Annotated in this window: 52 protein-coding genes and 1 tRNA gene (2 of these 53 running past the window's edge); 32 read left to right on the forward strand and 21 right to left on the reverse strand. The window is 57.3% G+C overall.

The window, feature by feature from the left end:
* Positions 1-31, forward strand: the 3' end of a protein-coding gene (locus tag AC3DKS_RS09835; RefSeq protein ID WP_272607001.1) for an NADH-quinone oxidoreductase subunit E. 476 nt of this gene lie to the left of the window's left edge; only the last 31 of its 507 coding nucleotides appear in the window; the start codon falls outside the window, past its left edge; it ends in the stop codon at positions 29-31.
* A gap of 36 nt (positions 32-67) precedes the next feature.
* Here the strand turns inward: AC3DKS_RS09835 and AC3DKS_RS09840 are convergent, their stop codons facing one another.
* Genes AC3DKS_RS09840 through AC3DKS_RS09850 form a run of 3 tightly spaced genes read right to left on the reverse strand, consistent with a single transcriptional unit; the run spans position 68 to position 3,059 of the window.
* Positions 68-796, reverse strand: coding sequence for a metallophosphoesterase (locus AC3DKS_RS09840; RefSeq protein ID WP_272607000.1), 729 nt, complete (start codon positions 794-796; stop codon positions 68-70).
* The gene (locus AC3DKS_RS09845; RefSeq protein ID WP_015753518.1) at positions 793-1,878 is read right to left on the reverse strand and encodes a TFIIB-type zinc ribbon-containing protein; all 1,086 of its coding nucleotides are present in this window, start codon (positions 1,876-1,878) and stop codon (positions 793-795) included. Before AC3DKS_RS09845 ends, AC3DKS_RS09840 begins: the two co-directional genes overlap by 4 nt.
* A 44-nt stretch (positions 1,879-1,922) precedes the next feature.
* Positions 1,923-3,059, reverse strand: coding sequence for an SPFH domain-containing protein (locus AC3DKS_RS09850; protein WP_015753517.1), 1,137 nt, complete (start codon positions 3,057-3,059; stop codon positions 1,923-1,925).
* A 216-nt stretch (positions 3,060-3,275) separates the two neighbouring features.
* On the opposite strand from AC3DKS_RS09850, the gene AC3DKS_RS09855 reads away from it, so the two are divergent.
* Both AC3DKS_RS09855 and AC3DKS_RS09860 read left to right on the forward strand, forming a co-directional pair.
* Complete coding sequence (locus tag AC3DKS_RS09855) at positions 3,276-4,229, forward strand: carbohydrate kinase family protein (protein WP_272606999.1); 954 nt, start codon at positions 3,276-3,278, stop codon at positions 4,227-4,229.
* A complete protein-coding gene (locus AC3DKS_RS09860; protein WP_272606998.1) occupies positions 4,226-6,172 on the forward strand; it encodes an amylosucrase in 1,947 nt (648 codons plus the stop codon). Before AC3DKS_RS09855 ends, AC3DKS_RS09860 begins: the two co-directional genes overlap by 4 nt.
* 48 nt (positions 6,173-6,220) lie before the next feature.
* On the opposite strand, the gene AC3DKS_RS09865 is transcribed toward AC3DKS_RS09860, so the two are convergent.
* The 3 genes from AC3DKS_RS09865 to AC3DKS_RS09875 form a co-directional block, all read right to left on the reverse strand.
* Complete coding sequence (locus AC3DKS_RS09865; protein WP_015753514.1) at positions 6,221-7,357, reverse strand: ATP-binding protein; 1,137 nt, start codon at positions 7,355-7,357, stop codon at positions 6,221-6,223.
* Positions 7,354-8,103: an SDR family NAD(P)-dependent oxidoreductase gene (locus tag AC3DKS_RS09870; protein WP_272606997.1), complete on the reverse strand. Its 750-nt coding sequence runs from the start codon at positions 8,101-8,103 to the stop codon at positions 7,354-7,356. Before AC3DKS_RS09870 ends, AC3DKS_RS09865 begins: the two co-directional genes overlap by 4 nt.
* Before the next feature lie 75 nt (positions 8,104-8,178).
* Entirely contained in the window at positions 8,179-9,054 is an 876-nt protein-coding gene (locus AC3DKS_RS09875; RefSeq protein WP_272606996.1) for an aldo/keto reductase, read from the reverse strand.
* Positions 9,055-9,214: 160 nt separating this feature from the next.
* Between AC3DKS_RS09875 and AC3DKS_RS09880 the strand changes: the two genes are divergently transcribed.
* The 13 genes from AC3DKS_RS09880 (at position 9,215) to pheS (ending at position 24,036) form a co-directional block, all read left to right on the forward strand.
* Positions 9,215-10,216 carry an AAA family ATPase gene (locus AC3DKS_RS09880; RefSeq protein ID WP_015753511.1) on the forward strand — a complete coding sequence of 334 codons (1,002 nt, stop codon included), beginning with the start codon at positions 9,215-9,217 and terminating at the stop codon, positions 10,214-10,216.
* Between the two features lie 64 nt (positions 10,217-10,280).
* A complete protein-coding gene (locus AC3DKS_RS09885; RefSeq protein WP_015753510.1) occupies positions 10,281-11,147 on the forward strand; it encodes a DUF58 domain-containing protein in 867 nt (288 codons plus the stop codon).
* A 2-nt stretch (positions 11,148-11,149) separates the two neighbouring features.
* Positions 11,150-12,814 (forward strand): hypothetical protein, encoded by a 1,665-nt coding sequence (locus AC3DKS_RS09890; RefSeq protein WP_272606995.1) that lies wholly within the window; start codon positions 11,150-11,152, stop codon positions 12,812-12,814.
* Positions 12,811-13,812, forward strand: coding sequence for a vWA domain-containing protein (locus AC3DKS_RS09895; protein ID WP_015753508.1), 1,002 nt, complete (start codon positions 12,811-12,813; stop codon positions 13,810-13,812). Before AC3DKS_RS09890 ends, AC3DKS_RS09895 begins: the two co-directional genes overlap by 4 nt.
* Positions 13,813-13,819: 7 nt before the next feature.
* Positions 13,820-14,866: a VWA domain-containing protein gene (locus AC3DKS_RS09900; protein ID WP_272606994.1), complete on the forward strand. Its 1,047-nt coding sequence runs from the start codon at positions 13,820-13,822 to the stop codon at positions 14,864-14,866.
* On the forward strand, positions 14,867-15,694 hold the full coding sequence (locus AC3DKS_RS09905) for a tetratricopeptide repeat protein (RefSeq protein WP_015753506.1): 828 nt from the start codon (positions 14,867-14,869) through the stop codon (positions 15,692-15,694). It begins immediately after the preceding gene.
* Positions 15,695-17,470, forward strand: coding sequence for a BatD family protein (locus AC3DKS_RS09910; protein ID WP_272606993.1), 1,776 nt, complete (start codon positions 15,695-15,697; stop codon positions 17,468-17,470).
* Between the two features lies 1 nt (position 17,471).
* Positions 17,472-18,242: an SH3 domain-containing protein gene (locus AC3DKS_RS09915; RefSeq protein ID WP_041326978.1), complete on the forward strand. Its 771-nt coding sequence runs from the start codon at positions 17,472-17,474 to the stop codon at positions 18,240-18,242.
* A 59-nt stretch (positions 18,243-18,301) separates the two neighbouring features.
* Complete coding sequence (locus AC3DKS_RS09920) at positions 18,302-18,610, forward strand: hypothetical protein (RefSeq protein WP_015753503.1); 309 nt, start codon at positions 18,302-18,304, stop codon at positions 18,608-18,610.
* Positions 18,611-18,683: 73 nt separating this feature from the next.
* Positions 18,684-20,267 (forward strand): SulP family inorganic anion transporter, encoded by a 1,584-nt coding sequence (locus AC3DKS_RS09925; protein WP_015753502.1) that lies wholly within the window; start codon positions 18,684-18,686, stop codon positions 20,265-20,267.
* A gap of 19 nt (positions 20,268-20,286) precedes the next feature.
* A complete protein-coding gene (locus AC3DKS_RS09930) occupies positions 20,287-20,916 on the forward strand; it encodes a carbonic anhydrase family protein (protein ID WP_272606992.1) in 630 nt (209 codons plus the stop codon).
* Between the two features lie 117 nt (positions 20,917-21,033).
* Positions 21,034-22,899, forward strand: a complete 1,866-nt coding sequence (locus tag AC3DKS_RS09935) for a SulP family inorganic anion transporter (RefSeq protein WP_272606991.1) — start codon at positions 21,034-21,036, stop codon at positions 22,897-22,899.
* 117 nt (positions 22,900-23,016) lie between these two features.
* Complete coding sequence (pheS, locus tag AC3DKS_RS09940) at positions 23,017-24,036, forward strand: phenylalanine--tRNA ligase subunit alpha (RefSeq protein WP_015753499.1); 1,020 nt, start codon at positions 23,017-23,019, stop codon at positions 24,034-24,036.
* Here the strand turns inward: pheS and AC3DKS_RS09945 are convergent, their stop codons facing one another.
* Positions 24,037-24,573 carry a YciI family protein gene (locus tag AC3DKS_RS09945; protein ID WP_272606990.1) on the reverse strand — a complete coding sequence of 179 codons (537 nt, stop codon included), beginning with the start codon at positions 24,571-24,573 and terminating at the stop codon, positions 24,037-24,039.
* Positions 24,561-25,034, reverse strand: coding sequence for a CYTH domain-containing protein (locus tag AC3DKS_RS09950; RefSeq protein ID WP_272606989.1), 474 nt, complete (start codon positions 25,032-25,034; stop codon positions 24,561-24,563). Before AC3DKS_RS09950 ends, AC3DKS_RS09945 begins: the two co-directional genes overlap by 13 nt.
* A gap of 65 nt (positions 25,035-25,099) precedes the next feature.
* On the opposite strand from AC3DKS_RS09950, the gene dinB reads away from it, so the two are divergent.
* Positions 25,100-26,200 carry a DNA polymerase IV gene (dinB, locus tag AC3DKS_RS09955; protein ID WP_015753496.1) on the forward strand — a complete coding sequence of 367 codons (1,101 nt, stop codon included), beginning with the start codon at positions 25,100-25,102 and terminating at the stop codon, positions 26,198-26,200.
* Positions 26,201-26,288: 88 nt separating this feature from the next.
* Here the strand turns inward: dinB and pyk are convergent, their stop codons facing one another.
* The 5 genes from pyk to AC3DKS_RS09980 all read right to left on the reverse strand — a co-directional run bounded on the left by pyk (position 26,289) and on the right by AC3DKS_RS09980 (position 30,601).
* Positions 26,289-27,731 (reverse strand): pyruvate kinase, encoded by a 1,443-nt coding sequence (pyk, locus tag AC3DKS_RS09960; protein WP_041326977.1) that lies wholly within the window; start codon positions 27,729-27,731, stop codon positions 26,289-26,291.
* 7 nt (positions 27,732-27,738) lie between these two features.
* A complete protein-coding gene (locus AC3DKS_RS09965) occupies positions 27,739-28,200 on the reverse strand; it encodes an IPExxxVDY family protein (protein WP_015753494.1) in 462 nt (153 codons plus the stop codon).
* Between the two features lie 59 nt (positions 28,201-28,259).
* Positions 28,260-28,997: a ribonuclease III gene (gene rnc, locus AC3DKS_RS09970; RefSeq protein WP_015753493.1), complete on the reverse strand. Its 738-nt coding sequence runs from the start codon at positions 28,995-28,997 to the stop codon at positions 28,260-28,262.
* Positions 28,998-29,004: 7 nt separating this feature from the next.
* Positions 29,005-30,255, reverse strand: a complete 1,251-nt coding sequence (gene fabF, locus AC3DKS_RS09975; RefSeq protein WP_015753492.1) for a beta-ketoacyl-ACP synthase II — start codon at positions 30,253-30,255, stop codon at positions 29,005-29,007.
* A gap of 112 nt (positions 30,256-30,367) precedes the next feature.
* Positions 30,368-30,601, reverse strand: coding sequence for an acyl carrier protein (locus tag AC3DKS_RS09980; RefSeq protein ID WP_009778413.1), 234 nt, complete (start codon positions 30,599-30,601; stop codon positions 30,368-30,370).
* Positions 30,602-30,753: 152 nt separating this feature from the next.
* Between AC3DKS_RS09980 and purN the strand changes: the two genes are divergently transcribed.
* The 4 genes from purN to AC3DKS_RS10000 all read left to right on the forward strand — a co-directional run bounded on the left by purN (position 30,754) and on the right by AC3DKS_RS10000 (position 34,929).
* The gene (purN, locus tag AC3DKS_RS09985) at positions 30,754-31,332 is read left to right on the forward strand and encodes a phosphoribosylglycinamide formyltransferase (protein ID WP_272606988.1); all 579 of its coding nucleotides are present in this window, start codon (positions 30,754-30,756) and stop codon (positions 31,330-31,332) included.
* Positions 31,325-31,960: a ribonuclease H family protein gene (locus AC3DKS_RS09990; protein WP_272606987.1), complete on the forward strand. Its 636-nt coding sequence runs from the start codon at positions 31,325-31,327 to the stop codon at positions 31,958-31,960. Before purN ends, AC3DKS_RS09990 begins: the two co-directional genes overlap by 8 nt.
* A gap of 105 nt (positions 31,961-32,065) precedes the next feature.
* Complete coding sequence (locus AC3DKS_RS09995; protein WP_015753489.1) at positions 32,066-32,992, forward strand: PfkB family carbohydrate kinase; 927 nt, start codon at positions 32,066-32,068, stop codon at positions 32,990-32,992.
* Positions 32,993-33,030: 38 nt separating this feature from the next.
* Positions 33,031-34,929: an amidophosphoribosyltransferase gene (locus AC3DKS_RS10000; RefSeq protein WP_015753488.1), complete on the forward strand. Its 1,899-nt coding sequence runs from the start codon at positions 33,031-33,033 to the stop codon at positions 34,927-34,929.
* 763 nt (positions 34,930-35,692) lie between these two features.
* Here AC3DKS_RS10000 and AC3DKS_RS10005 read toward each other — a convergent pair.
* Positions 35,693-36,301, reverse strand: a complete 609-nt coding sequence (locus AC3DKS_RS10005) for a superoxide dismutase (RefSeq protein WP_041326975.1) — start codon at positions 36,299-36,301, stop codon at positions 35,693-35,695.
* Positions 36,302-36,414: 113 nt separating this feature from the next.
* Between AC3DKS_RS10005 and AC3DKS_RS10010 the strand changes: the two genes are divergently transcribed.
* From AC3DKS_RS10010 to AC3DKS_RS10025, 4 genes are all read left to right on the forward strand, one after another.
* Complete coding sequence (locus tag AC3DKS_RS10010) at positions 36,415-39,534, forward strand: UvrD-helicase domain-containing protein (protein WP_272606986.1); 3,120 nt, start codon at positions 36,415-36,417, stop codon at positions 39,532-39,534.
* Between the two features lie 2 nt (positions 39,535-39,536).
* Positions 39,537-40,730, forward strand: a complete 1,194-nt coding sequence (gene kbl / locus AC3DKS_RS10015) for a glycine C-acetyltransferase (RefSeq protein WP_272606985.1) — start codon at positions 39,537-39,539, stop codon at positions 40,728-40,730.
* Between the two features lie 112 nt (positions 40,731-40,842).
* Positions 40,843-42,204 (forward strand): OmpA family protein, encoded by a 1,362-nt coding sequence (locus tag AC3DKS_RS10020; RefSeq protein WP_041326974.1) that lies wholly within the window; start codon positions 40,843-40,845, stop codon positions 42,202-42,204.
* A 67-nt stretch (positions 42,205-42,271) separates the two neighbouring features.
* On the forward strand, positions 42,272-45,007 hold the full coding sequence (locus AC3DKS_RS10025) for a PD-(D/E)XK nuclease family protein (protein WP_272606984.1): 2,736 nt from the start codon (positions 42,272-42,274) through the stop codon (positions 45,005-45,007).
* Positions 45,008-45,010: 3 nt separating this feature from the next.
* Here AC3DKS_RS10025 and AC3DKS_RS10030 read toward each other — a convergent pair whose 3' ends face one another.
* Positions 45,011-45,721, reverse strand: coding sequence for an SDR family oxidoreductase (locus AC3DKS_RS10030; protein WP_272606983.1), 711 nt, complete (start codon positions 45,719-45,721; stop codon positions 45,011-45,013).
* Between the two features lie 129 nt (positions 45,722-45,850).
* On the opposite strand from AC3DKS_RS10030, the gene AC3DKS_RS10035 reads away from it, so the two are divergent.
* Positions 45,851-45,924, forward strand: a tRNA-Ala gene (locus tag AC3DKS_RS10035).
* A 181-nt stretch (positions 45,925-46,105) separates the two neighbouring features.
* Here AC3DKS_RS10035 and AC3DKS_RS10040 read toward each other — a convergent pair.
* Positions 46,106-46,534 (reverse strand): hypothetical protein, encoded by a 429-nt coding sequence (locus AC3DKS_RS10040; protein WP_272606982.1) that lies wholly within the window; start codon positions 46,532-46,534, stop codon positions 46,106-46,108.
* Between the two features lie 29 nt (positions 46,535-46,563).
* Positions 46,564-47,361 (reverse strand): universal stress protein, encoded by a 798-nt coding sequence (locus tag AC3DKS_RS10045; protein ID WP_015753479.1) that lies wholly within the window; start codon positions 47,359-47,361, stop codon positions 46,564-46,566.
* Positions 47,362-47,415: 54 nt separating this feature from the next.
* Here AC3DKS_RS10045 and AC3DKS_RS10050 point away from each other — a divergent pair, with 54 nt between their 5' ends.
* From AC3DKS_RS10050 to AC3DKS_RS10060, 3 genes are read left to right on the forward strand one after another with little or no spacing between them, the layout of a single operon-like run.
* Entirely contained in the window at positions 47,416-47,928 is a 513-nt protein-coding gene (locus AC3DKS_RS10050; RefSeq protein WP_474731697.1) for a GNAT family N-acetyltransferase, read from the forward strand.
* Positions 47,925-49,259: an MATE family efflux transporter gene (locus AC3DKS_RS10055; protein ID WP_474731696.1), complete on the forward strand. Its 1,335-nt coding sequence runs from the start codon at positions 47,925-47,927 to the stop codon at positions 49,257-49,259. The genes AC3DKS_RS10050 and AC3DKS_RS10055 overlap by 4 nt, the downstream gene beginning before the upstream one ends.
* Positions 49,260-49,274: 15 nt before the next feature.
* Positions 49,275-50,048 carry an enoyl-CoA hydratase/isomerase family protein gene (locus AC3DKS_RS10060; protein WP_474731695.1) on the forward strand — a complete coding sequence of 258 codons (774 nt, stop codon included), beginning with the start codon at positions 49,275-49,277 and terminating at the stop codon, positions 50,046-50,048.
* A gap of 84 nt (positions 50,049-50,132) precedes the next feature.
* On the opposite strand, the gene AC3DKS_RS10065 is transcribed toward AC3DKS_RS10060, so the two are convergent.
* Entirely contained in the window at positions 50,133-51,992 is a 1,860-nt protein-coding gene (locus AC3DKS_RS10065; protein ID WP_474731693.1) for an ABC transporter ATP-binding protein, read from the reverse strand.
* 72 nt (positions 51,993-52,064) lie between these two features.
* Here AC3DKS_RS10065 and AC3DKS_RS10070 point away from each other — a divergent pair, with 72 nt between their 5' ends.
* Together AC3DKS_RS10070 and AC3DKS_RS10075 are read left to right on the forward strand one after the other, a co-directional pair.
* Positions 52,065-52,520: a 6-pyruvoyl trahydropterin synthase family protein gene (locus AC3DKS_RS10070; protein WP_272606979.1), complete on the forward strand. Its 456-nt coding sequence runs from the start codon at positions 52,065-52,067 to the stop codon at positions 52,518-52,520.
* Between the two features lie 39 nt (positions 52,521-52,559).
* Positions 52,560-53,348, forward strand: coding sequence for a UDP-2,3-diacylglucosamine diphosphatase (locus AC3DKS_RS10075; RefSeq protein ID WP_474731691.1), 789 nt, complete (start codon positions 52,560-52,562; stop codon positions 53,346-53,348).
* Between the two features lie 49 nt (positions 53,349-53,397).
* Here AC3DKS_RS10075 and recJ read toward each other — a convergent pair whose 3' ends face one another.
* Positions 53,398-55,113: a single-stranded-DNA-specific exonuclease RecJ gene (gene recJ / locus AC3DKS_RS10080; protein ID WP_474731690.1), complete on the reverse strand. Its 1,716-nt coding sequence runs from the start codon at positions 55,111-55,113 to the stop codon at positions 53,398-53,400.
* 157 nt (positions 55,114-55,270) lie between these two features.
* On the reverse strand, positions 55,271-55,699 hold the full coding sequence (locus tag AC3DKS_RS10085) for an OsmC family protein (protein WP_015753471.1): 429 nt from the start codon (positions 55,697-55,699) through the stop codon (positions 55,271-55,273).
* Positions 55,700-55,743: 44 nt separating this feature from the next.
* Here AC3DKS_RS10085 and AC3DKS_RS10090 point away from each other — a divergent pair, with 44 nt between their 5' ends.
* Positions 55,744-56,334 carry a carboxymuconolactone decarboxylase family protein gene (locus AC3DKS_RS10090; protein ID WP_272606978.1) on the forward strand — a complete coding sequence of 197 codons (591 nt, stop codon included), beginning with the start codon at positions 55,744-55,746 and terminating at the stop codon, positions 56,332-56,334.
* A gap of 1 nt (position 56,335) precedes the next feature.
* Here AC3DKS_RS10090 and rsmI read toward each other — a convergent pair whose 3' ends face one another.
* Positions 56,336-56,548, reverse strand: the 3' end of a protein-coding gene (gene rsmI, locus AC3DKS_RS10095) for a 16S rRNA (cytidine(1402)-2'-O)-methyltransferase (protein WP_474731687.1). It continues 462 nt past the right edge of the window; the window shows 213 of its 675 coding nt (coding positions 463-675); its start codon lies off the right edge, out of view; its stop codon occupies positions 56,336-56,338.

Genomic DNA, 56,548 nt, shown 5'->3' on the forward strand with positions numbered 1-56,548 from the left:
GCAGGACGAACACCTCCACGGAAAACTCTGAGACTCCCTTTGCCGCGGCAGCGGGCAGGGTAGCGGTTTAGGCGTTCCGCCCGGTTTCCTCCGGGTACATCTGGTAAACCGGGTCGCTTTGCCATACTTCCTTGTTCCCGGCATCGATGGCAGACAGCGGGCCGCGAAAGGCAGCCCCCGTGTCGACATTCCACACATTTGCCGCCCGGAATGGCTGGTCTTTCCCAATCCGCACCACCGGGGTATGACCGATGTAGATCTCCCGGTAATGCCGCAGGCGGGCCGGGTACAACTGGTCTGAGGAGTCCAGTCTGGCATCCAGGGAAAGGGCGGTTTCCCAAAGGGTCCGGTCCCAATAGAAATTCTTTTCAAAATACTCGTGCTCCACGCCCCGCTGGTTGGTAAACCCGGCGTGGAGAAACAACCGGTTCTCGGTATCCAGGTGGTAGGCTTTCAGGTCCCTGAAAAATTTGGCGTGTCGCTCCCGGGTGGCTGCACCCACCCCCTGGTAGGACTTTTTGGTAGCGGCGCCCCCGTGCCGCAGCCAGAGTTCGCGCTCTGCCTGCCCGTTGAGCCATTCTTCACAGAGCTCATCGTGGTTGCCTTTCAGGAACAGGCAGCGGTGCTCCCGGGCAAAACCGATCAGGTAGTCCACGGTTTCGGCCGCTTCGCTCCACCCGTCTACATAATCCCCGAGGAATACAAAAAAATCCTCCTGGGCCGGGGCCACCCGGTCCAGCAATTGCCGCAAGGCCTTCAGGCCCCCGTGTATATCTCCGATTACAAGTTTTCTCATTGGGTTAGTATTCCGATTGCGGCAGCGACGACCAGTACGGCGAGGATCAGCAAGACAATTTTCCAGGTGGAATAGGGCCGGCTGCCGTGGATGGCCGACGTCTGCCCGTTGATATAAAAATTATACGTGCGGCCCTTATAGGAATAGCTGCTGATATATACCGGGAGCAGGATGTGCTTAAACGTTTCGTCGGAAAGCCGTATATCCGTTTGGTCGATCCGCTGAGTATCGCCCCCGATATCCCTTCGGATCCACGTTCGGGCTATTTCCCGTGCCTTGCGGAATGACTGCTGGTGGCCTTCCTTGAGGGAAACCGAGTATTTCTCGGTCACAAACCCGGATAGGTAGTCCGAATCGAAAGGTCGGAGATCCCCCAGTCGCCAGCCTGTCACAGCCGTTGGAACTTCCGCCTTGCGGTCCCGGGAAGCCGGGATCAGGATATCATCCACAAAGCCGCTTACCCTTCCAGATGCAGGCGTCCAACGGGTTTTCCGAACCTGCCGGGTCTTGGTTCCCTCGCGGGTCCGAACCCGCTGGGTTTCGTAGTAGTAATCCCCCCGTTGGCCCGTGTAGTCGGCCTGCAAGTTGCCGTCAAATGTCCAGTACGGCAGGTAGAGGCCGTGAATGGCTTCCGGGTCCAGGGCGGCCCGTTTTAACTTTCCCGGGGCAAACCAGAGCCCCCGCACCCATTTCCGGAATAATTGCCGCGCCCGGGCCGCATCGATCTGGAACGGCACCAGGGCCCCGGGTAAAATCCAGCCCGCTTCCCGGGCGTCCTCCCGGATAAGGGGTTCCCCGCAGTACACGCAGGCCAGGGACTTGTAATTTTCGGCCACATGCTGGCTGGCGCCGCAGTTCTTGCAGTGCAACAGTTCGATGGTATCCGTAAATACATGGTCGCCGCCGGTAACCTTCAGATAGTGGTCGAGTTCGAGTTCTTCAAAGCTTTTCCTGGAAGATTCGATAAATGCCTCAAAACCGCAATAATCACAGGCTATTTGTTCAGAGCCCGGCTTGTACTTCATCTCTGCCCCGCAGTTGTTGCAGGTCTTCTTCTGTTCCGAGGATGTAATTGTTTCCATATGCGGGCGGTTTCCCCCTGTGCCTCTCAACTCCATCCGAAAAATCAGTTGCCGGGCAGGGGCGGGGGCGTGCTGCCGCCGAGGAACGATTTGAGTTCCTCCACCTCGCTCAGGGCAGACCACTGGGCCATGCCCTGTTTCCAGATAAGCGTGTCCCGGTTGATTGCGCGGGAGGCAAAGAGCTCCTGCAGGCGCTCATACGGGACGGGCCCCTGCTGCCGGCCGTCGACGGCGTAATAATAAGCGGGTGGAACGGGTACCGGGGGCGGGACGGAGGCAACCGGACCGCGGGGCTGCTGCGGTTGTGCTGCCTGGGGTTGCGCCATCATGGAACCCATCTGTTGCGCCAGGACAAACCCCATGCCCATGCCCATCCCGGCGCCGGCCGTACCGCCTTCGTTGCTCGCCGCCGCCTCCATGGCCTTCGCCGCCTTGAATTGGGAGAGCTTGCTCATGTCCAGTTTGTCGAGCCGGCTGTATTCGAAGATCTCCTTTTTGAGCTCCTCCGGCATGGACACGTTTTCGATATAGAACTTTTCCAGTTCGATACCTACCCGGGCAAATTCCGGCTCCATGACCTCCCGGCAGGTTTCCGACAATTCGCTCGTATTGGCGGCGTAGAGTTCCAGGGGCAGGTTGGCCTCCCCGACCGTATCCGTAAACCGGGTGACAATCAGGCTTTTCAGGTGTTCGTTGACCTCGTAATTCGTGAAATTTCCATCCGTGCCCACCACGTCCACCACAAATTTTCCAGGGTCTTCAATCCGGAAGCTGTAGGTGCCGAAAGCCCTGATTTCGGTAAGCCCGAAACGCTCATCGCTCAGCATGACCGGGTTTTTCGTCCCCCATTTTTCGTCGGTGAACAGGCGCGTATTCACAAAGTAAACCTCCGCCTTGAACGGGCTGTCAAAGCCGTACTTCCACCCTTTGAGGGTTGTCAGTATCGGCAGGTTGGACGTGGTCAGCTCGTAGGTTCCCGGGCCAAAGACATCCGCCAGCTGGCCTTCGTTCACAAAAACGGCCTTCTGGCCTTCGCGCACAATCAGCCTGGCCCCGTTTTTAATCTCGTTCTGGTAGCGTTCGAACCGGTGGACAATCGTATCCTGGGAATCATCCAGCCATTCGACAATGTCGATAAACTCGTGACTCAGTTTTTTCTTGATTTCATCAAATAATCCCATATCGAAATAATTAAATTGCTCCTGCGGGCCTGCGCCACGAGGGAGATTGTAAGGTACTACCTGCGAGGCATTCTTAAAAGCCCTTCCCAGATAAATCCTTGAAAATTTGGGGAGATCCTCGAATTCTGTTTACATTTCCAAACGGAACCGGACGCTGCGAAGCCGCTGGCCTCGATCTGCCGAACCCCGGCCAGGGCCAGAAAGGAACACATTAGTATGAAACAGATTTTTTGTGTGGGCGAACTGCTCATCGACTTTGTAGGCGAAAACCAGGGAAGCGACCTGTCCAGGGCAGTGGTGTTCACAAAGAAAGCCGGGGGCGCACCGGCAAACGTAGCCAGTGCCATTGCCCGTCTCGGCGGCCGCAGCGCCTTTGTAGGCTGTATCGGGGAGGATCCTTTTGGGGAATTTCTCCTGGACGTACTCCGGGAAAACCGGGTGGATACGCAGTTTTTGCAGCGCAGCGAAACTTTTACCACCCTGGCCTTTGTCTCCATTGCGGAAGACGGGGAGCGGGATTTCGTGTTTAGCCGGGGGGCCGACCGCGAGCTGCAATACATGCCCGAAGTCAAAAAATCCTTCCGAGGGAATATGATCCACCTGGGGGCCGCTACCGCATTGCTCGGCGGGCCGCTTGAAAAGGCCTACGGGCATTATTTCTTCGACGGGCTCACCCAGCGGGCCTTTATCAGCTTCGACCCGAATTACCGCCACGACCTTTGGAAAAACAAGGCGGCCGTTTTCAGGAAAAAATGCATCCCTTTTATCGAGAAGTCCAACCTCTGCAAATTCAGCCTGGAGGAAGCGCAATTGCTCAGCGGGGAGGAGAGCCTGGAGAAAGCCTGTTCGGTGCTCCACGATATCGGTACGGAAATTATCGTGATTACCCTGGGGGGTGACGGCACCTGGCTGAGCACACGTGCGGGGCAGCGGACCATCCCGAGTATCCGGGTGGAGCCCGTGGACACCACGGGGGCGGGCGACGCCTTTATCGGTTGCCTGCTTTGGCAGCTGGCCGCCCGCGAAGACCTGGAACACATCGCCTCGGATGTGGAGGCGCTAGCTGAAATGGTGCGCATTGCCAATGCCGCAGGCGCCCTGACCACCACGCGGTTCGGCGCCATCGAGGCACTTCCGGACCAGGAGCAATTGAATCGGGCACTGGCATGAACCAGGTAGCAATCCATCGTCTGCTGGCCGGGAAAAGCCTGGCAAAGCCATCCAAAAAGGACCTGCCCGCCCTGTTCGAAAAACGGCTGGCCGCCAATCTCACGCTGATTCAGGACTTGTATTATTCGCTTTACCCGGGTCAGGATGCCGCTTTTGAGGAATTGCCCGGGATGCTGGGAAAACTCTTCCGGGATCGGCCGGAAGACCTCCGTTTCCAGGACCTGGAGCGCCTGAACGAAGGGGCCTGGTACCAATCCGAGAAATGGGTGGGCATGCAGCTGTACGCCGACCGTTTCAGCGGGGACATCCGGGGGCTGATCGACAAGCTCCCCTACTTCGAAAAACTCGGCGTCAACTTCCTGCACGTCATGCCGCTTACCCGCCAGCCGAAAGGGGAAAACGACGGGGGATACGCCGTTAGCAGCCACACGGAGATCGACCCCCGGTTTGGCACGGAAGCCGATTTCCTGGAATTCACCGGAGCGTGCCGGGAAAAAGGAGTCTGCCTGATGCTGGATTTCGTGGTCAACCACACCTCCGACCAGTATCCGTGGGCCCAGAAAGCAAGGGAGGGGGACGCCGAATACGCCGGGTATTACTACATGTTCCCGGATCGGACCCTGCCCGACCTGTACGAGGAAACCCTGCCGGAAATCTTCCCGGAAACATCGCCCGGGAATTTCACCTTTATCCCGGAAACCGGCCAGTGGGTCATGACCGTATTCAATCAGTACCAGTGGGACCTCAACTACACGAACCCCAGGGTATTCCTGGCGATGCTTGAAAATATGGTGGTCCTGGCCAACAAAGGCGTGGACGTATTGCGGTTTGACGCCCTGGCATTCCTCTGGAAAAAACTCGGGACGAACTCCCAGAATCTCCCGGAGGCACACCAGTTGATTGCGCTGTTCCGGCTTTGCCTGCAGGTGGTGGCCCCCGGGGTCGCCATCCTGGCCGAAGCAATAGTGGCACCCCGGGAAATTGTCCGGTACTTCGGGGAAGGCCGCCTGGCCGGCAACGAGTGCGAGGCGGCGTACAACGCCACCTACATGGCCTGCCTGTGGAATTCCATCGCCACCAAAAAGACCAACCTGCTCTACCGGAGCCTGGCGGATATCCCGTCAATCCCCGAATCCTGCAGCTGGATAAACTATATCCGCTGCCACGACGATATCGGGCTCGGATTTGACGACCGGCAAATTGAAGCCCTCGGGTGGAACCCCGCCGCACACCGGCGGTTTCTGTTGGATTACTATTGCCAGCGCCTGGAGTGGTCCCCCTCCCGGGGCGTACTCTTTATGTACAACCCCGTTACCGGGGACGGACGGATAACCGGGAGCACGGCCTCCCTGCTGGGTCTGGAAGAGGCCCTCGATTCCGGGAACGCGGCAGATGTGGAAACGGCCTTCGACAAAATCGTCATGATGTACGGGGTTATCCTGGCTTCGGCGGGCATCCCGCTCATTTATGCCGGGGATGAAATCGGGATGCTGAACGACTACTCGTACCTGCGGGAAAAGGACAAGGAAAATGACAGCCGCTGGGTAAACCGGCCCATCCACGACTGGGAGGCAGTGGCCGCCCTGGACGACCCCAATCGCCTCCCGTCCCGGATTTTTTCAAGACTGCAATCGCTGATCCGACTCCGGAGGAAGCTGCCTTCACTGGGTGGCGGCAAATCGGTCCTCCACCACCCGGGGAACGAGCACCTCTATGTCTTTGAGAGAAAGGCGGAGAAAGGCTCCCTGCTGGTTGTCGCCAACTTCGACGAAAACCCGCAGGTACTCAACGCCACCTGGGTTCGCAACCTCGGGTACCTCAAGGGCAGCGCATATACGAACCTCGTGGACGGAACGTCCCATTCGGTACAGAGCGCATTATTGGAAATCAGGCCCTACGGCCTGCTCTGGCTGAAAACAGTGGACGGGGCCGGGGCAAAATAACCTGCCGTCCGGGTAAATCCCCGGGACCTACCCCCGGGGTATTCCCCTTTAATTATACCGGACTTTCCTGAGAATCCGGATGGCCTCCTTCAGGGAATTGTACACCCTTTCGTCCCGACCCCGAAGCCACTCCCGGGCACTGTACATTAGGTCGCCGGCGCTTTCAAAGCCGTTCAGGTAGCAGATGAGCAGGGTGGATGGGAACTGGAGCAGGTCCTTTTCTTCCGAAGGCCTCAGAGGGATCCCCTGCCGGAGCTTGGCGGCCAGCGCCTTGTTGGCATTGAAAATGTGGTGGAGCGTTTTCCGGTCGTACTGGGGCGGCTCAAAAATCAATTCGCTCAGGATTTGGTATGTCCCGTTGTCCGCAAACCGGATGGATACCTTCTCCAGGGGGTAGTAGCGCTTGCGGCCGGCCAGGCCCAGGTAGACATATTCCACGATGTCGAACGATTCCGAATCGAAGGCGATGGACACCTCGTCCAGGGCCGAATAAAATAGTTTGACCTGTTCGTTGATCAGTTCGATGTCCACACGGGAGTAGTATTCCGCTTCCCCCACCACCTTCCTGTTCCCGGCCCAGCAAAGCACGAATTGTTCTTTGAATACCCGGTAATGGCTGGTGAGGTCTCGGTGCCGGTAGTTCAGAAAGTCGATCACCCCGTCCAGGGTCAGTTCGATGTTGTTCCGGGCGTTCTGTTCTATCGCCGCCACCACCCCGGAATTGACATCCCGCAATTCCAGGTCGAAATTCTTCGGCATGCTGATACTGCCTTCCCGGAAAAAGACAGCGCCGCCGTAATACTTCCAGATGTTCTTGCGCAAAGCGCAGATTTCCCCCGATGAGGTAATCGTCACCAGGCCCACCACCTTGCCTTCGGCCAGGTGCGGGAAGAGTACATTTTCATAGGTGATCAGCGGGGGGTTCTCCAGGTAGGCGTTCACCAGGTTCTGGATCTTGCTGTCGTCAAAAAAGTCGACGCCCAGGATTTCATTGTCCGCATCCTCCACCCCGATGACGATATACGAACGGTTGGCCGGATTGCTGTTGGCCAGGGCGCAGACGTGTTTCAGGAATTTGGCCTTCCCTTCCTTGCGGCCTATGTCGATCGATCGCTTCTTGTCGTAAAAGCTGTTCTCGTCGTTGTGGGCCAGGAGGTTCTTTATCAGCAACCGCTTGTTGATCATGGGGCTTTGCGGACTTGTGTGCTGCTGGCCTGGGCCGTGGGCATGACTACCAGGTCTGCAATGTTGACGTGGGCCGGCCGGCTCAGGGCAAACCAGATGATGTCCGCGATGTCTTCCGGACGCAGGGGCTCGTACCCCTCATACACGGTTTCGGCCCGTGCCTCATCCCCCTTGAAACGCACCTTGCTGAACTCGGTTTCAACCAGGCCCGGGTTGATGGCCCCAACGCGGATGCCCTCTGCATTCAGGTCGATGCGAAAAGCCTGGTTCAGGGCGTCTACTGCGTGCTTACTCGCACAATAGACATTCCCTTTCGGGTAGACCTCTTTCCCGGCGGTCGAGCCGATGTTCAGGAGGTGGCCCCTGCCGCTTTTGATCAGCGACGGGAGAAGGGCCCGTGTCACGTACAGCAGGCCTTTGACGTTGATGTCGATCATGGCGTCCCAGTCGTCCGGGTCTCCCTCCTGTATCGGGTCCAGGCCGTGGGCATTCCCGGCGTTGTTGATCAGTGTGTCAACGGGTGAAAATGCTTCCGGGAGCGAGGCAAAAGCCGCTTCCACATCCCGCCGGTTGCGTACGTCAAACGCCAGGGTATGCACCTTGCTTCCCAGCTCCTCCTTCAACCCGGCCAGCCGATCCCCCCGCCGGCCGCAGGCAATGATGCGGCATCCCTTGCCGGCGAGCAAAAGGGCCGTAGCCCGTCCAATACCGCTGGTGGCGCCTGTAATGCAAACAATTCGATCCATATAGTTCATTTAAAGGGCCTCCCGGCCCGGGCGATTTTCACCGGCCAACCCTGTCCTGCCGGCCCGGGGAACGGTTCAGGGGACCTTATGCCCCTGAGCAGCGACCAGCAAGTCAAACCAGTCCTCCGGCTCCAGTTCAATTTTCTCTGCGCGGACAGCACCCCGGAGCCTTTTGGCTTTTGTGGTGCCCACCACGGGCCGGATGCCCGCCGGGTGCCCCATCAGCCAGGCCAGGAGCAACTGGCTTTCGTCCGCCCCGTACTTTGGCATGAGCGCCTCCATGCAGGCTGCCAGCCGGTCCCTTTCGGGCCCTTCCTCACGAAAGAATTTCCCCAAGGGGCTCCAGGCCATCGCCTCGCGCCTGCCGGTCATGCAATCGTCCAGCGTGCCGTCGGTAAGCGGGTCGCGGGCCGAAAGCGAACACTCGAATTGATGCGCCTCTACCGGGGCAGCCGTTTCGATCAGCCGGATCTGGGAGGGGGTAAAGTTACTGACCCCAAACCGCCGGACCTTCCCGGCGGCCTTCAACCGGTCGAAGGCGGCGGCAACTTCCCCGGGCTCCATAAGCGGGCTGGGCCGGTGCAGCAATAGCAGGTCCAGGTAGTCCGTTTCCAGGTTTTCCAGGGATGTTTCGGCAGATCGGACAATATAGTCCGCATCGTACTGGTAATGCTTAACCCGGATGGGCCGGGCGTCGCAGACATACTGGATCCCGCATTTGCTGATCAGCCGGATTTCCTCCCGGTCCACGCCGCTACCGGCAAAGGCCTTCCCAAAAGCGGCTTCCGTGGTATACCCTCCGTAAATATCGGCGTGGTCGAAGGTGCGGATACCCGCCTCCAGGCAGTCGTGTATGAGCTGCTCCATCGATGCCGTATCCAGATCGCTTCCCCACACCCCCCAGGTCATCGTCCCGGCAATGATGCGGCTCTCTTTATTCGTGTCTTTCATAGGCTGCTTAAAGTAAATAGAAAATCCCTTAAAACCATCATAAAACTAGGGGTTTCCGAACATTTTTAACCAATCGTTAACAGGCAGTCAGTAAATAAATTTTCAATTTGCGCAGTACAACTAAACTCGCTTATTGACAAACAATTACTAAAGCATTTTTATGGAAGAGACCAAGGCAGTAGACATTAGCGCTGTGAATGAGAAAATTGCCGAAGAGAGCGCTTTTATCGATCTACTGGTTCAGGAAATGGACAAGGCAATCGTGGGCCAGCGGCACATGGTGGAGCGGTTGCTCATCGGGTTGCTCGGGCGGGGCCATATCCTGCTCGAAGGTGTTCCGGGGCTGGCGAAGACGCTTGCCATCAATACGCTTTCCCGGGCGGTCAAGGGCAGTTTTTCCCGTATCCAGTTTACCCCCGACCTGTTGCCCGCGGACGTCATCGGGACACTCATATACAACATCAAGGAAAACGACTTTTCCATCAAACGCGGGCCTATCTTTGCCAATTTCATTCTGGCCGATGAGATCAACCGCGCCCCGGCCAAGGTACAGTCCGCCCTGCTGGAGGCCATGCAGGAACGACAGGTGACCATCGGGGACGAAACTTTTATCCTGGACGAGCCTTTCCTGGTGATGGCCACGCAAAACCCGGTGGAGCAGGAAGGAACCTATCCGCTCCCCGAAGCCCAGGTAGACCGGTTCATGCTCAAGACGGTTATCGACTACCCGAAGATGAACGAGGAACAGCTGATCATCCGGCAAAACCTGCAGGGTACCCAGCAAAAGATCCAGCCGGTGGTGAGCCTGAAACAAATCCTGAGTGCCCAACAGGCCGTTCGGGAGGTCTATATGGACGAAAAAATTGAAAAATATATCCTCGATATCGTGTTTGCCACCCGGTTCCCCGAAAAATACCAGCTCGGGGGCCTCAAACCGCTGATCAGTTTCGGGGCTTCCCCCCGGGGTAGTATCAACATGGCGAATGCCGCCAAATGCTATGCTTTTATCAAACGGCGGGGATACGTGATCCCGGAAGACGTCCGCGCAGTGGTCCACGACGTGCTGCGCCACCGGATCGGCATCACCTATGAGGCCGAGGCGGAGAATGTGACATCCGAGGAAATCATCAACCGGATTGTCAACGAGGTAGAAGTCCCCTAGCGCCAGGCAGCCGGGCAGCCCCCTTTGAGGCCGGCACCGGCCCAACCTGCAATCCCGCACCTGTATGGATACCAAAGAGCTCTTAAAGAAAGTACGGAAGATCGAGATCAAGACGCGCCGCTTGTCCGATCACATCTTCGGAGGGGAATACCATTCCACCTTCAAGGGGCGGGGTATGACTTTCAGCGAAGTCCGGCAATACCAGTATGGGGACGACGTCCGATCTATCGACTGGAATGTCACCGCGCGATACAACGAGCCATTTGTCAAGGTATTCGAAGAGGAGCGGGAACTCACCCTGATGCTCCTGGTGGATATCAGCGGCTCGGAGTTCTTTGGCACGGTCGGGCAGTTCAAGCGGGAGGTGGTTACCGAGGTTTCGGCCACCCTGGCCTTTTCGGCCCTGCAGAACAACGACAAGGTGGGCCTGATTCTGTTCTCGGACGAAGTGGAGCTTTACATCCCACCGAAAAAGGGAAAAAGCCACGTTTTACGCATTATCCGGGAGCTGTTGGAATTTGAGCCCAAAAGTCACCGGACAGACCTTTCCGAGGCGCTGAAATTCCTGTCCAACGTCATCAAGAAGAAGGCTATCGTTTTTGTGCTTTCCGATTTTATGGCCGAGGATTACGAGAAGACACTCCGGGTAACCGGCAATAAACACGACCTGACGGGCATCCGGATCTACGACCCGATGGAAAGTGATATCCCGAACCTCGGGATGGTCCGCATGCTGGATGCCGAATCCGGAAAGCTGCGGCTGGTAAATACCCAGTCCCGGCGCTTGCGCAATGCCTATGCCGCCCATTACCGGGACCGGGTAGGCTACTACCGGGATACTTTTACACGTGCCGGGTGCGGGACGCTGGATTGCCGGGTAGACGAAAGTTATGTGAAAAAACTGCTCGGGTACTTTAAACGCAGAGGATAGCGATGTTACAGGAAATACCCCCATATAAAACCCCGGCCGGGTTGCTGCTCAGGCGGCTGCCCGCCCTGCTCTTCCTGTTGGCGGGCCTGCAGGTTGCGCTTGCCCAGTCGCTGCCGCTGGTCTCCTCCGAAGTGGATACCACAGCCATCCGTATCGGCGAACAAATCCGGTTTACGGTTCGCGTGGAGGCGGACACCACAGCCCAGGTCATTTTCCCGGACGGCCAGACTTTTTCGCCCCTGGAAACGGTGGAGGCTTTCAAGACCGATACCACCCGCCGCGACAACCGCCTGGAGCTCCTGAAAACCTACGCGCTCACCCAGTTCGATTCCGGGGCTTACCTGCTGCCCAGCCAGCGGATTGAAATAGACGGAAAAGGGTACTTCACGGATTCGCTTTTTGTCTCGGTGGCCACCGTCCCGGTGGATACCCTGGAACAAAACCTGTACGACATCAAACCCATGGTGGAAGTGGAGGGGAACCCCTGGCGCTGGATCCGGTGGCTGGGCTGGACCCTTCTCGTACTCCTGCTGGCCGGTGGGGCACTCTACTGGTTCGTCTTCCGGGAAAAGCCGCTGACCGAAGCGGAGCAGGAGGCCCTCTTACCCCCATATGACCGGGCGCTGATTGAGCTGGAGCGACTGGAATCTACCCGCTACCTCATCCAGGATGATTTCAAGGGGTATTACACGGAACTCACTACCATCGTCCGGGCGTACCTGGAAGAAGAGGTACATGTGACCGCCCTGGAAAGTACCACGGAAGAACTCATAACCAAACTGGAGCTCCTGCGGGATGCCGGGCAACTCAACCTGGATGCCGAGACGCTGAACCGGTTTCGTCGGATCCTGCAGACGGCCGACCTGGTAAAGTTTGCGAAATCCAAACCCCCGCTGCGGGAGGCGGAAGCAGACCGGGAGCAGGTTCGTGACATCGTGGTGCGGACCCATGACGCCCTGCCCGAGCCTACGGAAGAGGAACTTATGGAGCAGGAGGAATACCGGCAGGAAATCCTCAGCCAGCGACGCCGCAAACGCCTGCGGGTGGGCCTGGCAACGGCAGCGGGTATCCTCGTGGTGGGCCTGGTATCCGCCCTGGCGTACTTCGGGCCCGGAAACGTGCGGGAAGCCGTTTTCGGCACGCCTACAAAATCCCTGCTGGAAGGGGAATGGATAGCGAGCTCCTATGGTTACCCGCCCATTTTACTGGAAACCCCGGAAGTACTTTACCGCAAGGAGGTGGAACTTCCCGCCGGGGCGAAAGGGAGTATCCGGGACATGGATGTGTTCGGTTACGACAATCGCCGGGCCAATTTTTCCATCATGGCCAGCTCCACCCTTTTCGCAGACCCGGAGTCCGAACCCGATTTTGAACAGAGCATTGAGAAAGTCCTGGAACAATTCGAGGCCTCGGGTGCGCGGAATATCATCATGAAACAAGAGTCTTTCACGACGATTTCCGGCGTGGAAGGCGTGCGCGTGTACGGAAAGGGTACCTTTGACCTGCCCGATTCCTCCGGGAGCATGGAAGGGGCTTACAGCATCCTGGTTTTCGGCGGTAAGGGGTTCCTGCAGCAGGTAGTGATGACCTGGGAAGACGGGGATGCCTATTCGGAGGATATTGTGGAACGCATTGTAAAAACACTGGAAGTTAAAACTACCGTATGATCGGCGCTGATATTGAATTTGCAAACCCGGAATACTTCTGGCTGCTGCTGGCACTGCCCCTGGCGGTGCTTTGGTATGTCCTGAAGCGGAACCGGCAGGGCGCCAGCCTGCGAATTCCTTCGCTGAAGGGCTTTGGAAGGCCCGGCTTGCTGAGCCGGCTCCAACCGGCCCTCTTCGCGCTCCGGCTGCTCGCGCTGGCCGCCGTGATCACCGCCATGGCCCGGCCGCAGACCCAGGACATTTCCACCCGCACCAAGACCACCAAGGGGATCGATATTGTCATGGCCATCGACGTGTCCTCCAGCATGCTGGCCCGGGACCTGCGTCCCAACCGGCTCTCCGCCCTCAAGGAAGTGGCTGCCGAATTCATCCGGAAGCGCCCGAACGACCGTATCGGCCTGGTGGCCTATGCGGGGGAAAGCTATACGAAAACGCCGATCACCAGCGATAAATCCATCGTGCTGGGGGCCCTGCGGGAGATCACCTACGGACAGCTCAACGACGGAACGGCCATCGGCATGGGCCTGGCCACTTCGGTAAACCGCCTCAAGGAAAGCACAGCCATTTCCAAGGTGATTATCCTCTTGACGGACGGGGTGAACAACGCCGGTTTCATCGAACCCCAGACAGCCGCAGACCTCGCCCTGGAATACGGCATCAAAACCTATACGATTGGTTTGGGAACCAACGGAAACGCCCTGTCCCCCATCGGGTACAACCCGGACGGATCGTTCCGCTACGGCATGCGGCAGGTGGAGATCGACGAAGAGCTGCTCACCGATATCGCCACGGCCACCGGAGGGGAGTATTTCCGTGCCACGGACAACGAAAAGCTCGAGGCGATCTACGAAGAGATCAACAAACTCGAAAAAACGGAGGTGGAAGAATTCAAATACTACCGGTACGAGGAAAAATTCAGGCCGTGGGTCTATCTGGCAGGGGCTTTGCTGCTCCTGGAGTGGGGCCTGCGATTCACTGTGTTCCGGAGTTTTATATAATCAGGCAATGATACAGTTCGACGAACCCATCTATTTTTACCTGCTGCTGGTCATCCCGGTACTGCTGGTGCTGTATCTCGCCCACCATATCTGGAAGAAACGCACCCAGCGCAAGTTTGCAGACCCTCGGTTGCTGCGGCGCCTGGCACCGGACCGCTCCCTCTTCAAACCGCAACTGAAACTCCTGCTGTTCCTGCTGGGCCTGGCCTTCCTGATCCTCGGGTTGGTCAACCCCAAGATGGGCACCAAACTGGAGACCGTCAAGCGGGAAGGGGTGGACATCGTATTTGCCGTTGACGTTTCCAAGAGTATGCTGGCCGAAGACATCGCCCCGAACCGCCTGGAAAAGGCCAAGCGCCTCGTATCCGAAATCATCAACGAACTGGCCAGCGACCGGGTGGGGATCATCGCGTACGCCGCCCAGGCCTTCCCCCAGCTGCCTATCACCACGGATTACGGGGCGGCCAAAATGTTTTTGCAAAGCATGAATACGGATATGCTTTCCTCCCAGGGGACCGCCATCCACGAAGCCATCGAACTCGCAGCCACCTATTTTGACGATGAGGAGCAGACCAACCGGATCCTCTTCCTGGTTTCCGACGGGGAGGACCACGCCGAGGACCAGGTAATGGACGCCATTGAACAGGCCACCGACCAGGGTATCCGCATCTTTACCATCGGGGTGGGGAGCGCCCGGGGAGCGCCCATCCCCATCAAGCGGAACGGGGTCCTGGAAAGCCTGAAAAAAGATGCCCGGGGGGAAGTGGTTATCACGCGGCTGAACGAACCGATCCTGGCGGAAATCGCCTCGGAGGGCAATGGGGAATACATTCCGGGGGCCAATACCGCAGCTGCCGTGGAACAGATCAGCGGGCTGCTCCAGCAAATGGACAAGAAGGAATTCGAGGCCCGGCAATTTGCCGAGTTCAAAGACCAGTTCCAGTGGTTTCTGGGCGCAGGGCTCCTGCTGTTGTTTTTGGATATTTTTGTACTCGAGCGCAAAACCGGCTGGCTCAGGAAACTGGATTTGTTTAATGAAAAGAAAGCTGCCTGAATGAAACGGATCGCATTTTTCACCCTGGTAATAATGTCCTGCGCCGGCTGGGTACGGGCCCAGGAAGCCGGTGCGCCGGATCCCAAGGCGATGGATGCCTCCCGGGAACTGACCCGGGAAGCCAACGAGGACCTGTCCGAGGACGATTTTGTGAGCGCTGAGGCCAACTACCGCCGGGCCATTGCCAAGAGCCCCGAAAATACGGCTGCCCCTTACAATCTCGGACACGCCTACTACCGCAACGACAGCTACGGGGAGGCATTCGGCCGCTTTAAGGAGGCCGGGGAACGGGCCGGGGAAAAGTCCCAGAAACACAAGTCCTACCACAATATGGGCAACGTGTTTATGAAGCAGAAAGATTACAAACAGGCGGTTGAAGCCTATAAGGAGGCCCTCCGCAACGACCCGACAGACGAGGAGACCCGCTACAACCTGGCCCTTGCCAAGGAGCTGCTGAAAAAAGACCAGGAACAACAGAAGCAGGACGAGGAAAACCAGGAGCAGGAACAGGAAGACCAGCAGGAGGAAGAGCAGCAAAACCAGGAACAGAACGAGGGCGATAACGGGGAACAGGAGCAGGAGGAAGACCAGCAGCAAAGCGGGGGCGAAGACGAGCAGGAGGAAAACCGGGAAGGCGACGGGGACCGCAAGGAGGAACAGGACCGCAAGCCGGAACAGAACCAGGAACAACCCCGCCCGAATCAGCTGTCGCCCCAGCAAATCCAGAACCTGCTGCAGGCGATGGAGAACGAGGAGAAGAAAGTAAAGGAAAAAATTGACGCCCAGAAGGTCAAAGGGGCCCCGGTTAAAACTGAAAAGGACTGGTAGATGCGGATACGGGGCTGGATCATATCGTTATTTCTGGCCTTCTCGGCCACTGCCCTGCTGGGGCAGGAGGACGGGGAAGTTACCTTTGAGCTGAAACTGAGCAAGGAGCGGCTCGGGGTTAACGAACGCCTGCGGGCCGATTTTGTGATGAACAAAGACGGGGACAATTTTGTGCCGCCGGATTTTGAAGGGTTCCGCGTGTTGATGGGGCCCTCCCAGTCCATCAGCTCCTCCTGGATCAACGGGGTGCGGTCCTATTCCAAGACGTATACCTATGTGCTGGCCCCAGAGGCCAAAGGCCGGTTTACCATCGGTCAGGGAACCATCGTCATCTCAGGGGAAGTCTATAAGACCATCCCCCGGGAAGTCACCGTCACGGAAGCCGTGGACAACCCGAACGGCGCCCCATCCGTAGACGAAATCGCCGACGAGAACCTCCACCTCGTTGCTGAGGTGTCCAAGACCAACCCCTACATGAACGAACCGGTGAGCGTGGTGTACAAACTCTACTTCAGCTCCACGGTGGGTGTTTCGAATTTCAGGCCCCTGGACAACCCGAAATACAACAATTTCTGGAGCCAGGAAATCCCTTTCAGCAAATACAGCATCGAAAATGGCACCTACGGCGGCCAGCCCTACCGGTACGTCGTGCTGAAACGGGTGGTCCTCTACCCTCAGAAAAGCGGCGAACTCGCCATAGAGCCCCTGGCCCTGGAGGTTTCCCTGGAGGTACCCACGGACAAGCGGAACTTTTTCGGGGAGCGCATCTACGCCACTGCGAATAAAACCGTCTCTGCCGGCCGGCGGACGCTGCAGGTACGCCCCCTGCCGGAAGCCGGGAAACCGGCAGGCTTCAGCGGGGCCGTCGGCGACCTGGATTTTGAGGTAACGACCAGCAAAACGAGCCTCAAGGCCACGGAATCGCTTCAGGCCACCGTGTCGGTGAGCGGCAGCGGAAACCTGAAACTCTTCCAGTTGCCAAAGCTCACGCTCCCGAGTTCCCTGGAGGTCTACGAACCGGAGTTCAGCGAAGACATACGCACCACCATCAGCGGCATGCAGGGTTCCGTTTCCGAGCAATATACCATTGTCCCGGGGTTCCAGGGCAAGTATCCCATCCCCCCCATCAACTTCTCCTGGTTTAACCCGCGCACGGAAACCTACGAAAGCATGAGCTCCGACGAGATTACCATTGAAGTCACAGAGGGGCCCACGGCTGTTGCGGCCAGTACACCTGCAGCCCCCGGAGCCATTAAATCGCCGGTGATTTCGGGCAACCAGTTTTATTTCATCAAGCTGCGGCCGGAACTCAGCAGCAAAACCTGGAGCCCGTTCTTTGGAAGCCGGGCTCATATAATCTGGCTGCTGGCACCCCTACTCCTCATCCCTTTGTTTGTCGTCCTTCGAAAAAAACAGGAGGAGCGCCAGCGGGATGTAGTCGGGAACAAGGTGAAGCGGGCCAACCGCCTGGCGAAGCGCTACCTGTCCCGGGCGCGCAAGCTACTCGGGCAAAAGGACGCCTTCTATGTTGCCCTGGAACGCGCCCTGCACAATTACCTGAAGGCCAAACTGAAGATCGAAACCTCGGAATTCAGCAAGGACAAAATCCGCGAATTGCTCACGGACCGGGGCGTGGCTTCGGACGCCGTCGACGATTTCACCCGGTTGCTGGAAAATTGCGAAATGGCGCGGTACAGCCCGTTTTCGAGGGTGCAGATGCAACAGGATTACGACAAGGCGAGCGAGGTGATCACCGAACTGGATAAATCCCTGTAAAATGAAGCGGATACATAGGATACCCATCTTGCTCCTGATGCTCCTGGCCGCCCCGCTCGGGTGGTCGCAGGCGGATTCCCTTTTCCATAAAGCCACGGAGGCTTACAACGAAGGGGCATACGAGGAGGCCGTCGGCTATTACGAAGCGATCCTCGGGGACAACCGGCATTCCGCCGCCCTCTATTACAACCTGGGGAACGCGTACTACAAAATGGGGGAAATCGCCCCGAGTATCTACTACTATGAAAAAGCGCTGCTCCTGGACCCCGCGGACCCGGAGATTCGGAACAACCTCGCCTTTGCGCAGAACATGACCCTCGATGCCATCCAGCCGCTCCCGCAAACCGAAATTTCCCGCGCATACGAAAGCCTGCTCTACCGGTTTGGCATCGACCAGTGGGCCTACCTGGGGATCGCTTTTATGATCTTGTTTGTCCTCGGTTCTCTGGCCTTTTATCAGTTGTCGAGCCCGAACAAAAAACGGATAGCCCTGCTGGCCGGGCTGCTGTTCCTGCTGCTGGCCACCGCATCCACGACCCTGGCATACCTCCAGCACCGGGCTTACCTGCAGGACCAGCCGGCCATAATCTTTGCCGGGGAAGTTGCGGTCCGGACCGAGCCCAACCGGGGGTCGGAGACCGCTTTTCAGCTGCACGAGGGAACCAAAGTTCAGGTGCGCGACTCCCTGGCAGACTGGCGAAAAATTGAACTGGAAGACGGGCAGACCGGCTGGATGCCCGCTGAAGCCCTCCGTTTGCTGAAAGACTTTTAAAATTTAGTTAACAGGACGGTTCCGTATACTTTCTTATTTTTGCGGCAACCAATACGCGTATGCCATCCAAGCCATTTCTTATAGCAATCCTGGGTTTCTGGGCGCTGTCCATTATCGGTTCGCCCCTGGCCTGGCTATATCAATCCGAGGAGACCATCGCGATTACCATGAATACTGCCGAGGAAGAGTCTGGAAAAACCGTTAAGGTAGATCCCCTCGAAGAAAAACTGATCATTCACAACCTCATGCCCTATTCCGAAAATTGGGCATATTCCATTCCCCGTCCGGGGTTTAGTTCCACCTGTGACGAATCCGATTTTATCGGGGAAATCCTCCTGCCACCCCCCGAAGTACAGTTGTACGCCTGATTACGCCAATTAATAACAGCTTACTAATCTCCGCGCCCCGGTAACCGGGTCTGCGGAATCAATTCGTTCTTCCATGTTTAAACATATCAAGCAGGATCTTCCTGCAAGTATCGTCGTCTTTTTTGTGGCTATCCCGCTATGTCTCGGGATTGCCCTGGCCAGCGGGGCCCCCCTGTTCTCCGGACTGATTGCCGGGATCATCGGGGGAATCGTCGTCGGCGCGCTCAGCGGCTCCCACATTGGGGTCAGCGGCCCGGCAGCCGGGCTTGCCGCCATCGTCCTCACGGCCATCGGGGCCCTGGGGGGGTGGGAAAACTTCCTGGTAGCCGTCGTCCTGGGCGGCGCCATCCAGATTCTCTTCGGCGTTTTGCGCGCCGGGATCATCGGCTATTATTTTCCTTCTTCCGTTATTAAAGGAATGCTCACCGGTATCGGGATTATCATCGTCCTGAAACAGATTCCGCACTTCTTCGGATACGATTCAGATCCGGAAGGGGATTTTGCCTTCTTTCAGGTAGACGGGGAAAACACCTTCTCCGAGGTGTTCAACGCCCTGAACAATATCTCCCCGGGAGCGACCATCATCGCACTTATCGGCCTGGGCATCCTGATCCTCTGGGAGAAAGTACTCTCCAAGAAGGCCAAAATATTCCAATTGATACAGGGGCCCCTGGTGGCCGTGGTTGTCGGAATCCTTTTTTATGTTTTCACCCAGGGCAACGAGCTCCTCGCTATCGCCCCCGAACACCTGGTGAGCGTTCCCGTTCCCGAGGATGCTGCATCTTTTGTCTCCCAGTTCAGCTTCCCGAATTTTGCGGTCATCGGCCGGCCGGAAATCTGGGTTACCGCCTTTACCATTGCCCTGGTGGCCAGCCTGGAGACCCTCCTCTGCGTGGAAGCCACGGATAAACTCGACCCCGAGAAACGCGTAACCCCCACCAACCGCGAGTTGCTGGCACAGGGAACCGGGAATATGCTTTCCGGCCTCGTTGGCGGCTTGCCCATCACCCAGGTAATCGTCAGGAGTTCGGCCAATATCCAGTCCGGCGGGAAGACCAAACTGGCCGCCATCATGCACGGCTTTTTCCTGCTGATCTCGGTGATCCTGATTCCGACATTGCTCAACATGATCCCGCTGTCCGTGCTGGCAGCCATCCTTTTCCTGGTGGGTTATAAACTGGCCAAACCTTCGCTTTTCAAGGAGATGTACATCAAGGGCTGGAAACAATTCGTCCCGTTTGTAGTTACCGTGGTGGGGATTATCTTCACCGACCTGCTGATCGGGATCGGACTCGGACTGGGAGTCGGCATCGTCGTGATCCTGATCAAGAGCTACCAGAATTCCCACTTCTTGCATATCCAGGAGAAAGACAACGGGAAGCACCGGGTAAAAATGACCCTGGCCGAGGAAGTTACGTTTATCAACAAGGGCGCTATCCTCAAGGAACTGGACAGTCTGCCGGAAAACACCTATCTTGAACTGGATGTGCGTAAAACCCGTTACCTGGACAACGACATCATCGAAATCCTGGACGATTTCGCGCTGAAAGCGAAAAACCGGAACATCGACATCCTGCTGATTTCCGAGCGGGGCGAAGCTCACAATCCGCCGAGCTACCTGGAATTTTTCAACCTCCGCCCCAAGAAAACTGCATAAGAACCTAAACAATTATCACATGAAAGCACATACTAAAGAAACCCAGGCAACCATGACGCCTGATAAGGCATTGCAATTCCTCAAGGAGGGCAACCAGCGGTTTCAACAAAACCTGAAAGCCAACCGCAACCTGCTCGAACAGGTCAACGATACGGCAGAAGGCCAGTTCCCGTTTGCCACCATCCTGAGTTGCATCGATTCCCGGGTATCCGCCGAGCTCGTATTCGACCAGGGCCTGGGGGATATCTTCAGCATTCGCATCGCCGGCAATTTTATCAACCAGGACATTCTGGGAAGTATGGAATTTGCCTGCAAACTGGCAGGAACCAAATTGCTGGTGGTTCTCGGCCACACGAGTTGCGGGGCCGTAAAAGGGGCCTGCGACCACGCGCGCCTCGGTCACCTGACCACGCTGATCAACAAGATCGAACCGGCAGTCGCTGCGGTAAAAGAACCCCAGGACGAATCCCTGCGGAACTCCAAGAACCTGGAATTCGTGGACGCCGTATCCGAGGTCAACGTCAAAATGGCCATCGACCAGATCCGGGAGCAGAGCAAGATCCTCAGCGAAATGGAGAGCGACGGCGAGATTGCCATTGTCGGCGCCATGTACGACATCAGCAACGGGGCTGTGACGTTTTACGAGTAATCCCGGGCCTGATTCCCCGGGGACAGGAACCCCCAACGAAAAAAGCCGGCACGCACTTGCGCGCCGGCTTTTTCAGTTTTTTGTTTGTATCTTCTGGTGCCACAAGCAACCGCAACCATGAAGCAACTTTTTGCCCATTTCAGGGGAGACCTGTTCGGGGGAATCACCGCCGGGATCGTCGCCCTTCCCCTGGCCCTGGCCTTTGGGGTCAGCTCCGGGCTCGGGCCGAGTGCCGGCCTCTACGGGGCTATTTTCATCAGCTTTTTCGCAGCCCTTTTCGGGGGGACCCCCACGCAGATATCCGGGCCCACCGCTCCAATGACCGCGGTGAGCATGGTGATCATCGCCAGTATCATCGCCGTCAACGACGGGAGCGTGGAACAGGCCATGCCCGCCATCCTCACGGTATTCCTGCTCGCCGGGCTGATGCAGATCGGCCTCGGCCTAGTAGGGCTGGGCAAATATATCCGGTATATCCCCTACCCGGTTGTTTCGGGCTTTATGACGGCTATCGGAGTAATTATCATCGTCACCCAGATCCTCCCTGCCCTGGGATATTACCCCAAGGAGGACGAAGAATTTGTAAGCCGATTCAAGCCTCAGGCAGAAGAGCTTCTCCTCGAAAATATCCTGAAAGAAGAAGCGGGGGAAGGTATCCTCGTACTCGAGAATTTCGAAGAAACCATCAACCGGGCCGATGAAATCACCGAAGCAGCCATCCGGAAGGAATCCGCCACCCTCGCGGCCAAAGAGGCCAGCGGGGTAATCGGCGCCCTGCGGGTCATGGATCGGGCACTGAACAACATCAACTGGCTGGAAGTAGCCCTGGCCCTGGCGACCATCTTTATCATCTACGGGTTCAAACGGATTACCACCGCCGTCCCCAGTACCCTGGTGTCCCTCCTGGTGGTCTCGGGTGCTGCCGTGGGCCTGGGCCTGGACTACCGGCCCATCGAACAAATCCCCGAAGGCTTCCCCATCCCGAATCTGGAAATCCTCACGGAATTCCGGCTCGGCACCATTACCCCCTATGTTTTTACTGCGCTGACGCTCGCCTTGCTGGGGGCCATCGACTCCCTCTTGACCTCGGTGGTGGCCGACAACATGACCAAGACCAAACACAAACCCAACAAGGAACTGGTGGGCCAGGGGATTGGCAACAGCATCGCGGCCGTATTCGGCGGCCTCCCTGGGGCCGGCGCCACCATCCGGACCGTTGTGAACATCAATTCCGGGGGTAAAACGCGCCTCTCCGGGATGATTGCCGGCATCCTTTTGCTGGTGGTCCTGCTGGCCCTCGGGCCTATTGCCTCCCAGATCCCGGCAGCCGTCCTGGCGGGGATTCTGATTACCGTAGGGATTGCCGTGATGGACTACAAGGGCCTCCGCGCCATCCCCAGCCTGCCCAAGGATATTACCCTGGGGCCCGTCAAGCTGAGTTCCGAGGTGATTGTCATGCTGGTGGTACTCGTGTTGTCCACCTTCTGGAACCTCGTGTATGCAGTGGGTATCGGCCTGGTGATCGCCTCCCTGATGTTCATGAAAAAAATCGGCGACCTGACGGCCCAGCGGTCGGACGTGAAATCCCTCAACGATGAAAAGGCCTGGCCGGACGAAGGTGCCTTTCCTGTAAAACTCCGGGAAGAGGTGTTTATCAAGCATATCAAGGGGCCGTTGTTCTTCGGGACCACCAGCGATTTCCAGAGCCTGGCCGACCAGATACCCCCCACAGCCCAGGCGGTGATCCTCCGCCTCGGGAGGATGCAATACATGGACCAGTCCGGCCTCTACGCCATGGAAGACGTGCTGCAGGAATTGCAGAGAAAGCAGGTCATCCCCCTGTTCGTGGACATCCAGGATCAGCCGCGGTATATGATGTCGCGAATCGACATCATCCCGGACCTCGTGCCGGAGGAGCATATTTTTGAATCCTTCAGGGCCTGTGTGGCCTGGGTGCGGGAGAATATCCCGGATACCGTTTGATCGGGTATCCGCCCGGGGCGTTTTGAAGGGTGAAATGCCTTTCCGGTTGCCGGAATTGTTTACCTTTGTCCCTGCTTTAAAACCCTGGACGCTTGCCGCGTCCGTGCATCGAGCAGCATGATCGACCAACTGAAAGAACATCTGGAAACAGTACGGGAATTCCAGGCGGACACCCCGGAAGCCATCGAAGCGTTTCGCATCAAATACCTCGGCAAAAAGGGGTTGCTAACCGCTTTTTTTGCGGAACTGAAAAACGTGCCTGCGTCCGAAAAGCGGGAATTCGGCCAAACCGTAAACCAGCTGAAAAATGCAGCTGCGGAAAAGGTGGACGCCCTGCGGGAGGCCCTGGAAGCCGGGAAGCAAGCCGAAACGCGCTACGGCGACCTCACCCGCCCCGGGAAGCCCCTGGAAGTGGGCTCCAGGCACCCGATTTCACAGGTGAAATACCGGATTATCGATATCTTTTCCCAGATTGGGTTTACCGTGTCGGAAGGCCCGGAAATCGAAGACGACTGGCACAACTTCACCGCCCTGAACCTGCCGGAATACCACCCGGCCCGGGATATGCAGGACACCTTTTTTATCCAGACCGACCCGGACATCCTCCTGCGGACACACACCTCGTCGGTTCAGGTGCGCTACATGGAAAACAACAAACCGCCCATCCGGACCATTTCGCCCGGCCGGGTTTACCGAAACGAGGCCATTTCTGCGCGTTCGCATTGCTTTTTTCACCAGGTTGAAGGCCTGTATATCGACAAGGGGGTTTCCTTTGCAGACCTGAAGCAAACCCTCCGCTATTTTACCACCGCCCTCTTCGGCAAATCCAAAATCCGCCTGCGTCCCTCCTATTTCCCGTTTACCGAACCCAGTGCGGAAGTAGATGTGTACTGGGGGCTTGAAACCGAGACGGACTACCGGATGACCAAAGGCACCGGATGGCTGGAAATCATGGGCTGCGGGATGGTAGACCCGAACGTACTGGAGAACTGCGGCATCGATTCCAAGACGTATTCCGGGTTTGCCTTCGGCATGGGTATCGACCGCATTGCGCTCCTGCTCCACCAGATCCCGGATATCCGCCTGCTCAGCGAAAACGATGTCCGCTTCCTGCGCCAGTTCCGGAGCCTGCGCTGATCAGCGAAGGGGGAATCCTTTAGCCGCCCACCAGGGGTGGATTTCAATTTCGAGCCGGCCGGCGCGGACAGCCGGATCCAATCGGGCCAGGGAATCCGCCATTTCCAGGGTTGGCACGTTGTAGATGGTCACGCCCCGGATGTCCCCGTCATCCCCGAATGGCCCGGAAATATCCGCGTATCCCAATTCGTACATACGCCCCAGATGGGCCAGGTGCAACTGCTGCAGGCTGTCTGCCTCCTCCTGGCTCTGCGAACGGGAACCGCCCCGTTTCAGGAAGGCCATGAAATACTGCTGCATCAGTACGGTATCCCCGGTTTTCTCATCGACGTAATCAAATACCTGGTACCCTTCGGAAACCAGGTTTTCCCGCAGTTCCCCGAAGCTTTTTTCCCTACTCGTCCCCGCAGCGGGTTCCCCGGACGGCGATTCCGGTAATCCGGGCGAATCCGCAGGCGTGTTGGGGGATTGTTCGCCGCAGGCGCTCAGTGCTATGGCCAGCATAAAGATGCCGGCTCCGTATATCAATCGTTCCATGTGCTATAGGGTTTGATACTTAATTGCGAATTGTAATAAGCCGGATTGCCGGTTACCTCCTCCCCAAGCCATTCGGGCCTGGAAAAATCTTCATCGGCACTTGCGAGTTCCACCTCTGCCAGGACCAGGCCGGCGTTTGCATCCCGGAATTCATCCACTTCAAACACGTGGCGCCCGGAGGGCACCTCGTACCGGGTTTTGCGGATCGGGGTATCCGTGCACAGTGCCAGCAGCGATTCGGCATCCCCGGGAGGAATCTCGTATTCCCATTCCTGGCGGGTAGTCCCCGCCTGCGTGGTCAGGCCCTTGATGGTAATCCAGGCCTTTTCGCCGGAGCGCCTCACCCGGATGGTCCGCTCAGGATCCGTGCTTAAGAACCCCTGTACCATTTCCCTGCGTGAGGTGGCGTGGTCCCTGTACGCCCCGGATACCACCAGGAATTTTCGTTCAATCTCAAGCATGAATTCGTATCGGTTCGCAACCCGCTGCCAGGCCCCTTCCGGTTAAATATACCGTAAATTTGCGTATGGAAGAATCGCGGGAATTGCGAAAGATCATCCACATCGACATGGACGCCTTTTTTGCCTCCGTGGAACAGCGCGACCAACCGGAACTCCGCGGCCGTCCCATTGCAGTGGGCGGGGGAGCCAAACGGGGGGTGGTGGCTGCGGCGAGTTACGAGGCGCGTACATTCGGCGTCCGTTCTGCCATGAGCGGGGTACAGGCCCGGCGCCTCTGCCCGGAGCTCGTGTTTGTCAAGCCCCGGTTCGATCGCTACCGGGAGGTGTCCCGTCAAATCCGGGGAATCTTCCTGGAATACACGGACCTGGTGGAGCCCCTCTCCCTGGACGAGGCGTACCTGGACGTGACGGCCAACCGCAAGGGGATGCCTTCCGCTACGCTGATCGCCCGCGAAATCCGCAGGCGCATCCTGGAGGAAACCGGCCTGACCGCCTCCGCCGGGATCTCCGTCAATAAATTTATCGCCAAGGTCGCCAGCGATTTCAACAAGCCCAACGGACAGAAAACCGTCCCCCCGGAAGACGTACAGGAATTCCTGGAATCCCTGGAGATTCGGAAATTCCACGGCGTGGGAAAGGTGACGGCCGAAAAAATGAATGCCCTGGGGATCTTTACCGGTGCCGACCTTCGCAGGCAAAGTGAACATTTCCTCACCGGCCATTTCGGCAAGAGCGGGCACCACTACTACCGGGTGGTCCGGGGGGTACACGACAGCCCCGTGCAGCCCAGCAGGGTCCCGAAATCGCTGGGGGCGGAGCGGACTTTCAGCGAAAACCTTAGCAGTGAAGTATTTATGGTTGAAAAACTGACGAAGATTGCAGAAGAGCTCAGCCGCCGACTAAGGACCCGCAACCGTTCGGGTAAAACGATTACCCTGAAGATCCGGTACAGCGATTTCAGCCTGCAAACCCGAAGCCGCACGCTGGCGGAGTACATCGATTCTCCCGAACGTATCCTGGCGGCAGCCCGGGACCTCCTCTACCAGCAACCCCTTGAGAACTCCGTACGCCTGTTGGGGATCTCCCTGTCGAACCTGGATACGGAAAAAGAGAAAACCGAATCCGGGGAGGATTCGGTTTCCGTACAATTAAAGTTTGAATTTTAAACGCAGGGGCGGGCCTTGTGGGCACGAACGCGGGAAGAGCCCCCTGGGCACGAACACGTAGGCAGGCCCTGGGGGCACGGTGGCCGGATCAGAAATTACAACTGTCGATCTCGGTAACCCGCAGCGTATTGACCATCCCTTTGTCCTTGATCGGCATGGCCGCCAGGCTGATGAGCATGTCGCCGGCTTCCAGGTATCCCTTCTGGCAGGCGATCTTGTTGACGTCTTCGATGGTCTCGTCCGTGGACACAAACCGGTCGTAGTAAAATGCCTTGACTCCCCAGAGCAGGTTCAGCTGGGACAGTATCCGCTTGTTCGAGGTGAATACCAGGATATGCGCGCCCGGGCGCCAGGCGGAAATCTGGAAGGCGGTATACCCGCTGTTGGTCAGCGTGGATATTGCCTTCGCCTTGATTTCGTTTGCCATCAGCGCCGCGTGGTAGCAGACGCTCTTGGTGATATATCGTTTGGTACGGACGTGGGGCGGGTCGTGTGGGACTTTGATGAGTTCCGAGCTCTCCACGCTTTTCAGGATACTCGACATCCGTTCAATAACCTGTACCGGGTAATTCCCCACCGAGGTTTCCCCGGAGAGCATCACCGCATCGGCACCGTCCATAACGGAATTCGCCACATCGTTTACCTCGGCCCGGGTCGGGGTCAGGCTGGTGATCATCGTCTCCATCATCTGGGTGGCGATAATCACGGGGATACGCGCTTTTTTGGCGCGGAGCACCAGCCGTTTCTGAATCAGCGGAACCTCCTGGGCCGGGACCTCCACGCCCAGGTCTCCCCGGGCAACCATCAGGCCGTCGCAGTAAGCGACGATCTTGTCGATGTTGTCCACGGCCTCCGGTTTCTCAATCTTGGCGATGATCGGGATTTTGTGTTCCGAGTGCTTGTTGATCAGCTCCTGGAGGTCCATCAGGTCCTGGCTGTGGCGCACGAAAGACAGGGCCATCCAGTCCACGTCCTGGGAGATGGCAAACTCAGCATCCTTGATGTCCTTTTCGGTCAGCGCCGGCAGGGAAATGTTCGTGTTCGGCAGGTTGACCCCCTTCTTGGACTTGAGCGGCCCGCCCTGGATGACCTTCGCCTTGACGCTGTCCTTCCCGTTGGTCTCGAGGATTTCAAATATCAGTTTCCCGTCGTCCAGGAGGATGCGTTCCCCGGGCTTGACGTCCCTCGGGAAATTCTCGTAATTCATGTACACCTCCTCGGCCGTGCCTTCAAAGGGTTTCCCGGTCTTGAAGAGGATTTCGTCCCCGGGGGCTACCACCACCTCTCCGGACATCACGCCCACGCGGAGCTTGGGGCCCTGCAGGTCGGCAAGGATTGCCGTGTAGAGGCCGAGTTCTTCACTGAGCTCCCGGATCATCCGGATCCGGTTGCCGACATCCTCGTAATTGGCATGGGAGAAATTTATGCGGAAAACGTCCACTCCGGCTTCGATCATCCGGCGAAGGACTTCCTTGTCGCTGGTGGCCGGGCCGAGGGTGGCCACTATTTTCGTCTTTTTATGGCTTGGCATATCTGTTCTAGAAAATTAGGTTCTGTTTGGATTTCAGTTCTGAAGCCTCCAGGCGGTAGGCTGTGATAATTTTTTCGACCGAAAGCAGTCTGGCAACCAGCTTTTGTTCCCCGTCCTCCCCGTCGAGTTTCAGGAAGTAGTCCACTTCCTTTTTTTCCGGGATCAGGTAATGACGCCTGTGGCTGGGTTCATCCGGGAACAGGCCCGCTGCCGGCCCGGCACCCGTGCTGATGCCTGAATTGCGCACCAGGGTCCACTCCCGCTGGTTCGCTTCGTCCTTGTACTGGAACAGGGGAAAATTCACCTGTCGGTCCAATTCCAGATCCTCCCGCAGGCGCCGCAGCTTGATGGAACACGCCTGATTCAGCGCGTATGCCAGGGCGTAGTCCTCTAACTGGCTGTGGATTGCGAAAAGGCCGAAAGTAGTGTCCTGCAACAGGTCTTCCCAAATGTTCAGCGTTGCGCCCATTCCGGTTTTTGACGAATCGTAAATATAACGGTTCTGCCCGAATCCACCTAGTTCAGGGCCTATTCGCTGTCCATTTTATTCTGGAGTGCAAAGAATGCACGTCGCGATGCCTTTTCTTCCGCTTTCTTCTTGGAGGTGGCGCGGGCCTTGGCCAGGATGCGGCCGTCGATATGCAATTTGACTGCAAAATGCTTCACCGGGTCGTTGCCCGTATCCTCATATACCTCAAATTCAAATTCCTTTTTCTGCTTCTGGCACCATTCAATCACCAGGCTCTTGTAGCTGATTACCTGGCCTTCGAGTTGTTCGATATCCACATAGGGCTCAATCACCCGGCTCTGGATAAACTTTTCACAGTACTTGTACCCCCGGTCCAGGTAGATGGCCCCGACCAGTGCTTCAAAGACGTTGCCGTGGATGTTCTCCCCAAAGTGGGCCTTGGGAATCCGGCTTTCGACAAAGTTCAGCAACCCGAGGTCCTTGCCCAGTTCGTTCAGGTGTTTCCGGCTGACGATCTTGGAGCGCATCTTGGTGAGGTAGCCCTCATCCCCGGCGGGTACTTCATTGTACAGGTGCTTGGAGATGATGGTCCCCAGCATGGAATCCCCCAGGAATTCAAGCCGTTCATAATTCATCGGGTGCCCGTTCTTATCTTTCTTGTTGACCGACCGGTGGAGGAATGCGCGCTTATAAACCTCCAGGCTTTTCGGCTTGAACCCCAGGATCCGGCTGATCCCCAAAAAAAAATCCCCATCCTCCTTAGGATGGGAATTAAAGATGTTGCCGGGAAATGTCATACGGGGTTCAGCTTATTTTCTTGAACAATACGCAGGCATTGTGCCCGCCAAACCCGAAGGTGTTGCTCATTGCCACCTGCACATCCCGTTTTTGTGCTTTGTTGAGTGTCAGATTGAGCTTCGGGTCGATATTCTCGTCCACCACCGAGTGGTTGATGGTCGGGGGGACAATCCCGTGTTCCATGGCCAGGATGGAGGCGATGGCCTCAATAGCCCCGGCGGCCCCAAGCAGGTGGCCGGTCATGGATTTGGTGGAATTGATGTTCATTTTCGGCGCATGCTCCCCGAATACCTGGGAAATTGCCTTGAGCTCCGCCACGTCCCCGAGGGGGGTGGAGGTCCCGTGCGTATTGATGGCGTCCACTTCTTCCGGGGAAATCCCGGCGTCCCGCAGGCAGTTCTCCATAACCCGTACCACCCCGATGCCGTCCGGATGGGGGGCTGTCATGTGGTAGGCATCGCTGCTCAGTCCGCCGCCGACCACCTCAGCGTAGATTTTGGCACCGCGGGCCTTGGCGTGTTCGTAATCCTCGAGGATTAAGGACCCGCCGCCTTCCCCCAGCACAAACCCGTCACGGGTTGCATCGAAGGGGCGCGAAGCCGTCTCGGGACTGTCGTTGCGCGTGGACAGGGCATGCATGGCATTGAAACCGCCCATTCCCGCAATGGTTACAGCCGCCTCGCTCCCGCCGGTGACGACCACATCGCAGTGGCCCAGGCGGATGTAGTTCAGCGCATCGATCATCGCGTTGGCCGAACTCGCACAGGCCGAAACAGTGGTGTAGTTCGGCCCCATAAACCCGTGCTTGATGGAAATATTCCCCGGGGCGATATCCGCAATCATCTTGGGGATAAAAAACGGGTTAAACCTCGGCGTGCCATCTCCTTCGGCGAAGTTGAGGACTTCGGTCTGGAAGGTCTCCAGCCCGCCGATCCCGGCACCCCAGATAACGCCTACCCGGAATTTGTCTACCGAATCCAGGTCCAGCCCGGCATCCGCAATCGCCTCGTCAGAACAGACCAGGGCGTATTGCGCAAAGGGATCCAGTTTGCGGACCTCCTTGCGATCAAAAAACTCCATGGGGTCGTACCCCTTCAATTCGCAGGCGAACTTGGTCTTGAACTTTTCTGTATCGAAATAGGTGATGGGAGCACATCCGCTTTTGCCATTCTTCAGGCCTTCCCAATATGCGTCTTTGCTGTTGCCAATGGGGGTAAGGGCTCCCAGACCGGTAACTACTACTCGTCTTAATTGCATGAAAGGAATCTGTTTGTCTGCTGTGTAACCCTGGTGTAAATTAAAAAAAATTATCCATGCAGCCCGATTACCACATGGATAATTTCAATTCGATTGATTGAATATCATGTACCTACTTGGCCTCCTCGATGTAGCTAATAGCCTGGCCTACAGTAGCAATATTTTCTGCTTGATCGTCAGGGATCTGGATATCAAATTCCTTTTCAAATTCCATTATCAACTCTACCGTATCCAAGGAATCCGCCCCCAGGTCGTTGGTAAAGCTTGCTTCAGCAACCACCTCATTTTCGTCAACACCCAGCTTATCAACAATGATAGCTTTTACTCTTGATGCAATGTCTGACATATTGTTTGGTTTTAAATTTAAATTGTTGGCAAAAATATAAAACTTTGGATTAAATACCTTAAATCCCGATAAAATGTACTCCAAATTAGCGATAAATCCAATAGCTATAGTACTTTTATCGCAAATTCCAGGCGCTGAATACAACATCCCCAATGCCTAAAAACATCATTTTATTTGCCTCGGGTTCAGGCTCCAACGCAGAGAATCTTACGAAATATTTCGAACGCGACCCCCGGGTCCGGATCCGGGCCGTGCTGGGCAACAACCTGCAGGCCGGGGTGGTTGAAAGGTGTAAGCGCCTGGGGCTCCCGTTCTACGGTTTTAACCGGGCCGCCTTTGAGGATCCCGGCGGGTTCGTGGGGGTGCTGCGCTCCTTTGACCCGGACCTGATTGTACTCGCGGGCTTTTTGTGGAAGGTCCCGGGGGAGGTTGTCCGGGCATTCCCCGACGCCATCATCAATATCCATCCGGCCCTGCTGCCTGCCTACGGGGGCAAGGGGATGTACGGGATGCATGTGCATCGGGCCGTGGTGCAGGACGGGGCGAAGCGCACCGGCATTACCGTGCATTACGTCAACGAGGCCTATGACGAGGGGGCTGTCATCATGCAGCGGGAGATCCCGGTTACCTCCGGGGATACTCCGGAATCGGTAGCCGAAAAAGTGCATGCGCTCGAATACGAGTACTTCCCAAAGGCCGTCGAATCTGTGTTATTTCCAGGCCATGGCTGAGAAAAATAAGTTCTACGTGGTATGGAAAGGCAAGAAACCCGGGGTCTATACGAGCTGGGAGGCCTGTAAAAAACAAATCCAGGGGGAAAAGGGAGCCCAGTATATGGGGTTCCCTTCCCGCGGGCAGGCCGAAATGGCTTACCGCGCCGGATACCGGGAAGCCGTTGCCAGGAAGAAACGGGCCAAAGGCGTTTCTCCGGAACAACTGGCCCGGGTTGGCCGGCCCAACCTGAATTCGATTTCCGTGGACGCCGCCTCCAGCGGCAATCCCGGGGTCATGGAGTACCAGGGGGTGGATACCCGGACGGGGAAGCGCCTGTTCCACCAGGGCCCCTTCCGGCAGGGCACCAATAACATCGGGGAATTCCTGGCCATCGTCCACGCCCTGGCCTACCTCAAGAAACAGGGCAGCAACCGCATCATCTATTCGGATTCGCGGACGGCGATGAGCTGGGTGCGAAAGAAAAAATGCAATACGAAACTGGAGGAAACCGAAACCAACCGGGACCTCTTCGACATGGTCCGTCGCGCGGTGCACTGGCTGGAGACCAACTCCTACGAGACCCCTGTGGTAAAATGGGAAACCCGTGCCTGGGGGGAAATCCCCGCCGACTTCGGGCGGAAATAGCCCCTTTTTCCCGGATTCGCCCCGGCTTCCCGAGATTCCCCCGCCCCCCGGGGAGCTGTCGCGCCCCAAAAGCGTATATTTGCAGCAAAATTGCACAGACACCCTATGGGGAAATTATTGATCGTGGGTTCAGTGGCATTCGACGCCATCGAAACCCCCTTCGGAAAAACGGATAAAATACTCGGGGGGGCCGCCCCCTTTATCGGCCTGGCCGCCTCCCACTACCGTGCGGACAGCGCCATCGTCTCCGTGGTCGGGGAGGATTTCCCGGCCAGCTACCTGGACCTGCTGCGCGAGCGGGGCATCGACGTCAGCGGCATTGAAGTGGTGCCCGGCGGCAAAACCTTTTTCTGGAGCGGCCGGTACCACAACGACCTGAACATGCGGGATACCCTGGTTACCGAACTGAACGTGATGGCGGATTTCCAACCCGTGGTCCCGGAAGCCTACCGGGATGCGGATATCGTTATGCTGGGCAACCTGCACCCGGACATTCAGCTGAGCGTCATCGGCCAGATGGATTCCCGGCCGAAGCTCACCGTGCTCGACACGATGAATTACTGGATGGACAACACCTTGGATACCCTGCTGCAAGTCATTGGGAAGGTAGATGTCATCACCATCAACGACGAGGAGGCCCGCCAGCTCAGCGGGGAGTATTCCCTGGTAAAGGCAGCCGAGGCCATCCACGAAATGGGACCGCGCTACGTGGTGATCAAAAAAGGGGAAAACGGCGCGTTGCTCTTTAACGACAGCCGGATCTTTTTTGCCCCGGCCCTGCCCCTGGAGGAGATCTTTGACCCGACGGGTGCAGGCGACACCTTTGCCGGAGGCTTTACCGGGTACCTGGCACAGACACAAAACATCTCCTTCAACAACCTGCGCAACGCGGTGATCCACGGATCCAACCTGGCGTCGTTCTGCGTGGAGCGTTTTGGCACGGAACGGCTGATCCAACTCCGGCCACAGGACATCGACCAAAGGCTGGAGCGGTTCAGGGAACTGACCCAGTTTGATATAGAAGTTAAATAATGGCCCGGTATGCGGGCTTTTATTAATTTTGCGAGCATATGAGTGACGCCATCAAGCACGAATGCGGGATTTCCCTCATTCGCCTCCTCAAACCCCTGGAATACTACCAGGAAAAATACGGCTCGGCCTTTTATGGGGTAAATAAAATGTACCTCATGATGGAGAAGCAGCACAACCGCGGGCAGGACGGGGCGGGCTTCGCCAGCATCAAACTCGACATGCGCCCCGGGGAGCGCTATATGAGCCGCGTACGGTCCAATGCGTCCCAGCCCATCCAGGATATCTTCGACCAGATCAACGCCCGGATCAATACCTCCCTAAAGGAGCACCCGGAAGCCGTCAATGACGTCGCGTGGCAGAAACGGAACATCCCCTACGTGGGCGAACTGCTCCTGGGCCATGTGCGATACGGAACTTTTGGGAAGAACAGCATCGAAAGCGTCCACCCGTTCCTCCGGCAGAACAACTGGATGCACCGGAACCTGATCGTCGCCGGCAATTTCAACATGACCAACGTCAACGAACTGTTCGACAACCTGGTGCAACTCGGGCAGCACCCCAAGGAACTGGCCGACACGGTTACCGTTATGGAGAAGATCGGGCATTTTCTGGACGATGCGGTGGCAAAGATCTACAAGCAGATCAAGAAGGAGGGATACACCAAGATGGAAGCTTCGCCCATGATTGCCGAACGCCTGAAGGTGTCCAAGATATTGCGGAAGTCCTCCAAGAACTGGGACGGCGGCTATGCGATGGCCGGGCTGCTAGGCCACGGCGACGCCTTTGTCCTGAGGGACCCTTCCGGGATCCGTCCCGTCTACCATTATGCCGACGACGAAGTGGTGGTGGTTGCATCCGAACGGCCGGCCATCCAGACGGTTTTCAACACGGCCTATGAGGAGGTTCAGGAACTGCCGCCGGGCCACGCCATCATCGTCAAAAAAGACGGGGATGTACGCATCCGGCAGATCCAGGAACCCCGGGAGCGAAAAGCCTGTTCCTTTGAACGCATCTATTTTTCAAGGGGCAACGACAAAGAAATCTACCAGGAGCGGAAGGAACTCGGGAAACTCCTCTTTCCGCAGATCCTCGAAGCCATTGACCACGACATCAAGCACACGGTTTTCTCATATATCCCGAATACAGCGGAAACCTCCTTCCTGGGGATGCTCCGGGAGGCCCAGAATTACCTGAACAAGAAAAAAGAGGAACAAATCCTCGCCCTGGGCCCCGATATCACCAGCGAGGAGCTGCACAACATCCTGGAGGTGCGCCCGCGCATTGAGAAAGTGGCCATCAAAGATGCCAAACTCCGGACCTTTATTACCCAGGACAGCAGCCGGGACGATCTGGTGGCCCACGTATACGATATTTCCTATGGCTCCGTGAACAAGGGCGACTACCTGGCAATAATCGACGACAGCATCGTGCGGGGGACCACCCTGAAAAAGAGCATCCTGCGGATCCTCGATAGGCTGGGACCCCGAAAAATTATCGTGATATCCTCCGCCCCGCAGATCCGTTACCCGGATTGTTACGGTATCGACATGGCCAAACTCGAGGACTTCATCGCCTTCAGGGCTGCCCTGGAGCTGCACCGGGAAAGGGGAAGCATGGACGTCGTGGACAGCATCTACGAAAAATGCAAGGAGCAACTGGCCAATCCGGAACGGGAAGCCGTTAACCATGTCAAGGAATTCTACGCCCCGTTCAGGACTCAGGAATTATCCGACAAGATTGCCGAATTGCTCAGCCCTCCCGAGATCCGGGCGGAAGTTCAGATCATCTACCAGACCATCAGCAACCTGCACAAAGCCTGCCCGGACAACCTGGGCGATTGGTATTTTACCGGAGACTACCCGACCCCCGGCGGCAACCGGGTGGTAAACCAGGCATTCGTCAATTTCCACGAGGGAAAAAACCAGCGCGCTTACTAAAAAACGCCCCCGGCGGTAAAAGGAAAAAATCGATGAAATGCACAATTTTGTGCATTTCATCGATAATATGTGCAGAATATCGGGTTTTTCCGATTCCGGCAGGGAACCCCTGTACTTTAGGATTGCCATAGCATAAGTAGGTTAAGTTCATGGTAAGATTTGGGGCAAAAAAGGTGGATTCTTATCCACCTTTTTTATTTTCCCCAACCGCCTCCCGGGGGTACCTCCTGGGAGAAAGTTCGCACGATGTCCAAGGCGTGCATACCTCCCTCGTAAGAAGCTACAACCCGGCGTGCATTTCAACGGTTTTAAGCGGCGTTCATCCGAATGATTTTTGCATGGAAAACCCATGGCTTACATTCGTAGGACCATAGCATAAGTAGGTTAAGTTCATGGTAAGATTTGGGGAAAAAGGCAAGGGTAACACCTTGCCTTTTTTATATTGATGTACAGCCATTTACCCTTCCACACCCCGAATTTCGAGGCAAAAGAGCACGGCCGCCGGCTGGATAAGCCTTAAATATTTACCAATTTTCTTTGTTATTTCTCTTTATCCCAGTAATTTAGTACTTGCCATAGCATAAGTAGGTTAAGTTTATGGTAAGATTTGGGATGAAAAGGGTGGAGTTTCTCTGCCCTTTTCTGTTTCCCGTCCGCACCCGTTTTCCTCCCTGTATATCCCTCGCATATTTTCACCGTATTTCGCGATAAGCCATAAAAAAACCCCGGCATAATACCGGGGCTCAGTCACTTGACGGGGACCTTATTTATGTGCGGCAAAATTTTCAGACACCTTGCTCCAGTTGATCAGGTTGAAAAATGCCTCGATGTAGTCGGGGCGCCGGTTCTGGTAATTCAGGTAGTAGGCGTGCTCCCAGACGTCGATGCCCAAAATGGGGTAACCGCCGCATCCCACACCGGGCATGAGGGGATTATCCTGATTGGGGCTGGAGCAAACCTCCACTTTACCTCCCGGGTGGACGCACAGCCAGGCCCATCCCGACCCGAACCGGGTAGCTGCCGCATTGCTGAACGCCTCTTTGAACTTATCGAATGACCCAAAAGCGTCGTCGATGGCCGAGGCGAGGTCGCCCGAAGGCTTTCCGCCACCATCCGGGGAGAGGATTTCCCAAAACAGGGAGTGGTTGAAGTAGCCGCCGCCGTTATTGCGGACGGCTCCGTTGCCCATGTCCAGGTTTTTGAGAATGTCCTCGATGGACTTCCCGTCCAGGTCGGTTCCTTCGATGGCGTTGTTTAATTTGGTCGTATAACCGTTGTGGTGTTTCGTATGGTGGATTTCCATGGTACGCGCGTCGATATGCGGTTCGAGCGCATCGTACGCATAGGGTAAATTCGGAAGTTGAAATGCCATATGTGTTCAGGTTTAATGTTAAAACTAGTTGTCTACCAAAACTAAGGATTTTAACAAACACTTTCCGCTAATTATTTGTTAAGAACCTCACGGTATTGCTTATTTTGCAGGGTATGACGCCACCAGGGGAAGCATTCCGGATATACAGTGCCTCGGCCGGGTCCGGCAAGACCTATACGCTTACCCGGGAATACCTGAAGCTGTTGCTTTCCGGCCAGGGCGGGCAACCCTTCCGGGAGATCCTCGCCATCACTTTCACCAATAAAGCGGTAGGGGAATTAAAAAACCGCATCCTCGACAGCCTGGAAGCCTTTGCGGGCGTCCGGGACGAAGCCGGCCGGCCTGCCTTGTTCCGGGACCTCCAGGACGAATTGGGGACCGACCGGGAAACGCTCGCCCGACGATCCGGGCGGGTGCTGCAGGAAATCCTGCACAATTACGCCTTCTTCGACGTGTCCACCATCGACCGGTTCAACCACCGCATCCTCCGGACTTTTGCCCGCGACCTGCAACTGCCGGCCAATTTTGAAGTCGTCCTGGATACGGATGCGCTGCTGGAACAGGCCGTGGAAAACCTGATCCTGCAGGCTGGGGAAGCGCCGGCACTCACCCGCGTACTGATCGACTACGCCCTTGAAAAATCCGCCGACGACCGCAGTTGGGATATCGCCAGGGACCTGGCCGATACGGGCAAGTTGCTCTTCAACGAAAACCATCGGGAATACCTGGGTGCCTTCCGCGGAAAGGAAATGGCGGATTTTGTCCGGCTCCGGGAAAGCCTGGCCGCCATGCGGGACGAATGCGAAGCCGACCTCCTCCGGACTACCTCCGAAATCCTCCGCGTTATTGAAAACAACGAGCTGGAACGCCTGGACTTCTCCCGGGGTTATTTCCCGGATTTTATCCGCAAGGTCAACGCCGGGGATTTTGACCAGAATTTCGACGCAGCGTGGAAGCGGGAATTTGCCGAAAAGCCCCTTTACAGCAAAAAGACGCCGGAGGACACAAAAGCATTGCTGGACGGGCTGCACCCGGAATTTGCCCGGCAGTTCGAAACCATCCGTTTGCGAATCTACCAGCGCGCCTTCCTGAGCAATGCTTATCAGAATAGCGCGCCGTTTACGGTCCTGGGGTTGCTGCAACTGGAACTGCAGCGGATACAGGAGGCGGACAGCCTGCTTCCCGTGGCGCGGTTTAACAGCATCATCGCCGAGGAACTGGCCGGCCAGCCCGCTCCCTACATATACGAACGGTTGGGCGAAAAATACCGACACTACTTTATCGATGAATTTCAGGACACCTCGGAACTGCAGTGGAAAAACCTGGTTCCGCTAATCGGGAATGCCCTGGAAGGGGAAGACCAGCAGGGCCGGCACGGCTCGCTGGTTCTCGTCGGGGACGTTAAACAAGCCATCTACCGGTGGCGCGGCGGTAAAGCCGAACAGTTTCTGGGCCTGATACAGGGCCCCGGCAACCCGTTCTCCATCGACCCTACCCGGGCACCGCTTGAAAAAAACTTCAGGAGCTCCCAAACCATCGTAGACTTCAACAACGACTTTTTCTCGGTCCTCAGTTCCCGGCTCAGCAATGAGGCCTACAGCCGGTTGTTCCTCGATGGCAATCGCCAACTGGCGCATTCCCGTCAACCCGGGTGGGTGGAGATTCAATTCCAGGACCCCGACGCAGCAGACAGCGAAACGGCTTACCTGGACCGAACGGTTGAAATCCTGGAGCGCCTCAGGGGGGAGGGGTACCGGCTGGGCGACATCTGCGTCCTGACCCGGAGGCGGAAGGACGGGGTAGCGCTATCCGACCGGTTGCTGGCCGAAGGCATTCCGGTTATCTCCTCGGAAACCCTGTTGCTCGCCAACCATCCGACGGTCCGGTTCCTGGTAGATTTGCTCCGCCTCCTGCAGGACCCGTCCGACCCGAACCACGCCTATGGCGTACTTTCCTTCCTGGCCCCCGCCGGGGCAGGCACGCATGCGTGGATCCGCAACCACCTCGGGGATACCGGGGAATTGCTGGTGCAGGAATGGTCTTTTGACCCGGGGGTCATGCGGCTGAAGCCCGCCTATGATATTTTGGAGGAGGCCATCCGCAACTTCCGCCTGGGGGGAGCTGCCGACGCCTACCTGTTTGCACTCCTGGAACACGCCCTGGATGCCTCCCGAAACGGGGATGTCTCCCCGGGGACCTTCCTGGAATACTGGGACAGCAAAAAAGACAAACTGAGTATCGCAGCCCCCGAAAACCCGGATGCCCTCCGCCTGATGACCATCCACAGTGCCAAGGGTCTCGAGTTCCCGGTGGTCATCTTCCCGTTCGCGGATTCGCAGATTTACGGGGGAAAGAACCCGAAGCTCTGGCTCCCGGTGGACCCGGAGAGTTTCTGCGGGTTCTCCTACCTGCAAATCAGTTCCCGCAAGGAGGTGGAGCACTATGGGGCGGCGGCGGCAGCATGCTACCGGGAGGAGCGGGAAAAACTGGAGCTCGACGCCTTCAATGTCCTCTACGTGGCCCATACGCGGGCCATCCACGCCCTGTTTGTCCTGACCGGGAAAGCGCCCGATGGGGAAACCCGCGAACCCGCCCGTTACACCGACCTGTATGCCAGCTATCTCCGCGCTACCGGAAAATGGGAGGACGCCACCTGTACCTACACCTTCGGATCCCCGGCCCCGGCCCCGGGACACCGCGAATTTCCGGTACGCAGTCCCTTACCCCTGGGATATTCTTCAAGGGATGCCGGGCGCCTCCGGGTCGTCACGCGGTCCGGCCGGCTTTGGGACAGCGCCCAGGAAGCTGCTGCAGCCTACGGGAATACGCTCCACCTGGCCCTGAGCCTGATCCGTACGGCAGCGGACCTGCCCGGGGTGATCCCGCGGCTTGTCGGGGAGGGGTTGCTGCCGGCAGAGGAAAAGGAGTCCCTGGCCAGGCTGCTGGAACAAGTGGTCCGCCACCCGGAGCTCGCCCCGTATTTTGAGGAAGGGGCAGAGATTTACAACGAAAGGGACATCATTCTCCGAAATAAGGTAATTTTGCGCCCGGACCGGTTGGTAATTCAAGAGGGAAGGGCAGTAATCATCGATTACAAAACCGCCCGGCCTGCCCCCGGACACCGGGACCAGCTGCGGGGCTACGCCTCCGCCATCGAAGAAATGGGGCTGAAAATCGACCGGGCACTGCTGGTCTACATCACAGACAAAGGAATCCAAACAGAAACCCTTTAACTATGTACGGGAAAATACAAGAACACCTGAAAAACGAACTGGAGGACATCCGCCAGGCGGGGCTATTTAAGGAAGAGCGCGTCATCACAAGTGCCCAAGGGCCTGTGATCCGGATTTCCACGGGGCAGGAAGTGCTGAATTTCTGCGCCAACAACTACCTGGGCCTCTCCGCCCACCCGGAAGTGGTCCGCGCCGCCAAGGATACGCTCGACAGCCACGGGTTCGGGATGTCTTCCGTCCGCTTTATCTGCGGCACCCAGGACATCCACAAAAAACTGGAACAGACCATTGCGGATTTTTACGGAACCGAGGATACCATATTATATGCGGCGGCCTTCGACGCCAACGGCGGGGTATTCGAACCGCTGCTCGGGCCTGAGGATGCCATCATTTCCGATTCGCTGAACCACGCCTCGATCATCGACGGGGTACGCCTCTGCAAGGCCATGCGGTACCGGTATGCCAATGCGGATATGGCCTCCCTGGAGGAACAGCTCCAAAAGGCCCAGGAGGACGGGGCCCGGTTCAAGGTCATCGTCACCGACGGGGTCTTCTCCATGGACGGCCTGCTGGCCCCCCTGGACGAGATCTGCGACCTGGCCGAAAAATACGATGCCCTGGTGATGATCGACGAATGCCATGCCACCGGCTTTATCGGGGAGACCGGCATCGGCACCCTGGAGGAAAAAGGGGTGCTCGGCCGCATCGACATCATCACCGGCACCCTGGGCAAGGCGCTGGGGGGCGCCATGGGCGGGTACACCACCGGGAAAAAGGAAATAATCGAAATGCTCCGGCAGCGGTCCCGGCCGTATCTGTTTTCCAACAGCCTCGCACCGGCCATCGTCGGCGCCTCCATCAAGGTGTTCGAACTGTTGTCCCGGGACGATTCCCTGAAAAAAACCCTGGACCGGAATACCGCGTATTTCAAAAAAGGGATGAAGGCGCTCGGGTTTGATATCATCGACGGGGAGTCCGCCATCGTCCCGGTGATGCTTTACGACGCGAAACTGTCCCAGGAAATGGCCGAAAGACTGCTGGAAAAAGGCATCTATGTGATCGGGTTTTTCTATCCCGTGGTGCCCAAGGGGAAGGCCCGGATTCGGGTCCAGTTATCCGCTGCACACGAGCTCGAACACCTCGACAGGGCCATCATGGCATTCAAGGAAGTGGGCAGAGATCTCGGGGTCATCTGAACCCTGTAAAGACAGGCGATTTGGGACGAAAAAAATGGGAATATGATTTTGTTAATAAACTTTAACAACTTACATTTGCCTCTAATAAACACTTAAACTTAAAAATTTGAACATGAAACAGCTTAGCAGATTATTGGTTGTTGGCCTACTCGTTTTAGGGTTTAACAACATACAAGCACAGGATGAGAATAATCCCTGGCAAATAAGCTTCGGTGTGAACGCCATTGACGTTTACCCCACCAACGATTCAGATGCCGCTTACCCGACGGGATCCCTTTTCAGTGAGTACTTCAACGCGAACGACCACTGGAACATCCTGCCTTCCATCTCTTATGTTCATGTATCGAAATATATCGGTGATGGATTTGCAGTAGGTGTCCGTGGATCGCTGAACCGCATCTCCAAGCTCGGGGATGTTTCTGCCGACGATCTTTCGCACTATGCTGTAGATGGTACCATCAAGTACAATATTCTGAAAAATACCAAGATCGATCCTTTCGTTGAAGTAGGTGGTGGTTACACCTGGGTTGACGAAATCGGAGCCGGTACGGTTAATGGAGGTATCGGAGTGAACTACTGGTTTACCGACTTTATCGGTCTGACCCTCCAGACACAATACAAGCACGCCTTCGAAGATTACGGCGTGAAGCACTTCCAGCACCTGGCCGGTGTCTCTATTCGCTTTGGCGGAACCGACACGGACGGTGACGGTATCTACGACAAAGACGATGCCTGCCCCGAAGTTGCCGGACTGGAAGCCTTTAACGGTTGCCCGGATTCTGACGGAGACGGAATCGAAGATGCCAAGGATGCCTGCCCGAACGAGGCCGGATCCATGGAGATGAACGGATGCCCGGATGCTGACGGAGACGGTGTTGCCGACAAGGACGATGCCTGCCCGAACGAAGCTGGTCTGCCGGCTCTTTCCGGATGCCCCGATGCTGACGGAGACGGCGTTGCCGACAAGGACGATGAGTGTCCTTCTGAAGCAGGTCCTGCTGAAAACAACGGATGCCCCTGGCCGGATACTGACGGCGACGGTGTCCTCGACAAAGACGACGAGTGCCCGGATACTGCCGGAACTGTAGCCAACAACGGCTGCCCGGAAGTAACTGAAGAAGTACAGGCCCAGCTTAACGAGTACGCCCGTACGATCCTCTTCGACACCGGAAAAGCTTCTCTGAAGCCCGAGTCCACCCGCGTATTCGTAGACATTATCCGGATCCTGGATCAGTACCCGAACAGCCGCTTCACCGTTGAAGGTCACACCGACAGCGTGGGCAGCAACTCACTGAACCAGAAACTCTCCGAAGAGCGCGCCAACTCTGTACGCGACTTCCTGATCAACGAAGGCATCGATGCCTCTCGCCTGGAAGCTGTAGGTTACGGTGAAGAGCGCCCGATCGCCACCAACAACACCCGTGCCGGTCGTACGCAGAACCGTCGGGTTGAGATCAACCTCATCAAGGAGTAAGTTTTATATAACCGATAATCTTGGGAAAGCCCTGGCAGAAATGCCGGGGCTTTTCTATTTTTAGTACATGCAGTCTTTCCTGGATTCCGTACTGGACGACCTGCCCGAATGGCAATCGGACCCGTCCTCGTTTGTTTTTGTCCTGCCCAGCAAGCGGGCCGGCTTTTTTCTAAAGAACCGCATGGCCCAGCGGGCAACCAGTACCTTCCTGTCGCCTCACATCTGGAGTATTGAGGACTTTGTCGCGGAGATTTCCGGTTTGCGGTATGCCGGCACGCTCCACCTGCTGTTCCGGCTTTACGAGGCCTGCCTGGACCAGGAAGGCATTCAACAGGAATCCTTTGCCGATTTTACCAAGTGGGGGCCCACCCTCCTGCAGGATTTTAACGAGGCCGACCGCTACCTGGTAGACACGGACCGGTTATTCGAAACCCTGGCCGCCCTGAACGAAATCCGCAACTGGACCCCGGATGGCAGCAGCACCCCCATGATGGACCGTCAAATCGCCTTTTGGAAGAACCTGGCGCCGATCTATTCGCGGTTCCGGACAAACCTCGCCGGGGAAGGCCTTGCATACCAGGGGATGGCCTACCGCGCCGCCGCTTCCCAATTAGCCTCCTATGCGGCAGCCCGGGGTGACGTACGTTATATCTTTATCGGTTTCAATGCGCTGAATACGGCGGAAGACCGAATCATTCAGCAGTTGCTGGAAAAACCGGGATCCCGAATCTACTGGGACGCGGATCCCCACTACATCGACAACCCCGTCCACGATGCCGGGCATTTTATGCGCAAACACCTGCGGGATTGGCCTTCCCTCAGGACGGGTCTCGCGGGCATCCAAAATCATTTCGCCAGCCCGCGCAATATCCGGATGGTGGGCATCCCCAAATCCGTTGCCCAGGCCAAATACTGCGGCTTGCTGCTGGGGGAATTATATGCCGAAGACCCGGAGGGTATTGAAAATACGGCCCTGGTGCTGGGGGATGAGGCCCTGCTGACGCCGGTGCTGCACGCCCTCCCCGCAGAAATCCCCGCGGTAAACATTACGATGAGCTATCCCATCCGGCACAGCCCGATGGCACAGCTATTCGACTTGCTCCTGGAGATGCGCATCCGCAAGACCGCGGAGGGTTGGCGGGTGCCGCAGTTGCTCGTGCTGATCGCACACCCCTACCTGCAGTCCTGGTTCAGGTCCCTGGATTTCGAACCGACCCGGGGCCGGATGTATCTGATTCGCGAAAACCTGTATTACGCAGATTCCGACGCCCTGGAAGCCATGGGGCTGCCTGTAACCGTCCGGGAATTGCTGCTCCCTCCGCCGGGTGCACCCCCAAGCGACCATGCAAAAAACCTGGAAGACATCACCCGGGCCCTGAAACCCGTGTACCAGAAAGCCGGGGACCCGTTACAACTCGAATACCTGTTCCATTTTAACCAGCTTTTCAACCAGCTGATCCAACTTACAGGGGCCTACCCGTTTGTCAGCGACCTGAAATCCCTCCAATTGCTCTACCGGCAACTACTGGCCGATGAAAAGGTGGATTTTGAGGGGCAGCCCCTCAGCGGCCTCCAGGTAATGGGAATGCTCGAAAGCCGGAACCTGGACTTTGACACGGTGATTATCACCTCCGTAAACGAAGGCATCCTGCCTTCAGGCAAATCGAATGCCTCCTTCATCCCCTTTGACGTCAAGCGGGAATTCGGGATGCCCACGTATAAGGAAAAGGACGCCGTCTACACCTACCACTTTTACCGGCTGCTCCAGCGGGCACGCCGCGTGGTGATCTGCTACAATACGGAACCCGAAGTCATCGAAGGGGGCGAGCCCAGCCGGTTTATCAACCAGCTGCGCACCGACCCCGTCCTGGGGCCCCAGACGGAATTGGCCTTCGCCGTACCGGAAACCGGGGCCGAACGGCCGGGCGAATTGCGGATCCATAAGGGGCCGGAGCTTCTTGAACGCTTGCAGGAAATGGCCTCCAGCGGGTTTTCCCCTACTTCCCTGAGCCGTTTCATCGCCGATCCCCTGCTGTTTTACCAGCGCAATGTGTTGGGCCTGGACGAAACGGAGGAACTGGAGGAAACCGTAGCTGCAAACACCTTCGGCACCGTACTGCACGATGCTCTGGAAGAACTCTACAGGCCCCTGGAAGGCGCCTTCCTGAACAGGGATAACCTGGCGGAACTCCGGAACCGATCCGACAGCGCCATCGAGCGGGCATTTCGAAAAAACTATTTGCGCGATGGAAAAGCACGGGGCAAAAACCTAATTGCCCTGCAGGTCCTCCGGCAACACCTGGATCACTTTCTCGGCAGTGAGGTGACCCGGGCGGAAAAGCACCGTATCCGGATCCTCGGGGTGGAAAAAAAATTCCGGCAGGAACTCGCTGTCCCGGGCCTGCAGCATCCGGTAACCCTCAAAGGCACCGTCGACCGGATTGAGGAGGTGGACGGGCAGGTACGGATTGTCGATTACAAGACCGGCAAGGTTACCCCGGCCGAGCTGCGGGTTTCCGAATGGGAATCGCTCCGGACGGAACCGGACCGGGCCAAGGCCTTCCAGGTACTGTGTTACGCCCTGCTCTATGCCGGCGATTCCGGGACCCTGCCTGAAAAAGCAGGGGTGGTATCCTTTAAAAACCTCGGGGCCGGCTACCAGTGGTTCGGGGTACGCACGGCCCCCCGGCAGACGGAAGAGCAAATCCATGCGGATACGCTTACTGCATTCCGGGAGGTCCTCCACGAGCTCCTGCTGGAAGTGTTCAACCCCGCAGTCCCGTTTGAAGCCCGCCCCGCGTAGGGATCACTTTTTATCCGGGCGCGAAGGCCGGACCTCGATCTTGCTCGGCAGCGTCCGCGGGTGCATTTTCAGCAGGTCCAGTACCAGTTCGCCCAGGTCTTCCGGCTGGATCTTCCAGGCGTCCTTTTCCGAGGGCTCATTGTTGTTGAAATGCGTGGCCACGGAGCCGGGCATGATTGTCGACACCTTGATGTCAAAGGGGCGCAGGTCCAGCATGGCCGCCTGCGTAAAACCCACCACCCCGAATTTGGTGGCGTTATAACCCGTCCCGGAGGCGAAAAAATTTGTCCCGGCCAGGCTTGCCACAGTAATGTAGTACCCGCGGGATTCCTTCAGGGCCGGCAAAGCAGCTTTCAGCGTGTGGAAAACGCCGGTCAGATTCGTGTCGATCATCTGTTTCCAATGGTCCGGGGAAAGTTCGTCCACGGGCGCAAAGTGACCAAGGCCAGCGTTTGCAATCACGGCGTCTACCTGGCCCCAACGGTACAAAATTGTCTTGACGGCCTCCTCTTCATCTTCCAGACGGGTAACATCCGACACAATCGGGATGACCCGCTCCCGGTCCAGGGACGCAGCCGCCTCCTCAATCCGCTTTTTATCCCGGCCGCTGATTGCCACGCGCATGCCCGCTCCGAGCAGCGATTGGGCAATCCCGTATCCGATTCCTTTTGAGCCGCCTGTAATGTAGGCTACCTTATCCTTTAATTGATCCATGGGTCTCTTTGGTTTTATTCGTGAAAACCACAAGATAACAAGCAGAATCCGCCCCCGGAATTCCTATCAGAAAAATCAGGAACATTTTTGAGAATTGTATAAAATGCGTATTTTTGCCGTCTAGTTCACGGGGGATTAGCTCAGCTGGCTAGAGCGCTTGCATGGCATGCAAGAGGTCACCGGTTCGACTCCGGTATTCTCCACGATCAAGCGCCATCATCCGACTTCGGAGATGCGATTAAGAACTAAGAAAGCCACCAAGTTTACTTGAGTGGCTTTCGTGTTTTTAAGCGTCTATGCCGAAAGGCATAGCGAAGTCGGATGATGGCATTTGCAGGACGGGAGATCATCCGGAGCTGCGAAGCGACTCCGGTCCTGGAGAACTCAACGGATCTCTGGCCGGAGAACATACTCCACCACTTTACGCTGATTATGGGGTCCATGCCGGAATCGGATCTTTACTTCCGGATACTGCTGGGGTTCAATCCCCAACCATTCCGGAGCAATGAGCCCCCCTACCTTGAAAAGCTCAGCCCCAACGTAATAGTCTCCATCCGGGCTCACTGCAATATAATAGGCAGAATAGGCTTCCTCGGATCCTGGGAAAGTCCCTTCTGGCGTCCCGCGGGAATCCCAGATTTGATAGACCCGAAAATAAAAAGCTCCTTCAAAAATCGATTTATGATCCTCTACAGTACGCTGAATATTCGAAAGCACATAGGTCAGCTCCTCCTTGTCGGATTCATCGGTCAGGGTTTGGGAAAAGCTCGGGTAATAGAAAAATAACAGGGTGCATACCAGGATTTTTCGCATGGAGAAGTCATTTGGCTTATGTTGCCCCCTCAATCCTTCTTCACACTAAGCACCAACACGGGAATCCGTGCCGAAAACTCGGATTTTTGGATTGTGTTCTTCTCCCAGAGCGCATTGAAAAAGCCCCGCTTCCTTCTGAATACCGTCAGCAGGTCCGGTTGCTGGCTCTGCAGGTGCTCCAGTACGCCCAGATACGTGTTTGCATGTTCGGTCATGGTCACCTGGGAGGCGATGTCCATCAGGGCGGTATTGATCTTCAGGTCGTCGTCCGTATAATTCGGGGTCTTGACCATCAACAGGTTCACCGTGGCCCCAAACTTCTCCTGAATGGCGACCAGGGGTTTGAGGACCCGCTTCCTTTTGAGGATCCCGGACCGGAATGCGGTCAGGATGGTTTTGTAGGGCTTGAAGGAGCAGCCTTTCGGCACAATCAGCGTGGGGATGTTGGTGCGCTTGATGATTCGCCCGGTGGTATTCCCCAGGTAGAGCTCCTCGTCAATTTCCACACTCCGGGGGGCTACCAGGATCAGGTCGATATCCAGTTCTGCTGTGAGGTTATTCAAGCCGTCTACCAGGTCGCCCTGATAGGTGGCCACTTTAACGTCCACACCCCCCGTATCGATCTGGCCGATCAGTTCGCGAAGGCGTTCCTTGCTGCTCTCGACGAATTTCTCCTTCACGTTCGACAACTCCCCGGCCCGGCTGGTCTTTGTCAGCACTTCCATCGCGTAGATTTCAGCCTTGAATTCCGCGCCGAAGCTCACGGCGTATTTCAGTGTTTCGAGGGCGCTTTCGGGGTTTCCTACAGGGACCAGGATTTTTTTCATGGGTGGTTGGATCTAGTTAATTCCTCTAAATTTACACAAAATGTCGGCTGCGAAATGATCCGCCCTGCAAAAGTAGAGGAAATCCCCGAAATTATGGAAATGGCCAGGGCCTGCGGCCGCGCCATGCAGGCCAACGGCATCTTTCAGTGGACGGACGTCTACCCGAAGCAGGAAGCCTTTGTCCGGGACCTGGACCGGGGGGAACTGTGGGTGATCGACGCGGGCCACGGGCCGGTGGGGACCATCGTGGTATCTTCCCGGATGGATGAAGAATACAAATCGGTACGCTGGCTTACCCCGAATCGCGACAACCTCTACATCCACCGCCTGGGCGTTCACCCGGATTACCAACGCCAGGGCCTGGCACAACAGCTGATGGACCATGCCGAGGGATTGGCGCTCCGGCAAGGCGCCCGCTCCATCCGCCTGGACACCTTCAGCCGAAACCACCGAAACCAGCGATTCTACGAGCAGCGGGGTTACCAGCGCCTGGGGGCTGTCTACTTCCCCAGGCAGAGCGCTTACCCTTTTTATTGTTACGAGCGGGTCGTAAATTCGCAGGTGTGAATCCAGCCCTCTCCCGGAAAAACATCAACCGCCTGGCCATACCTGCTATCTTCGCCGGTATCGCCGAGCCCGTTCTCAGCATTACGGACACGGCCATCGTCGGCAATATCCCCGAAAACGGCCTGGAATCCCTGGCAGCCGTGGGGATTGTCGGGTCCTTCCTTTCGATGCTTATCTGGATTTTGGGCCAGACGCGGTCTGCCGTATCGGCCATTGTGGCCCAGTATGTGGGCGGCGACCGGCTGGACGACATCAAAACGCTCCCCGCCCAGGCTATTTTCCTGAATCTCGCGCTGAGTCTTTTGATCCTGGGGGTCTCCCTCCCCCTGAGCCCGCAGATTTTCGGGCTGCTGAACGCCGAGGGCCTGATCCTGGAATACTGTATCTCCTACTTCCAAATCCGTGTCTGGGGATTTCCGCTGACACTACTCACCTTCGCGATCATGGGGATTTTCCAGGGCCTGCAAAATACCGGGTGGCCCATGCTCATCGCCATTACCGGTGCCGGGCTGAACATCCTGCTGGACTTTGCCCTGGTCTACGGCGTGGATGGATGGATACCCGCTATGAATCTGGAGGGGGCTGCCTGGGCCAGCCTGATCGCCCAGGGAGTGATGGCCCTCCTGGCACTGGGGCTGCTCATGTGGCGGACGCCGATCCGCCTGAAACTGCAGTTTCCCGTACACCCGGAAATGCGCCGGCTGATCGGGATGGTACTCAATTTGTTTATCCGCACGCTATCGCTGAACCTGGCGCTCCTACTGGCCGTCTGGGAAGCCACGGCCCTGGGCGATCGGTTTATCGGCGCGCATACCATCGCAATCAACCTCTGGCTCTTTGCCGCCTTCTTCGTAGACGGGTACTCCTCTGCGGGGAAAATCCTGGGCGGGCGGTTCCTGGGTGCAAAGGACTACGACAGCCTCTGGAACCTGGCCAAAAAACTCAGCCGCTACGGCCTGGGGGTCTGCCTTTTCCTGATGGTCGCTGCAACCGTCTTCTACCGCCCCATCGGCAGGCTCTTCTCGGAGGACGTCCTGGTTCTGCAGGCGTTCTACAGCTTCTTCTTCATCCTGATCCTCGGAATGCCCATCAACGGGATCGCCTTTGTATTCGACGGGATATTCAAGGGGATGGGGAAGATGCGGTTTTTGAGGAACGTCCTGCTTTTTGCCACCTTCCTGGGCTTTGTCCCCGCCCTCTATCTCGGAAAAGTGCTGGATTGGGGCCTTTACGGTATCTGGGGGGCGTTTACCGTGTGGATGCTGTTCCGCGGAGCGCCCCTGGTCTGGAAGTTCCGGCAAAAATTTCGCCCGCTCTTGCAAAAGGCATAAATTTGGGTAAAAACCATGACCGCAGCCCGCAAAGAAGGCAGTCTTTACACCCAGCGCTCAGGCCCACTGGCCCGCGTGGAATTCGGCCATCCTGCCAGCAACTCCTTCACCTCCAACCTGTTGAGTCTCCTGGAACGGGAAATCGATGCCCTGGGCGGGGATGGCGACATCTCGGTAATCCTGCTGCAATCCGAAGGCGACCGGGCCTTTTGTGCCGGCGCTTCCTTTGACGAACTCCTGGAAATAGACAACCCGGAAACCGGGGCCGAATTCTTCAGCGGCTTTGCCCGCGTCATCAATGCCATGCGCAGGTGTCCAAAGCCCATCGTGGCCCGTGTCCACGGCAAGGCGGTTGGTGGCGGCGTGGGGCTGATAGCCGCCTGCGATTACGCCCTGGCCCTTGAAGGCGCTTCGGTACGCCTCTCGGAAATCAGTATCGGCATTGCCCCCCTGGTGATTGCACCGGCCGTCGCCCGGAAAACCGGGGCAGCCGGGCTCGCAGAGCTGTCCCTCTCCCCCACAGAGTGGAAGAGCGCTTATTGGGCTCAGGAAAAAGGCTTGTATGCGCGCGTATTCGATTCGCGCCAGGCCCTGGACGAGGAAGCCGAATTCTTTGCTTCCCAACTCGCCTCCTATCCGCCTGCCGCGCTTACAGCCCTGAAAAAGGCCCTCTGGGAGGGGACGGACCACTGGGGGGACCTCCTGCCGGAACGCGCCGCAGAAACCGGGCGGCTCGCCCTGTCCGAAACCACCCAGGAAACCCTGCGGAAATTCAAGGAGAAAAAATAATACGCGTGCCGGGCACTCACACCCCGGGGGTTTACGCCGAAGAGGCGCTGGAATAACGGAAGTCCGGCCTGAAAAGAGATCTGCCTACTGGTACCCCGCAGCCTGCAGGGTAAATAGTTCCGCGTACAGGCCGCCTTGTTCCATCAGGTCCTCGTGGGTGCCCAGGGCGGTTACCGCCCCGTCTTCGAGCACCAATATCCGGTCGGCCATCCGGACGGTGCTGAACCGGTGGGAGATAATGATGCTGGTTCGGCCCCTGGTCAGCCCGATAAACCGCTCAAACACCTCGTATTCCGCCCGGGCATCCAGGGAGGCCGTGGGTTCGTCCAGGACCATAACGTCCGCGTCTTTCATGTAGGCCCGTGCCAGGGCCACCTTCTGCCACTGCCCCCCGCTGAGTTCCTGCCCGCGGGCAAACCGGCGCCCGAGCTGCTGCTCCAGGCCGTCGGCCATTTCCTGTACCACCTGATCCGCCAGGCTTTTCCGCGCGGCCTCGCCAATCCGGGTATCGTCCCGGACGGCCCCGATATCCCCCACGGCAATATTCTCCCGCAACGTGAATTCGTACCGAAAATAATCCTGGAAGATGACCCCAAACCGCTTCCTGTAAGCCTCCTTGTCAAAGCGGGAAATATCCGTCCCGTCCAGCAGGATCTGCCCGGAAGTGGGTTGGTAAAATTGCAGGATCAGTTTGATGAGCGTGGTTTTCCCGGCCCCGTTTTGCCCGACAAAGGCAATCTTCTCGCCCGCCCGGATGCGGAAACTGACCCCTTTGAGTACCGGTGTGTCGCTTTCCGGGTAGGTAAAATACACCTCCCGGAATTCGAATCCCTCGCGGATGCGATCCGGCATGGGGACCACGTCTCCCCCGGGACTTTCCGGTTCCAGGTCGATAAAATCGAAATAATCCTTCAGATAGAGGGCACTCTCCGAAATCCGCGTAAACCGGGAAAAGAAGCCCTGCATATTGGTCTGCAACCGGTTGAAGGAACCGGAGAGGAAGGTGAGTTCCCCCAGGGTGAGCAGCCCGCCCAGAGTGCGGTAGATGATCAGGATATACGCCCCGTAATAGGCGATGACCCCCAGCAGGTTAAACAGGCCCCCAAAGAGGCTCTGGCGGACGGCCAGCCTCCGGGTGAGCCGGTAGTACTGCGCCGCCATGTCCCGGAACCGGCCGGCGATAAACCCTGTTAGCCCGAATAGCTTCACCTCCTGGGCCGTTCGGTTATTGGCGCCGATATACCTCAGGTAATCGAGTTCGCGCCGTTCGCTCGTCCAGCTGCGCGCCAGGGAGTACCGGTCCGAGGAGAACTTGAGTTCGTTGATAAAAGCGGGCACGATACTCAAAATCAGCAGCAGGATCAACCAGGGTTCGAAATAGATAAGGCCCGCGATCAGGGAAATTATTGAAAGCAGGCCTTCGCCCTGCGCCAGGACATTGCTCATCAGGGATACGCGGCTGTTGGTCTGCATACGGGCGCGTTCCAGCTTGTCGTAGAAAACGGGGTTCTCCAGCTGGGACATGGACAGGTCGGCGGCCTTGTGGATGATGCGTTCGGACGAAGCGTTGGAATAGAGGTCCCCCAAAAGGCCGTCCGTCAGGGTGACCCCCCGGCCGATCAGGTCTGTGAGCAGGGCCACGCCCAATTCGATGGCGACATACGTCCACAGGCGGGTAAAATCCCCGTCCGGGTTGTTCAGCAGGAAGACGATTTCGTCGATGATGACCTTGCCGATCCACAGGAGTACAACCGGGCTGAAACCTTTGAGCAGGCGGCCCAACAGGTTCAGGATAAACAACCGGGGCCCGGCGGCGTAGATCTCCCTGAAAAAACGCGGGATGGATTGCCAGCCCCGGAAGGAATCCCGCAGGGAAATGCGTTCCTGGTCGGCAATGGATTTGAGTCGTTTGGCTGCCAAAGCTTTTTTTGGCAATTTACGCATCCCGGGCCATTTTCCCGGACGGCACGGGATTCCTTCCGATGTTTTTCTACTTTTGCAACTAGAGATCCGATCATGGCACGCGTACGCATCACCAAGGAATTTACATTTGAGACCGGCCACGCCCTGTACGGGTACGACGGGAAATGCCGGAATGTCCACGGTCACAGCTACCACCTTTCCGTTACCGTGATTGGGACGCCCATCGCAGAGGACGGGGCGGTGAAGCTCGGGATGGTCATGGATTTTGGCGACCTGAAGAAAGTGGTAAGGGAAGAGGTGGTAGACCGTTTTGACCACGCCACCATTTTTAACCGGAACACGCCCCATGTGGAACTGGCCCGCACCCTGGAACGGGAGGGTCACCGGGTCATCCTGGCGGATTACCAACCCACCAGTGAAAATATGGTAGTGGATTTTGCCCATCGGATCGGCAAACGACTCCCCGAACATATCCGGCTGCATTCGCTGCGGCTTCGGGAGACCGGGACGGCCTATGCCGAATGGTTTGCCTCGGACAACCCGGATTGACAGTCCGGGAACCACCGGCAGTTCGTATCTTTACTACGCATGCAGCAGCACCCTACCATTCCTGACCCAATAGCCATCCCCGGCGGCAAGAAGGTTTATTTTGCCAGCGACAACCACCTGGGCGCCCCGAATTCACGGGAAAGCCTGGTCCGCGAGCGTCGGTTTGTGGCGTGGCTCGATTCCATCCGGGAAGACGCCGCAGCCATCTTCCTGTTGGGCGACCTCTTCGATTTCTGGTTTGAATACAAGCGGGTGGTGCCCAAGGGGTTTACCCGCACGCTGGGCGCCCTGGCTTCCCTGACCGACCAGGGGATCCCCGTCATTTACTTTGTGGGCAACCACGACCTCTGGATGGACGGGTATTTTGAAGAAGAGCTGAACATTCCGGTGTACCATAAACCGCGCGTTTTTGAAATCGGCGGGAAGCGCTTTTTCATCGGCCACGGCGACGGGCTGGGACCCGGGGACAAAGGGTTTAAGCGAATGAAGAAGGTCTTTACCAACCCCGTGGCCCAGTGGGCCTTCCGGTGGCTGCACCCGGACCTGGGCGTCCGCATGGCGCAGTATTTCTCCGTGAAAAACAAGATGATTTCCGGCGAAGAGGACGTCCGCTTTTTGGGCGAAGACCGGGAATGGCTCGTACAATACGCCAGGCGCAAACTCACCGAAGCCCATTTCGACTACTTTGTCTTCGGCCACCGCCACCTGCCGCTGGACATCAAACTGACCGATTCCAGCCGCTACGTCAACCTGGGCGACTGGATTTCCCATTACAGCTATGGGGTTTTTGACGGGGAAACTCTGAAACTGGAATACTACGGCCAGTAAACCCAACGGCTACCCAGGCCCGGGTCCCGGGCATTTCGCGCCTGGGGAATCAATCCGGTGCGCCGTCCCGGATGTCCCGGATTTTTAACTGCGTGCTCGTCCTGCCCTGCCAGTGGTTCTCCTCGATGGAAAAAACGGCGTAAAACTCCCTGCCCCCCTGGATCAGGTCCAGGCGGTCTCCCAACCCGAATCCTATCCCGCCAATGGGGCCGGAGCCATCCTGGGTAACAGCTAGTTTTAAATGCGCCCCGCCTTCCCCGACGGTACGCGCATACCCGGTATCCACCAGGGGGCCGGCAACGAATACCGGGGCGGGATTCCCCGGGCCAAACGGGCCAAACTGACTGAGGATCCGGACGAGTTTCGGGTGGATCTGGCTCAGGTGGATTTTGAGGTCTATCTGGATTTCCGGAGTCAGGGAATCCTCGGTGATCCGCTCGGACACCACCTTTTCAAACCGGTCCTTAAAGTCCTGGAATCGGGAAGCCTCCAGGGTCAGGCCGGCGGCGTACGTGTGTCCGCCGAATTGTTCGATACAGTCCGAACATGCTTCCAGGGCCTCGTAGAGGTCAAAGCCGCGCACCGAGCGCGCGGATGCCGCCAATTTATCGCCGCTGCGGGTAAACACCAGGGTGGGGCGGTAATACGTCTCGATAAGGCGGGACGCCACAATGCCGATAACCCCTTTATGCCAGTCTTCCTTGAAAACCACCGTACTCATCCGGGCCTCCCCTCCTTCCGAACGGACCATCTCCAGGGCCTCGTCGGTAATGGCCTGTTCGGTCTCCCTGCGCTGGCTGTTCAGCGATTCGATTTCGTCGGCCAGTGCCCCGGCCCGGGCCGGGTCTGTCTCGGTGAGCAACCGGACGGCGTCCTCCCCGTGCTGCATCCGCCCGGCGGCATTGATCCGGGGGGCAACCCGGAATACCAGGTCGGATACCTGGTAGTTTTTCCTGTCCAGCCCGCGGAGCAACGCGCGGATCCCCGGACGGGCCCCGCCGTTGATCACCTGCAGCCCGTAGTGGACCATCACCCGGTTCTCCCCGGTGATCGGGACGATATCCGCCCCGATAGCGGTAGCCACCAGGTCCAGGTAGGGAAGGAGCTCTGCCGGGTCCAGGCCGCGCCGCTCATGCAGCGCCTGGATGAGCTTAAAACCCACCCCGCAACCGCAAAGTTCCTTGTAGGGGTAGGGGCAGTCATCGCGTTTCGGGTCCAGGACGGCCACCGCTTCCGGCAGCGTTTCCCCGGGCCGGTGGTGGTCGCAGATAATCAGGTCGATGCCTTTGGACCGGGCGTACCGGGCCTGCTCAATGGCCTTGACCCCGCAATCCAGGGCGACGATCAGCCCCATGCCGTTGTCATCCGCAAACTCTATCCCCTGGCGGGAGAGGCCATATCCCTCCCGGTAGCGGTCCGGGATGTAGGTGGCCACCGCATCGCTGTATTTCCGCAGGTAAGCTGCCATCAGGGCAACGGACGTGGTCCCGTCCACGTCGTAATCCCCGTAAACCAGGATCCGTTCACCCCTGGTTAAGGCATCTTCCAGGCGATCCACGGCCTGTTCCATGTCCTGCATCTGCATCGGGTCGTGGAGGTGGGAGAGCTCCGGCCGGAAAAACCTCCGGGCCGATTCAAAATCCCGGATGCCCCGTTGAACCAGCAGGCCGGCGAGCAACGGGTCGATGCCGATTTCCCCGGCCAGGCGGGAGGCTGCTTCCCTCCCGGGCTCCGGTTTAAAAACCCAACGCGTACTCATGGACATGGATTGAATTTAGGCCTGTGGGCTGCAGGCAGGTTACACCCGTTTTTTGCCCCACCCCGGTACGGGGGCGCACTGCCCCGAAATTGGCTGGCACCAAAACTATTCTGGCTGCTGAATGCGCCCGCTGCACTTGGACCCGGGCACCGCGGAATACGGATCAGTCTTCGTGGAAAACAGTCTGGAAATCGAGTTCCGCAAATTTCCGGAACATGGCGATCACCCCGCAGTATTTCTCCACGGATAGGTCCACGGCCCGTTGCAATTTTGCCTGTGCGAGATTTTTGCCGTGGAAGTGGAACTCCACCCGGACCGCCTCGTAGGTTTGCGGGTGGTCTTCGCTGAGCGACCCGACGGTTTCGATATGGAAATCGGACACCTCGAGTTTCATCTTGCGGATCAGCATGGCAATGTCGAGTCCCGAACACCCTGCCAGCGAACTCAACATGAGGGCCTTCGGGCGCATCCCGGACCCTGCCCCGCCATCTTCGGGGCTTGCATCGATTCGGAAATTCAGGCCGGAGGGATTGTTGGATTCAAATGCCATATCCCCCAGCCAGCGCGTCGTGACGTGATTGGTGGAAGCCATAATTTTTTTGTTTCTTGCCCAAAAGTACAATAAAATCACGCCATATGCCCCTTGTAACACCCTTAGACCCGAATGCCGATCCCGAAACCCGGAAGCTGGCCAAATTCTTTGATGAAACCCTGGGTTTCTGCCCGAATTCCGTCCTGACCATGCAGCGGCGGCCGGCCATTTCCAAGGCATTTATCCAGTTGAATATGGCCGTGATGGAAAACCACGGGAAGGTGACCTCAGCCCTGAAACGGATGATTGCCTGGGTGAGCAGCAATGCCACCGGCTGCCGGTACTGCCAGGCCCATGCCATCCGGGCCGCCGAGCGGTACGGGGCCGAACAAAGGCAATTGGAAAATATTTGGGAGTACCGGACCCACAGCGCATTTTCGGATGCCGAACGGGCCGCCCTGGACTTTGCCCTGGCGGCTTCACAGGTACCCAATACGGTGGATGCCGACCTGGCGGCCCGGCTGCACGAACACTGGGACGAAGGGGAAATTGTCGAAATCCTCGGGGTGATCTCCCTTTTCGGCTTTCTCAACCGCTGGAACGACTCCATGGGGACCCCTATTGAATCGGGGGCAGTTGAAAGCGGGGAAAAGTACCTCTCCCGATACGGTTGGGAACCGGGGAAGCACGGCTGACCTATTTTCCCCGAACCACCAGGACAAATTCGCCCCGGGGCGCATTCTGTTTGAAGTGGTCGGCTACTTCCGACACGGTCCCCCGCACAATCTCCTCAAAGTGCTTGGTCAGTTCCCGGCAGACTGCCACCTCGCGTTCCGCTCCGAAATGGTCGGCAAATTGCTCCAGGGCCTTCAGCAACCGATGGGGGCTTTCGTAAAAAACCATCGTCCG

It is taken from the genome of Robiginitalea sp. (assembly GCF_982776155.1).

What these genes read in the sequence shown, in the direction of transcription:
- AC3DKS_RS09840 (WP_272607000.1), bottom strand. Translation starts at nt 796, where the DNA reads ATGAGAAAACTTGTAATCGGAGATATACACGGGGGCCTGAAGGCCTTG.
- AC3DKS_RS09845 (WP_015753518.1), bottom strand. Translation starts at nt 1,878, where the DNA reads ATGGAAACAATTACATCCTCGGAACAGAAGAAGACCTGCAACAACTGC.
- AC3DKS_RS09850 (WP_015753517.1), bottom strand. Translation starts at nt 3,059, where the DNA reads ATGGGATTATTTGATGAAATCAAGAAAAAACTGAGTCACGAGTTTATC.
- AC3DKS_RS09855 (WP_272606999.1), top strand. Translation starts at nt 3,276, where the DNA reads ATGAAACAGATTTTTTGTGTGGGCGAACTGCTCATCGACTTTGTAGGC.
- AC3DKS_RS09860 (WP_272606998.1), top strand. Translation starts at nt 4,226, where the DNA reads ATGAACCAGGTAGCAATCCATCGTCTGCTGGCCGGGAAAAGCCTGGCA.
- AC3DKS_RS09865 (WP_015753514.1), bottom strand. Translation starts at nt 7,357, where the DNA reads ATGATCAACAAGCGGTTGCTGATAAAGAACCTCCTGGCCCACAACGAC.
- AC3DKS_RS09870 (WP_272606997.1), bottom strand. Translation starts at nt 8,103, where the DNA reads ATGGATCGAATTGTTTGCATTACAGGCGCCACCAGCGGTATTGGACGG.
- AC3DKS_RS09875 (WP_272606996.1), bottom strand. Translation starts at nt 9,054, where the DNA reads ATGAAAGACACGAATAAAGAGAGCCGCATCATTGCCGGGACGATGACC.
- AC3DKS_RS09880 (WP_015753511.1), top strand. Translation starts at nt 9,215, where the DNA reads ATGGAAGAGACCAAGGCAGTAGACATTAGCGCTGTGAATGAGAAAATT.
- AC3DKS_RS09885 (WP_015753510.1), top strand. Translation starts at nt 10,281, where the DNA reads ATGGATACCAAAGAGCTCTTAAAGAAAGTACGGAAGATCGAGATCAAG.
- AC3DKS_RS09890 (WP_272606995.1), top strand. Translation starts at nt 11,150, where the DNA reads ATGTTACAGGAAATACCCCCATATAAAACCCCGGCCGGGTTGCTGCTC.
- AC3DKS_RS09895 (WP_015753508.1), top strand. Translation starts at nt 12,811, where the DNA reads ATGATCGGCGCTGATATTGAATTTGCAAACCCGGAATACTTCTGGCTG.
- AC3DKS_RS09900 (WP_272606994.1), top strand. Translation starts at nt 13,820, where the DNA reads ATGATACAGTTCGACGAACCCATCTATTTTTACCTGCTGCTGGTCATC.
- AC3DKS_RS09905 (WP_015753506.1), top strand. Translation starts at nt 14,867, where the DNA reads ATGAAACGGATCGCATTTTTCACCCTGGTAATAATGTCCTGCGCCGGC.
- AC3DKS_RS09910 (WP_272606993.1), top strand. Translation starts at nt 15,695, where the DNA reads ATGCGGATACGGGGCTGGATCATATCGTTATTTCTGGCCTTCTCGGCC.
- AC3DKS_RS09915 (WP_041326978.1), top strand. Translation starts at nt 17,472, where the DNA reads ATGAAGCGGATACATAGGATACCCATCTTGCTCCTGATGCTCCTGGCC.
- AC3DKS_RS09920 (WP_015753503.1), top strand. Translation starts at nt 18,302, where the DNA reads ATGCCATCCAAGCCATTTCTTATAGCAATCCTGGGTTTCTGGGCGCTG.
- AC3DKS_RS09925 (WP_015753502.1), top strand. Translation starts at nt 18,684, where the DNA reads ATGTTTAAACATATCAAGCAGGATCTTCCTGCAAGTATCGTCGTCTTT.
- AC3DKS_RS09930 (WP_272606992.1), top strand. Translation starts at nt 20,287, where the DNA reads ATGAAAGCACATACTAAAGAAACCCAGGCAACCATGACGCCTGATAAG.
- AC3DKS_RS09935 (WP_272606991.1), top strand. Translation starts at nt 21,034, where the DNA reads ATGAAGCAACTTTTTGCCCATTTCAGGGGAGACCTGTTCGGGGGAATC.
- pheS (WP_015753499.1), top strand. Translation starts at nt 23,017, where the DNA reads ATGATCGACCAACTGAAAGAACATCTGGAAACAGTACGGGAATTCCAG.
- AC3DKS_RS09945 (WP_272606990.1), bottom strand. Translation starts at nt 24,573, where the DNA reads ATGGAACGATTGATATACGGAGCCGGCATCTTTATGCTGGCCATAGCA.
- AC3DKS_RS09950 (WP_272606989.1), bottom strand. Translation starts at nt 25,034, where the DNA reads ATGCTTGAGATTGAACGAAAATTCCTGGTGGTATCCGGGGCGTACAGG.
- dinB (WP_015753496.1), top strand. Translation starts at nt 25,100, where the DNA reads ATGGAAGAATCGCGGGAATTGCGAAAGATCATCCACATCGACATGGAC.
- pyk (WP_041326977.1), bottom strand. Translation starts at nt 27,731, where the DNA reads ATGCCAAGCCATAAAAAGACGAAAATAGTGGCCACCCTCGGCCCGGCC.
- AC3DKS_RS09965 (WP_015753494.1), bottom strand. Translation starts at nt 28,200, where the DNA reads ATGGGCGCAACGCTGAACATTTGGGAAGACCTGTTGCAGGACACTACT.
- rnc (WP_015753493.1), bottom strand. Translation starts at nt 28,997, where the DNA reads ATGACATTTCCCGGCAACATCTTTAATTCCCATCCTAAGGAGGATGGG.
- fabF (WP_015753492.1), bottom strand. Translation starts at nt 30,255, where the DNA reads ATGCAATTAAGACGAGTAGTAGTTACCGGTCTGGGAGCCCTTACCCCC.
- AC3DKS_RS09980 (WP_009778413.1), bottom strand. Translation starts at nt 30,601, where the DNA reads ATGTCAGACATTGCATCAAGAGTAAAAGCTATCATTGTTGATAAGCTG.
- purN (WP_272606988.1), top strand. Translation starts at nt 30,754, where the DNA reads ATGCCTAAAAACATCATTTTATTTGCCTCGGGTTCAGGCTCCAACGCA.
- AC3DKS_RS09990 (WP_272606987.1), top strand. Translation starts at nt 31,325, where the DNA reads ATGGCTGAGAAAAATAAGTTCTACGTGGTATGGAAAGGCAAGAAACCC.
- AC3DKS_RS09995 (WP_015753489.1), top strand. Translation starts at nt 32,066, where the DNA reads ATGGGGAAATTATTGATCGTGGGTTCAGTGGCATTCGACGCCATCGAA.
- AC3DKS_RS10000 (WP_015753488.1), top strand. Translation starts at nt 33,031, where the DNA reads ATGAGTGACGCCATCAAGCACGAATGCGGGATTTCCCTCATTCGCCTC.
- AC3DKS_RS10005 (WP_041326975.1), bottom strand. Translation starts at nt 36,301, where the DNA reads ATGGCATTTCAACTTCCGAATTTACCCTATGCGTACGATGCGCTCGAA.
- AC3DKS_RS10010 (WP_272606986.1), top strand. Translation starts at nt 36,415, where the DNA reads ATGACGCCACCAGGGGAAGCATTCCGGATATACAGTGCCTCGGCCGGG.
- kbl (WP_272606985.1), top strand. Translation starts at nt 39,537, where the DNA reads ATGTACGGGAAAATACAAGAACACCTGAAAAACGAACTGGAGGACATC.
- AC3DKS_RS10020 (WP_041326974.1), top strand. Translation starts at nt 40,843, where the DNA reads ATGAAACAGCTTAGCAGATTATTGGTTGTTGGCCTACTCGTTTTAGGG.
- AC3DKS_RS10025 (WP_272606984.1), top strand. Translation starts at nt 42,272, where the DNA reads ATGCAGTCTTTCCTGGATTCCGTACTGGACGACCTGCCCGAATGGCAA.
- AC3DKS_RS10030 (WP_272606983.1), bottom strand. Translation starts at nt 45,721, where the DNA reads ATGGATCAATTAAAGGATAAGGTAGCCTACATTACAGGCGGCTCAAAA.
- AC3DKS_RS10040 (WP_272606982.1), bottom strand. Translation starts at nt 46,534, where the DNA reads ATGCGAAAAATCCTGGTATGCACCCTGTTATTTTTCTATTACCCGAGC.
- AC3DKS_RS10045 (WP_015753479.1), bottom strand. Translation starts at nt 47,361, where the DNA reads ATGAAAAAAATCCTGGTCCCTGTAGGAAACCCCGAAAGCGCCCTCGAA.
- AC3DKS_RS10050 (WP_474731697.1), top strand. Translation starts at nt 47,416, where the DNA reads ATGATCCGCCCTGCAAAAGTAGAGGAAATCCCCGAAATTATGGAAATG.
- AC3DKS_RS10060 (WP_474731695.1), top strand. Translation starts at nt 49,275, where the DNA reads ATGACCGCAGCCCGCAAAGAAGGCAGTCTTTACACCCAGCGCTCAGGC.
- AC3DKS_RS10065 (WP_474731693.1), bottom strand. Translation starts at nt 51,992, where the DNA reads ATGCGTAAATTGCCAAAAAAAGCTTTGGCAGCCAAACGACTCAAATCC.
- AC3DKS_RS10070 (WP_272606979.1), top strand. Translation starts at nt 52,065, where the DNA reads ATGGCACGCGTACGCATCACCAAGGAATTTACATTTGAGACCGGCCAC.
- AC3DKS_RS10075 (WP_474731691.1), top strand. Translation starts at nt 52,560, where the DNA reads ATGCAGCAGCACCCTACCATTCCTGACCCAATAGCCATCCCCGGCGGC.
- recJ (WP_474731690.1), bottom strand. Translation starts at nt 55,113, where the DNA reads ATGTCCATGAGTACGCGTTGGGTTTTTAAACCGGAGCCCGGGAGGGAA.
- AC3DKS_RS10085 (WP_015753471.1), bottom strand. Translation starts at nt 55,699, where the DNA reads ATGGCTTCCACCAATCACGTCACGACGCGCTGGCTGGGGGATATGGCA.
- AC3DKS_RS10090 (WP_272606978.1), top strand. Translation starts at nt 55,744, where the DNA reads ATGCCCCTTGTAACACCCTTAGACCCGAATGCCGATCCCGAAACCCGG.